This window comes from Pseudomonas sp. AL10 (assembly GCF_029960685.1).
Classification (GTDB): Bacteria; Pseudomonadota; Gammaproteobacteria; order Pseudomonadales; family Pseudomonadaceae; genus Aquipseudomonas; species Aquipseudomonas lactis.
This window is the reverse complement of record NZ_JASBQZ010000024.1, coordinates 1-57,671: the sequence shown is the minus strand read 5'-3', so window position 1 is coordinate 57,671 and position 57,671 is coordinate 1. Positions and strand designations below refer to the sequence as shown.

The window sequence follows — 57,671 nt, the reverse complement described above, 5'->3', positions numbered from 1 at the left end:
TTTGGCCATGGTGCTTTTCCTTTTTGATGAGGCACTATTCAAGTACTGCTTCCAGGTCGAAATGGCACAACCGGCGATGCAGGGTGTCTTTTGCGTCTTGTACGGTTTGGCTTTGTGGCAACAGGTCGTAGCAGCGATACAGGAGCTGGCCGACTTGCACGGCCAACTCCGGCTCCCAATTTTCCAGGCCCGTGCGCTGTAACTGCAGGTCGAGTTGTTCCAACTGGATCCTGGCCAGGTCATGCTTGCCGGCCGCCACACACAACCTGGCCAGCGCCAGGTGCCAATGAAAGCGCGCTCGATCACCGCACGCCGCCCGCAGCCCTTGCTTGAACACACCCACCGCAGCCTTGAGGCCGTCCTTGCGCAGGCAGGGCATCACCGCTTGCAACGCCGCTTCCCAAGGCTGGGCGAGGCTGTCGACGACAACCCTGGAGGGCTCGGGCTTGTGTACGTGACGCATCACATGAAGCGCGATCCACTCACCTGTCGCGGGGTCGGCAAAGGGCGTGCCGTCCTCGAACCTATACTCAGGCAGGTTCGGCAGGCGATGCAGCAGCAGAGCGAATTGCATTTCCAGTTCGGTCATGGCCAGCTCTGCGTGCAAGGCCTCCAGGCACTCCCAGACCATGCGCAACCCGTCGAACCAGAACATCGCACCGGCCAGGCTGACCTCAAGTTCAAGCAACAGATCGGCGTAATGGCCTTGGCTGAAGCGGTCTTGATAGCGCTTGCGCTTGTCGCCAGCCAATGGGCGCAGCGCCGTCACCCGCTCACTATTGGCGTCGGGATAATTGACGAGCATCAGCCAGGCCAGGGTTCGGCCCAGGCGCAAGGCACGCGGGTCGGTGGCATCCTCACGCAACCACCAGGCACACAAAGGCCGAGCCTGCTCCTGCAATGCGCGCAGCCGTTTGTGCGCATCTTTTTCGTTATTGAGCGGTTGCTCGGGCTCTAGCCGCGGAGTTGGCGCTGGCTTGACCTGGGCAATGACGCCCGCGACGCCGCCAGGTTCGGCTGTAGCCTGGGCCAAACGCGCCGACAGCTGCCGGCGAACCGGCAATAGCAACGGCGCCTCGCTACCAAGCTGTTCGCCCCATAGCCGATCAAGACATTCCAGGTGTTCCAGCAGCGCTTGGCATAAAGGTCGTTGATCCTCCAGCGGGACGTTGTGCGCACACGCTTGTTCAAGGCGCGACACCAACCAGCCAAACGCCGCAATGCGGGTACGCAGCTTAACGGGATAGACCTGCGCCCAATGATGCTCGCAGAGTTCACGCAACACACCGAGCCCCGCCAGCAACCCAGCAAATGAATCACGCTGGTACAGGGCCCAAATCAACCAAACGAGGACGCGCAGATCCTTGGAATGCTCACGCAGAATGCACTCGCTGATTTCGCTGATCTTCTGCCAATCCGGCAGGCCCGCACCATGAATGGAGTGCGCCTTGCCCAGCTCGGTTTCCAGCACTTCAAACTCACTTGAATAGCGCATATCACTGCCAACAAAACTGCTTGGCGAGCACGCTGTCCGTGCAAGTTCTAAGTAATAGGCATATTGCTGTTCTGAATAAACGATTTTGGGCTGCACACAACCATCCAAGGCAAAGTAGGCAAAATTAACATCATTGTTAAACCGCCCTTGAACTTCCGCTCAAAACACATTGAAGTGAGCGAACCTTAGCCACGAAAAAAACAATCAGCAAGCAACAGAACGAAACTTAAGAAACATCCTACACCACTTGAAAATAAAGGCCTGCGCAGCTATTTGCGCAGCCAACCCAAGCGAAACCCATCATCCACAGCCTAAAACCATGCATTTGCCAAACATATGACATGAGCAACTAAATGCGCATATCTGTGCAACTAATGACACTAAAAACCACCCACAGCACTACAGCAAATGCTCAATAAAGGATGCTGAGTATTTTTCGCCCTTATTTCATTGAGCCTCACACTTTCAGGCACGCTTCTTGTTATAGGAACCTGCCCGGTCAGCGCTCTCGCTGCCCGGCAATACCTACTCAAACAGGCAAGGAAACCCGTCATGCCCACACCCGCGTACCTCTCCATCACCGGTGTCAAACAAGGTTTGATTACGGCAGGCACATTTACCCAGGACTCGGTAGGCAACATTTATCAGGAAGGCCATGAGGACCAGATTCTGGTGCAGGCGTTTGCTCATCAGGTAATCATTCCCCGCGACCCGCAGTCGGGCCAGCCGACCGGTCAGCGCGTGCATAAACCGCTGATGATCAGCAAGGTTTTCGATAAATCCTCACCCTTGCTGTTCAGCGCCCTGACCACCGGCGAAGAAGTGTCCTGCCGCCTCGAATGGCTACGCACCTCCTCGGCCGGAACCCAGGAGCATTACTTCACGATTGAACTGGAAGGCGCCACCATCGTCGACATCCAATCTCGCATGCCCAACTGCCAGGCCCCTGACAACGCCCACTTCACCCATCTGGAGGATGTGCACTTCACCTATCGCAAGATCATCTGGACTCACGAAGTCGCCGGTACGTCCGGCTCGGATGACTGGCGTAGCCCAGTGACGGGTTAACGGTAACCACGATGCGAAGCGAGCCGCTGTTGATCTTGATCTGCTTGTGATCTTGCTCTGGCTTTTGATCTTAGGCGCCCCGTTAAACCACGCTGGCCGAACGCAGACTTGAATTCGTGGGTAACCCGGCAGGACGCCGGGTTAGCCGCCCCGCGCCATGGATGGCGCGTGGCGGCGGCCCACGGATTCAAGCCTGCGTTCGGGCACACCGAGCCTAAGCGAGGTGCCGAGTGGTGGGGCAAGAGCGTTTTGCTTACTTTTGCGCTTTTTGTACGGACCGGACACATGGTTGACACCTGTGCGGGGACATAGTGGACACATTATGCCCCGTAGTCAGGGTTGTTTACGTCGAAGGTCCGTAGAAATTGATGGCAGAAATAGACGTCAAACAAGCCCGCTCCCACAGGTTGATCGTGGGGTGCCAGGTAGATAGATGGCGGCTGGCAGGCCGCTATCGCAGGCAAGCCAGCTCCCACAATTGGATCGCGGGGTGTCAGGTCGATAGGCGTCGGCTGACAGGTCGTCATCGCAGGCAAGCCAGCTCCCACAGGTTCAGCGTCGCGACACAAAGGCCCCATCCCAACCGGACAAACCAGCTCAATCGCAGTATGGTTGCCCTCTCACCACTCCCCAGGAAACACCGGTAATGCTGTTTGTCGTCATGCTCGGGGGCAAACACCCGCGGGCCAGGATCGAAGTACACGATGTGGTGTTCGCCGTGGCGGACACCCTGCAAGCCACCTACCCGCAATTACGCGACGCCTGGTTTGGCAGCCCCAAAGGCGTACACATCGATTCATGGATGGCCGTCGATGGCGTCGACGGCTGGAAGGTTGAACTGAGCCACCTGGCCCCCCATGCCGACGCGCCGCGCCTGTACTTCATCAACCTCGGCGGCTACGAGGCCAATAGCTTCGGCGAAGCCCATCACTACCTGCTGGTGGTCGCCCATCACAAACAGGAGGCCATGCGCAAAGGCAAGCAACAGATGCTGGCCCACTGGTCCCAGGCCCACACCGACGCGGTGCTGGATATCGACGACTGCCTGCCCATCGACCTGGTGGACGGCCGCTATATCCACCTGGTGCAAGCGGCGCACCGACCGATCGTGCAGCGCAACGACTACCTTGTGCTGCCTTGAATCCTTATGGCCTAAACAGTGGCGACTTAAAACCCAGTGGAACTTTGCCGAGAAATAACCGCCTGAATCCGGTACGCTCACCGTTTTTACTTTAGGAGTTACTCACCATGGCCAAAGCCACCGCCCGTCACATCCTCGTTGCCACTGAAGACAAATGCAACGACCTCAAAGCCCAAATCGAAGGCGGCGCTGATTTCGCAGAAATCGCTAAAGCCAACTCCAGCTGCCCATCCAGCCGCCAAGGCGGTGATCTCGGTTCGTTCGGCCCAGGCCAGATGGTCAAGGAATTCGACACCGTGGTCTTCAGTGCCCCGGTCAACACCGTGCAAGGCCCGGTGAAGACTCAGTTCGGCTACCACCTGCTGGAAGTCACCAGCCGCCAGGATTGATTCAATCTGCGCTGATGCTATAAACAACGGCCCGCCCTTTGGTGGGCCGTTGTGCATCTGATGACTGGCGATGCCCAAGCCGTTAGCGTACAAATCCTTATTATTCTTTACCCGGCGCTCAAGGCTGATAATGCGATTGGCTTTTTCATCTCTGCTCTGTTCCACCCTGGCCTTGCTAATGGCCAGCACTGCGGTGATCGCGGCCCCGCAAACCTACTTGACGGTATACGGCGAGCCGGCCAAGTACGCCGAAGGTTTCAGCCATTTCGACTACGCCAACCCCAACGCCCCCAAGGGCGGCAGCCTGCGGCGTTCGGCGCTGGAGGTGGGTCGCTTTGACCATGTGCTGCCCTATATCGACAAAGGCATCGGCGTGTCCCAGGTCGACGGCTGGGTGTACGCGCCCTTGGCGTTGCGCTCGCTGGATGAGCCTTACACTGTCTATGGCCTGGTGGCGCAAAAGATGGAGCGCGAAGGCGACGGCCTGTCGCTGCGCTTCTACCTGAACCCCAAGGCGCGTTTTGCCGATGGCACGCCCATTACCGCGCAAGACGTACGCTACAGCTTTGACGTGTTGATGACCCAAGGCAGCCTGCGCTATCGCACGTTGTTTGCCGACGTCAAACACGTCGAAGTCGAAGGCGAACGCCAGGTGCGCTTTGACTTTTCCAGCAACGAAAACCGCACCCTGCCCCTGGATATCGCTACCTTGCCGGTGTTCCCCGAGCACTGGTGGAAGACCCGCGATTTTGCCAACGGCGGCGGTTACGAAGCCCCGCTGGGCAGCGGCCCCTACAAGGTCAGCAAGATCGATTCCGGCAGCACCATCACCTTCACACGCGACCCCGACTGGTGGGGCAAGGACTTGCCGGTCAGCCGTGGCCTGTACAACTTCGATCACCTGAGCCTGGAATACTTCGGCGACACCGAAGTGGCGCGCCAGGTGCTGCGCGGCGGTGCCTACGACTTCAACCGAGAATTCTCTGCCACTGGTTACTCCATCGGCTACAACGGCCCGGCCCTGGACGATGGCCGCCTGCAGCGCGCGCACCTGGCCAAGGAGATGCCGCAGCCGGCCCAGGGCTATGTGTTCAATGTGCAAAAACCGATGTTCAAGGACCGGCGCGTGCGCCAGGCCCTGGCGATGCTGTGGGATTTCGAATGGGCCAACCGCCAGATGATGCGCAACCTGTACATCCGCCAGCAGAGCTATTTCTCCAATAGCCCATTGGCCGCCAGCCAGTTACCCACTCCGGAAGAACTGGCGATCCTCGAGCCTCTGCGCGGGCAGGTTCCCGATGAGGTGTTTACTCAGGTGTTCAAGGCCCCGGTCACCGATGGCAGTGGCATGATCCGCGATAAACAGCTGCAAGCCTTGGCCCTACTGGAAGACGCCGGCTGGAAACCTGTGGGCGACAAACTCGTCAATGCCCAGGGCGAGCCGCTGGAATTCACCTTTCTGAATGTCCAGAACGGCCTTGAGCGCCTGTTGCTGCCCTACAAACGCAACCTGGCGCAGATCGGCATCACCCTGAATATCCGCCGCATTGACTCTTCGCAGTACGTCAACCGGCTGATGGCCCGCGACTACGACATGATCGTCACGGGTTTCCCGGTCACCACCTCGCCCGGCATGGAGCTGTACAACTATTTCGGCTCTGCCGCCGCGTTCGATTCGGGCGCCAACAACTACATCGTGCTCAAGGACCCGGCCGTCGACACCCTTATCCATGGCCTGGTCAAGGCCGACACCCAGGCGAAGATGCTCACCTATGCCCACGCTCTGGACCGCGTACTGCAATGGAATTACCTGTGGATCCCCAACTATTACCCACCGGGCACCTCCGCCGCATGGTGGAACCGTTTCGGACGCCCGGCCATCGAGGCGAAGAACGACGAAGCCCTGGAAACCTGGTGGGAAGTCAGCCCCACCCCGCTGACGAACGAACAAATGCAGGCTGAGTTGAAAAAACGCGGAGAGGCCCACTGATGCTTGCCTATATCGTACGGCGCCTGCTGCTGATCATCCCGACGCTGGTGATCATCCTGTTGGTGAACTTCGTGATCGTGCAGGCCGCGCCCGGCGGGCCGGTGGAGCAAGCCATCGCTCACTTGCAAGGCATTGGTGGCGGTGGTGTGGCGAGCGCATCCGGCGAAGGCATCAGCGGCTCGCGGGCCAGCCGTGGTCTGGACCCGAAGCTGATCAAGGACATCGAAAAACAATACGGCTTCGACAAATCCGCGCCGGAACGCCTGTGGTTGATGCTCAAGAACTACGCCCAACTGGACTTCGGCAACAGCTTCTTTCGCGGCGCGACGGTGACCGATCTGATTTTGGAAAAGATGCCCGTCACCATTTCCCTTGGCCTGTGGGCCACGCTGATCACCTACTTGGTGTCGATCCCGCTGGGCATACGCAAGGCCGTGCGCCATGGCAGCAGCTTTGATATGTGGAGCAGCACAGCCATCGTCATCGGTTACGCGATGCCGGCGTTCCTGTTTGCGATGTTCCTGATCGTGGTGTTCGCCGGCGGCACCTCGCTGAACTGGTTCCCGGTACGCGGGCTGGTCTCGGAAAACTTTGCCGAACTGAGTACCGTGGGCAAGGTGGCCGACTATTTCTGGCACCTGGTGCTACCGGTCACGGCACTGGTGATCGGCGGGTTCGCCACCTTGACCATCCTCACCAAGAACTCGTTCCTCAATGAAATCACCCGCCAGTACGTGGTTACCGCCCGTGCCAAGGGCTTGAGCGAACGCCGGGTGCTGTACGGTCACGTGTTCCGCAATGCGATGTTACTGGTGATCTCGGGGATCCCCCAGGCGTTTATCAGTGTGTTCTTTGCCGGTTCGCTGCTGATCGAGGTGATCTTCTCCCTCGATGGCCTGGGCCGCATGAGCTACGAGGCGGCGGTGTCCCGCGACTACCCGGTGGTGTTTGGCTCGCTGTTTATCTTCACCCTGTTCGGCCTCCTGATAAAACTCATCGGCGACCTCTGCTACACCCTGGTGGACCCGCGTATCGACTTCGCCGCGAGGAACGCCTGATGCTCAACCTGTCTCCCGTGGCCCGTCGGCGTTTCGAGCGCTTCAAGAAAAACAGGCGTGGCTGGTGGTCGCTGTGGCTGTTTATCGGCCTGTTCATACTGACCCTGGGCGGCGAGTTGATCGCCAATGACAAACCGCTGGTGCTCAGTTTCAAGAATGAGCTGTATTTCCCGGTGTTCAAGCGCTACACCGAGCAGCAGTTCGGCGGGCAATTGCCGTTCCAGGCGGATTACCGCAGTGACTACGTGCAAAAGCTGATCAAGCAGGAGGGCGGTTGGATGCTGTTCCCACCGATTCCGTTCAGCGATGACACCCCCAACTACGAACTCACCCGCCCTGCCCCGAGCCCGCCGTCGGCGGTGAACTGGCTGGGCACCGATGACCAGTCCCGCGATGTGTTGGCGCGGGTGATCTTTGGCGCACGGGTGTCAATCCTGTTTGCCCTGGCCCTGACTGCCATCAGCGCCGTCATCGGGATTGCCGCCGGCGCGCTGCAGGGGTACTACGGCGGCTGGGTGGACTTGCTCGGGCAACGCATTCTCGAGGTGTGGTCTGGCCTGCCGGTGCTGTACCTGCTGATTATCCTGTCGGGGTTTGTGGAGCCGAATTTCTGGTGGTTGCTGGGGATCATGGCGCTGTTTTCCTGGCTGGCCCTGGTGGACGTGGTGCGCGCCGAGTTCCTGCGCGGGCGCAACCTGGAGTACGTCAAGGCCGCGCGCGCCCTGGGCCTGGGCGATGCCAAGATCATTCGTCGGCACATCCTGCCCAACGCCATGACCGCGACCCTCAGCTATTTGCCGTTTATCTTGACCGGAGCGATCTCCACCTTGAGCGCCCTGGACTTCCTTGGCTTCGGCATGCCCGCCGGCAGCGCGTCTCTGGGTGAGCTGATCGGCCAGGGCAAGCAGAACCTGCAAGCGCCGTGGCTGGGGCTGACGGCATTTTTCACCCTGGCACTGATTCTGTCGTTGCTGGTGTTTATCGGCGAGGCGTTGCGTGACGCCTTCGACCCTCGCTCATGAGTAAGTGCGTATGAACCTGATCGAAATCCGCGACCTATGCGTCGCCTTCAACGGCCAGACCGTCGTGCGCAACCTGAGCCTGGACGTGCGCCCCGGCGAGTGTCTGGCGCTGGTGGGTGAGTCGGGCTCGGGCAAGTCAGTGACGGCCCATTCGATCCTGCAACTGCTGCCGCAAGCCGGCACCCAAACCCTGGGTTCGATCAAGTATCGCGGCCAGGAACTGATCGGCGCCTCACCAAGCACTCTGCAAAAATTGCGCGGCAACCGCATTGCCATGATCTTCCAGGAGCCGATGACCTCCCTGAACCCGCTGCACAGCATCGAAAAGCAGATCGGCGAAACCCTGCTGCTGCACAAGGGCCTGGGCGGCAAGGCGGCGCAGGCGCGCATCCTCGAACTGCTGGAACTGGTGGGCATCCAGAAACCCCAGGAACGGCTCAAGGCCTACCCCCATCAACTGTCCGGCGGCCAGCGCCAGCGGGTGATGATCGCCATGGCCCTGGCCTGCGAGCCCGAACTGCTGATTGCCGACGAGCCCACCACGGCGCTCGACGTGACGGTGCAGCGCAAGATCCTGTTGCTGCTCAAATCTTTGCAGCAACGTTTGGGCATGTCGCTGCTGTTGATCAGCCACGATCTGAACCTGGTGCGCAGTATCGCCCAGCGGGTCTGCGTGATGCGCGCCGGGGAAATCGTCGAGCAGGCCGACTGCCAGGCCCTGTTCACCGCACCGCAGCATCCCTACAGCCGCCTGCTGCTGGACGCCGAGCCCTCGGGCGATGTGCTGTGCAGCGAGCCGCGTGAGACGGTACTGGAAGTGGATGACCTGAGCGTGCAATTCCCCCTTGGCGGCGGGCTGTTCCGGGCCAAGACCTACCTGCGCGCGGTGGACGGTATCAGCCTCAGCGTGCAGCGCGGCAAAACCCTGGGGATTGTCGGTGAGTCCGGTTCCGGCAAGTCCACCCTGGGCCAGGCGATCCTGCGCTTGCTCGACTCCAGCGGCAGCATCCGCTTCCAGGGTGAGGCCCTGGACCCGCTCAACCATCAGCAGATGCGCCCGTGGCGCAAGCAGATGCAGGTGGTGTTCCAGGACCCCTATGGCAGCCTCAGCCCGCGCATGTCGGTGCAGCAGATCATCAGCGAGGGCCTGGAAGTACACGCACCGTGCAGCCTGGCCGACCGCGAAGCGCAAGTCATCCAGGTGCTCAAGGACGTGGGCCTCGACCCTGCCAGCCGGCATCGCTACCCCCATGAGTTTTCCGGTGGCCAGCGCCAACGCATCGCCATTGCCCGCGCCCTGGTGCTCAAGCCAGCGCTGATGCTGCTCGACGAACCCACCTCGGCGCTGGACCGCACGGTGCAAAAACAAGTAGTGGCGCTACTGCGCGAACTGCAGGACAAATACGGCCTGACCTACCTGTTTATCAGCCATGACCTGGCGGTGGTGCGCGCCATGGCTCATGACATGATCGTGGTCAAGGATGGCAAGGTGGTGGAGCGTGGCGCCAGCCATGATGTGTTCGAGTCGCCCCAACACCCGTACACCAAAGAACTGCTGGCAGCAGCGCACATCCCCTTGTGATGATTAACAGGATTCTGCCTCCATGAGCACTAGCCTCAAGGACTACCAACAGGTTCGCGGCCTGGCCATCCAGTCGCTGTTCGAGATCATCGAGCAGTCCAGCGAAGGCACGGTCATCGTCGACCGCGATGCAAATATCGTGTGGATGAACGAGCGTTACGCCAAGCGTTTTGGCCTCAAGAGCGCCGACCAAGCCATCGGCCAGCCTTGCGAGCAGGTGATTTCCAACAGTCTGCTGCGCCAGGTGGTGCGCAATGACCGGCCGATCCTGCTGGATATCCAGGACACTCCCAAGGGCCCGCTGGTGGTGATGCGCCTGCCGATCCACGACGAGGCCGGGGCGGTGATCGGCGCGATTGGGTTTGCGCTGTTCGATGAACTGCGCAACCTGTCGCCGTTGATCGAGCGCTACCTGAGCATGCAGCAGGAGCTGGCCTCCACGCGCTCACTGCTGCGCTCGCGGCAAAGCAAATACAACTTCGCGCACTTTATCGGCACCAGCGCCGCCAGCCTTGAGGTCAAGCGCCGGGCGCGGCGCAGTGCGAGCGCCGAATCGCCGGTATTGCTGCTCGGGGAAACCGGCACCGGCAAGGAGCTGCTCGCCCAGGCCATCCACGGCGCATCGCCCCGGGCGCACAAAGCCTTTGTGAGCATCAACAGCGCGGCGATTCCCCATGACCTGCTTGAAGCCGAATTCTTCGGCACCGCACCCGGCGCCTTTACCGGTGCCGACCGCAAGGGCCGCCCCGGCAAGTTCCAGATCGCCCAGGGCGGCACGTTGTTTCTCGATGAAATCGGCGACATGCCGCTGCCACTGCAAAGCAAATTGCTGCGGGTGTTGCAGGAAAAGGAATTCGAACCGGTGGGCTCCAACGAGATGCTGCACAGCGATGTGCGGGTGATTGCCGCAACGTCCATGGACCTGGAGGCGGCGATCAAACGTGGCGAGTTTCGTGCGGATTTGTATTACCGACTGAACGTGCTGCCGATCCAGGTGCCGCCGTTGCGTGAACGCCTGGAGGATATTCCGGCGTTGAGCGAGGCGATCCTTGAGGAGTTGCGCAGCCAGCACGAACTGGACCGCGATGCGCTGGCGCTGTTGGCCCAACATGCCTGGCCGGGCAATATCCGCGAGCTGCGCAATGTGCTGGAGCGGGCGGCGCTGTTGAGTGATGACGTGGTGTTGAATGCCGAGGAGATACGCACGGCCATTGGCACTTTTACGCCGGTTGAACGCCGTGCGCTGGTGTCGATGGAGGGAGAGACATTCAGTGCGGCACGGGAACGGTTTGACCGGCAGATTATCGCCGCCGCGCTCACGGCGTGTGAGGGGAATGTGGTGGAGGCAGCCAAGCGGCTAGGGCTGGGGCGGTCGACGCTGTATAAAAAAATGCTGGCGCTTGGAATAACCTAGTCTCATAAAAGAGACAATATTCCCACTATCAAGACAACCCTGTGTGGGAGCTGGCTTGCCTGCGATAGCGTTGGTTCAGCCAGGGAATATGGCACTGTTACACCGCTATCGCAGGCAAGCCAGCTCCCACAAGGGATCTCCACTCGTCTCTCGATTGAGACTATCTTCTGGAAAACCGTCGTTAAAAGTAAATAAAGCTATATATATCAACAAGTTAAAAATTTGGCACACATCTCGCTATAGCTCCCTCCCACAGCCTCACCCCACAACAATAACAATCCGATGGAGACACACCATGAGTGTGATCATTGCCCTGGCTGCGCTCGCGCTGCTGATGCTGGCCGCCTACCGTGGCTATAGCGTTATCCTGTTTGCCCCCATCGCCGCCCTTGGCGCGGTGCTGCTCACCGACCCGTCCGCCGTCGCCCCTGCCTTTACCGGGGTGTTCATGGAAAAGATGGTCGGTTTTATCAAGCTGTATTTCCCGGTATTCCTGCTCGGTGCGGTGTTCGGCAAGCTCATTGAGCTGTCAGGCTTTTCGCGTTCGATTGTGGCCGCTGCGATCCGCTTGCTCGGCACCCGCCAGGCGATGCTGGTGATTGTGCTGGTGTGCGCCCTGCTCACCTATGGCGGCGTGTCGCTGTTCGTGGTGGTGTTTGCGGTGTACCCGTTCGCCGCCGAGATGTTCCGCCAGAGCAATATCCCCAAGCGCCTGATCCCGGCGACCATCGCCCTCGGCGCGTTTTCGTTCACCATGGACGCCCTGCCCGGCACCCCGCAGATCCAGAACATCATCCCCAGCACCTTCTTTAACACCACCGCCTGGGCGGCGCCGTGGCTGGGGCTGATCGGCACGATCTTCGTGTTTTGCGCCGGCATGCTCTACCTCGCACGCCAGCGCAACAAGGCCCAGCGCGCCGGTGAAGGTTATGGCACCGAGTTGCGCAATGAGCCGGAAACCGCCGACAACCTGAGCCTGCCCAACCCGTGGCTCGCGCTGTCGCCGCTGATCCTGGTGGGGGTGATGAACCTGTTGTTCACCCACTGGATCCCGCAGTGGTACGGCAAGACCCACAGCCTCAGCCTGCCGGGCATGAGCGCGCCGGTGACCACCGAAATCGCCAAGCTCACCGCGATCTGGGCGGTGCAGGCGGCGTTGCTGGTGGGGATTATCGTAGTACTGGTGTTCGGCTTCTCGGCAATTAAGAGCAAGCTGGCCGAAGGCAGTAAAAGCGCGGTAAGCGGTGCATTGCTTGCGGCGATGAACACCGCCTCGGAATATGGGTTTGGCGCCGTGATCGCCTCGCTGCCGGGCTTTCTGGTACTGGCGGACTGGCTCAAGGGCATCCCCAACCCGCTGGTCAACGAAGCGATCACCGTGACCTTGCTGGCCGGTATCACCGGCTCCGCTTCCGGCGGCATGAGCATCGCCCTGGCGGCGATGTCCGAGAGCTTTATTGCAGCCGCCCACGCGGCCAATATCCCCCTTGAGGTGCTCCACCGGGTCGCGGCCATGGCCAGCGGCGGCATGGACACCCTGCCCCACAACGGCGCGGTGATCACCCTGCTGGCCGTCACCGGGTTGACCCACCGCGAAGCCTACAAGGACATTTTTGGCATCACGATCATCAAGACCCTTGCGGTGTTCGTGGTGATCGGTACTTTCTACGCCACCGGCATTGTGTGAGGTTTTCATGACGACTTTGAATGGCAAGACCGCCTTGGTCACCGGCTCCACCAGCGGCATCGGCTTAGGCATTGCCCTGAGCCTGGCCAAGGCCGGCGCCAACCTGATTCTCAACGGCTTTGGCGACGCCAGCGCGGTGATCGCCCAGGTGCAGGCGTTTGGCGGCAAGGTCGGGCATCACCCGGCCGACGTCAGCGACCCCGCGCAGATCGCCGACATGCTCGCTTACGCCGAGCGCGAGTTCGGTGGCGTGGACATCCTGGTCAACAATGCCGGCATCCAGCATGTGGCAGCGGTGGAAGACTTTCCGGTGGAACGCTGGGATTCGATTATCGCGATCAACCTGTCCTCGGTGTTCCACAGTACACGTTTGAGCCTGCCGGGCATGAAGGCCAAGGGCTGGGGGCGTATCGTCAATATCGCCTCGGTGCATGGGCAAGTCGGCTCAGTGGGCAAGGCGGCGTATGTGGCGGCCAAGCATGGGGTGATCGGCCTCACCAAGGTGGTGGGCCTGGAAACCGCCACCAGTAATGTGACCTGCAACGCCATCTGCCCGGGCTGGGTGCTGACGCCGCTGGTGCAGAAGCAGATTGATGATCGCGTGGCTACCGGGGTCGACCCACAGCAAGCGCAGCAGGATCTCCTGGCGGAGAAACAGCCGTCGCTGGAGTTTGTGACGCCGTCGCAGTTGGGCGAGCTGGTGTTGTTTTTGTGCAGCGAAGCCGGCGCCCAGGTGCGCGGCGCGGCCTGGAACATCGATGGTGGCTGGCTGGCCCAGTAAACCCGTGATGATCGTTCCCACGCTCTGCGTGGGCACGCAGACCGGGGCGCTCCGCGCCCCAAAAGTGGACGCAGAGCGTCCAGTCAGGCATTCCCACGCGAAGCGTGGGAACGAGAAGAGGCAGCTTATGTCCGACATCCTCTGGCAACCGTCCCCGGAACGCATCGCCAACACGCGCATGGATCAGTTCCGCCGCTTCATCAACCAACGGCACGGCGTGCAGCTCCACGACTACCCCGCCCTGCACCAATGGAGCATCGACCAGCGCCCGGACTTCTGGCAGGCGATTGTCGCGTTCTTTGACGTGCAGTTTCGCAGCCCGCCCAGCGTCACCCTGATCGAAGACGTGGAGATGCCCAGCGCCCATTGGTTTCCCGGCGCCACCCTGAACTTCGCCGAACACCTGTTACGCCGCCGCGATGATCACCCTGCTGTGGTGGCTGTCAGCGAAGACGGCCAACGTGAACAATTGAGCTATGCGCAGCTAGCGGAACACGTGGCCGGCCTGCAAAAAAGCCTGCGGGCGGCCGGGGTCGGTATAGGTGACCGCGTGGCCGCGTGCATGCCCAACACCTGGCAAACCCTGGTGGGCATGCTCGCGACCACCAGCCTCGGTGCGATCTGGTCGTGCTCCTCGCCAGATTTCGGCACCCAGGGCGTCATCGACCGCTTCGGCCAGATCGAGCCCAAGGTGCTGATCACCTGCGCAGGCTACCGCTATGCCGGCAAGCGCATCGACCAGAGCGCCAAGCTCAATGAGATCCTTGAACGCCTGCCCTCCCTGCAACAGTTGATCATCGTGCCTTACGCCAAGCCCGAGGCGCAGGCTGGGGACTACGCCACCCACGCCCACGTCGCACTGTGGGACGACTTCTACCAAGCCTGCGGCGAACCCGAATTTGTCGCGGTGCCGTTCGATCACCCGCTGTATATCCTTTATTCCAGCGGCACCACCGGCATCCCCAAGTGCATCATCCATGGCACTGGCGGCGTACTGCTCACGCACCTCAAGGAACACGGCCTGCATGCCGACCTGAACCGCGAGGACTGCCTGTTCTACTACACCACCTGCGGCTGGATGATGTGGAACTGGCTGGTGTCGGTGCTGGCGATCGGCGCCACCGCGGTGCTGTACGACGGCTCGCCGTTCCACCCCGGCCCCGAACGTTTGATCGACCTGATCGATGCGGAAAGAATCAGCGTGTTCGGCACCAGCCCAAAATTCCTCGCCACCCTGGAAAAGTCAGGGTTGCAGCCGCGCCAGAGCCACGATCTGGGCAGCCTCAAGGGCCTGATTTCGACCGGCTCGCCGCTGTCGCCCCAGAGTTACGACTACGTGTACCGCGAGATCAAAGCCGAGCTGTGCCTGTCCTCGATGTCCGGTGGCACCGACATTGTCTCCTGCTTTGTGATCGGCAACCCGGTGCTGCCCGTGCGGCGCGGTGAGATGCAGTGCAAGAGCCTGGCCATGGCCATCGAAGTGTGGGACGACCAGGGCCGGCCCCTGATCGGAGAGAAAGGCGAACTGGTGTGCACCCGGCACTTCCCTGCCATGCCCATCGGGCTGTGGAACGACCCGCAGCAGCAAAAACTGCGCGCCTCGTATTTCAGCCAGTTCCCCGGCGTGTGGGCACAGGGTGACTATGCCGAGCAACGCGCCAACGGCAGCCTGTTGATCCACGGGCGTTCCGATGCGGTGCTCAACCCCGGCGGCGTGCGCATTGGCACCGCCGAGATTTATCGCCAGGTGGAAAAGGTCCCGCAGGTGCTGGAAAGCCTCGCCATCGGTCAACGCTGGCAGGACGACGTGCGCGTGGTGCTGTTTGTGCGCCTGGATGATGGAATTGAACTGGACGAGGCGCTGCAACAGCAGATCCGCCAGGTGATTCGCGCCAACACCACACCGCGGCACGTGCCGGCGAAGATCCTCGCTGTCACGGATATCCCCCGCACCATCAGCGGCAAAATCGTCGAATTGGCGGTGCGCAATGTGGTGCATGGCGAGCCGGTGAAAAACACCGATGCCCTGGCCAACCCCCAGGCACTGGAGCAATTTCGCCACAGAGCTGAGCTGGCCGATTAGATGAAAGGTTTCAGCGCTGACACAGCGTTTTGAAGAAAAACCCTCAAGGCATGCTATTTTTCCGGGGTAGCCACCCGTTGTCGTTCCTTGGGACAATGGGTGTTGTCATTTTTCAAAGCGTCAGGCTCAGGGCTTTTTATGAATGGAACATCCACCGGTAGCGAAGCCGCTGCATTGATCAGGCGGCTGGACTGGGCGCAAAGCCCACTCGGTGAGGCCAGTGAGTGGCCGCAAAGCCTGCGCACTGCTGTCGATATCGTCGTGCATTCACCCATGCCAATGGTGCTGCTGTGGGGCCCACACCTCATACAACTTTATAACGATGGCTTTGCCCACCTGATAGGCGGCAAGCACCCCGGCGCTCTGGGCCAGCCGGCGCACCACACTTGGCCCGAACTGGAAAGCTTCGCCGCGCCGGTCTACGACGCCGTGCTCGGCGGCCAGGTGCGCACCTTCAGCGAGCAACGCTTTGTGCTGCAACGCGAGGGCCGCGACACCGAGATATGGCTCGACCTGACCTACAGCCCGGTGCGCGACGAAAGCTGCCGGGTGGCCGGCATTCTGGTCACGGCCATTGAAACCAATGAACGGCGCAGCAAAACCCTCGAACTGCAACAGCGTTCCGAAGCGAGCCTCAAGGCCCAGCACAACACCGAGCAGCGCCTGCAACTGGCGCTGGCGGCCACCGACGCGGTGGGCACCTGGGATTGGGATATCGGTGAAGACCGCTTCATTGCCGACGCCCATTTCGCCTACCTGCATGGCGTCGACCCCAACGACTCAAGCCTGCTGCCCATCAGCGCCTACCTGCACGGCGTGCATCCCGAAGACCGGGGCACGGTGACGCGCAGCATCAAGCATTGCATCACCCACGGCACCGAATACGCCGAAGAGTACCGCCTGCAGCAAGCCGATGGCCAGGTGCGCTGGGTATTCGCCCGTGGCCGCTGCTACAAGGATCATCACGGCCGGCCGGCACGGTTCCTCGGCGCCGCGCTGGACCTCACCGAGCGCAAAAACACCGAGCAGGCCTTGCGCCAGAGCCAGACCGAGCTGCAATTGATCATCAACGCCATGCCGGTGTTGATCGGCTACGTTGACCACGACCAGCGCTTTCGCCTCAACAACAGCGCCTACCTCGAGTGGTACGGCAAGACGCCCCAGGAGCTGTACGGCAGAACCATCCGCGAAGTCATCGGCGACGAGGTGTACGCAGGGCGCGCAGACAAGATCGCCGCCGCGCTCAAGGGCAAGGCGTGCAGCTTCATGACAGTGACGCCTCATCGCGATGGCCGCCCGCGCCATGCGCTGATGAAGTACTTGCCGCGCTTTAGCAGTGACGGCTCGGTGAATGGTTTCTATATCTTTGTGATCGACGAGACCGAACGCAAGCTCACCGAAGAGGCCCTGCGCCACCTCAACGAGAACCTTGAAGAACGCGTGGCCCAGCGCACCCAGGCGCTGGCCGAAGCCAACCAGCGCCTGCAAAACGAGATGTTCGAGCGCGAACGTGCCGAAGATGCCCTGCGCCATGCGCAGAAGATGGAAGCGGTCGGCCAACTCACCGGCGGTATCGCCCATGACTTCAACAATATGCTCACCGGCATTATCGGCAGCCTGGACCTGATGCAGCGCTATATTGCCGCCGGGCGCAGCGACGATATCGGCCGGTTTGCCGATGCGGCCGTGTCCTCCGCCCACCGTGCCGCTGCCCTCACCCACCGGCTGCTGGCGTTCTCGCGGCGCCAGTCGCTGGACCGTCGCCCCACCGACCCCAACCAACTGGTGGCGTCCCTGGAAGACCTGTTCCGGCGCACCAAGGGCGCGCACATCGAACTCAAGGTCCAACTGGGCAAGGACATCTGGCCGGTGAACACCGACGCCAGCCAGTTGGAAAACGCCCTGCTCAACCTGGTGATCAACGCCCGCGACGCCATGCCCGACGGCGGCGAGTTGCTGATCGAAACCGCCAACAGTTACCTGGACGGCACCGACATCACCACCCTGGAACCGGTCAAGGCCGGCGACTATGTGATGCTTGGCGTGAGCGACAACGGCAGCGGCATGGCACCGAAAATCCTCGCCAAGGCCTTCGACCCGTTCTTCACCACCAAGCCCATCGGCCAAGGCACGGGCCTTGGGTTGTCGATGATCTACGGCTTTGCCCAGCAGTCCGGCGGCCACGTAACTATCCAGAGCGAACCCGGCCAGGGCACCTGCGTGCGCCTGTACCTGCCGCGCTTGTATGGCACCGCACTGGAAAGCAGCCTGCCTACCAGCCTGACCGAAGCCCCCGTGGCCCTGGCCGGTGAAGCGGTGGTGGTGGTCGAGGACGACCCGGCGGTGCGTATGCTGGTGGTCAATGTACTCGACGAACTGGGCTATACCGCGCACCAGGCGGCGGATGCGCGTGCGGCGCTGCCGTTGCTGGAGTCGGATTTGCGCGTGGACTTGCTGGTGACCGACGTTGGCCTGCCCGGCATGAATGGCCGGCAACTGGCGGAAATCGCCCGCCAGCATCGCCCCGGCCTGCGCGTGCTGTTCATGACCGGTTATGCCGAGAAAGCCGCCGAGCGCCAGGGGTTCCTGGAAGACGGCATGGACATGGTCGCCAAGCCTTTTTCCATTGACCTGTTGGCCAACAAAATCCGTAGCATGATCGGCGGCGAGGCCTGAGTTCAGGCATAATCGCGCGCCGTCGCACAGCTGGTAGAGCCCCATGAAAGCCCAAGCCCGTCATATCCTGGTGAAAACCAGCGAAGAAGCCGAACAACTCAAGCAGCGCATTGCCAAGGGCGAAGCCTTTGATGTGCTGGCCAAGAAGTACTCCACCTGCCCGTCGGGCAAACGTGGCGGTGACCTGGGCGAAGTGCGGCCCGGGCAGATGGTGGGGGCGATTGATGCGGTGATCTTCAAGAAGCCGGTGAAGGTGGTGCACGGGCCGATCAAGAGCAAGTTTGGCTATCACTTGGTGCAGGTGTTTTACCGGGATTGAGTGGATGGCTTCAGTCCGATCGTTCCTACGCTCTGCGTGGGAATGCCTCACTGGACGCTCTGCGTCCGTTTCTGGGACGCGGAGCGTCCCGGGCTGCGCTCCCACGCAGAGCGTGGGAACGATCAGTGATCATCTCGGTATCAGAGCCCCCGGCACCTGAATCACCCGGCTCGCCAACCGATGCCCCGCCAATGCAGCCTCTTGCGGCGAGCCACCCTTGAGCCGACTGGCCAAATACGCCGCACTGAACGAATCCCCCGCCGCCGTGGTGTCCACTACCTTCTCCACCTTCAACGCCGGCACCGCGAAGCGCTCGCCCGCGCAACGAATCAGGCACGCATCCGCTCCCCGCTTGAGCACCACTTCTGCAATCGACGGGTACGCCGCAAACACCTGCTCGCTATCCTCATAACCAAACAACGCGCGTTCGTCATCCTCGGTGAGCAAGGCAATGTCCACCTCGGCCAACACCCGGCGATACGCCTCACGGGCCGTTTGCACATCGGCCCACAGCCGCGGCCGGTAGTTGTTATCGAACACCACCTTGGCGCCGCGCCGGCGGGCTTCGATCAGCGCCTGCAGTAAGCGCTCACGCCCGATATCTCCCAGCACCGCCAGGGTAATGCCGCTGAAATACACCACGTCATAACCCGGCAGGGCCGCCAGGACCGGCTCGGCGGCAGGCGTAGTGAAGCAGTCGCGCACGGCCGCTTCGTTGCGCCAGTAGAGGAATTTACGTTCGCCCTGGGCATCGGTCTGGATGCAGTACAAGCCCGGCAGGCGCCCTGGCAGGCGCTGGACCATCCCCAGGCCAAGGCCTTCGGCGTGCCAATGCTCACACATGGCATCGCTGAAGCTGTCATCGCCCAGGGCGGTGACGTAGTCAACGCTGCCGACCTCGCCCAGTTCGCGGCGCAGGTACACCGCGGTGTTCAGGGTGTCGCCGCCGAAGCTCTGGTACAGGCTGCCGTCGGCGCGGTGTTGCAGTTCGATCATGCATTCGCCGATGAGGGCGATGTGGGGGTGGGTGTTCATGGCAAAGTTCTCAGGTGTGCTGGAGGGCCCCATCGCGGGCAAGCCCGCTCCCACAGTTGACCCTATTCCAACTGGAGGAATGCAGTCGAATGTGGGAGCTGGCTTGCCTGCGATAGCCGCGACGCGGTCTAGAAGCAGGTACGCAGAGACTCAACCACCTGCAACTGCTCATCCACCAGGCAGCCCACCTGCCACTTGTCAAAGGTCAGGCAAGGGTGGGACGTACCAAACGAAATAATGTCGCCAATGCGCAATTCCACTCCCGGCGCCACGGTCATGAACGCATGCTGGTCCATCACCGCCGTGACCTTGCACCCGCTCACATCATCCCCTTGCGCCGGCACGATCCCGGCCTTGTAGCGCTTGAGCGGCACCGGCAAACCGGCGTCGTAGGCCACATCACGCTTGCCCAGGGCAATCACCGCAAAACCCGGCTCCGGCAGCGACTGCACGTGTGCCCAGACTTCCATTGCCGGGCGCAGGCCCTCGTTGAGGTCGCTGCGGCGTTCGAGTACGCAGCACTGCGCTTCTTTGTAGATGCCATGGTCGTGGGCCACGTAACTGCCAGGGCGTAACACGCTGAGGAAGCGGCCGGCGGCGTTCTGCGTCTCGAACGACTCGGCGATCAGGTCGTACCAGGCCGAGCCCGATGCGGTGATGATCGGCTTGGGCAGGTCGAACAGGCCGCTGTCTTGCAGCTCGACTGCCAGGCTCACCAGGCTGGCGGCGAAGGCGCGGATACCACTGATGGCGTGCTCGCCGTGGATCACCCCTTCGTAACCCTCTATACCGGTGAGGGCCAATGCCGGTTGGGCTTTGATCGCCTTGGCCAGCTCACGCACCTCTTGCTCGCTGCGGCAACCGCAGCGGCCACCGACCACGCCGTACTCGATCATCACATTGAGGCGCTGGCCACGGGCGGCGAAGAACAGGCCCAGGTCGGCAACGTTGTCCGGGTGATCGACCATGCAATGGAAGTCAAAATCCTTATCGGCCAGCAGGTCGGCGATCAAGGCCATGTTCGGCGCGCCCACCAACTGGTTGGCCATCAGCACACGACGCACGCCGCTGGCGTAGGCGGCACGGGTCTGCACGGCGGTAGCCAGGGTGATGCCCCAGGCACCGGCGGCGATCTGGCGCTGGAACAGCGCGGGCATCATGCTGGTCTTGCCGTGGGGCGCCAGCTCGGCGCCGCTGCTGCGGACAAAGTCCTGCATCCAGCGGATGTTATGTTCCAGGGCGTCACGGTGCAGCACCAGGGCCGGCAGGCTGACATCGCGAACCAAATGAGCACCGACGGCGGCGGCACCTTTTTCAACGGCGTTGAGGGCAGGCATGGAAAACTCCTATTCGTTGATGCGCCGGGCCAGGCTGTTGGCGCTGTCGATCAGTACCCGGCGATAGTCGTGGTAGTTTTTGCTGGCATCGGCCCGGGGGGCGACGATGCACAGGGTTGCGATGCTGATGCCCTGGGCATCGCGCACCGGGGCGGCAAAGCAATGGGTGAAGGTGTCGGCCACACTGTCGAAGGAGAAGAACCCATCGAGGCTGGCCTGGCGGATTTGCGCCAGGAACGTGTCCAGCGGCAGGCGCAGGCCGTCCGGCAGGATGAAATCGTCGGGGTCGATCAGGTCGACGATCTGCTGGTCGCTCAAATGCCCTAGCAACAAGCGCCCCGAGGCGGTCCACGGAATGGGCGCGTTTTCGCCGATATCCGAAGAAATACGGAAATGCCGCTGGCCCTCGCGCATCAGCGCCACCGTGTATTTGCGCCCGTTGAGCAGGCACATCTGCGCGGTTTCGTGGGTCTGGCTGACGATCTCCTGCAAGGCGTGGTCGGCCTCGCGGGTCAGGTCGAAGTGACGCAAGTGTGCCTGGCCGAGGAAATACAGCTGCCGGCCCAGGTACACGTGGCCGTCCTTGCCCACGGTCTCCAGGATGCGCCGCTCCAGCAACGACGCCACCAGTTCGTAGACCGTGGATTTGGGGCTGCCAATGCCGCTGGCAATATCATTCGGGCGCAGGGGCTGGCCGATTTCCTTGAGAAAATCGAGGATATCGAACGCACGGTCCAGGCCTTTGGCGCGGCGTTTGATGGTGTCTTCGGTCATGGCAGTACTCGGTCCCGTTCCAGATGATCGTTCCCACGCTCTGCGTGGGAATGCATGCGGTGACGCTCTGCGTCACAAGCGCGGACGCAGAGCGTCCAAGGCGGTATTCCCACGCAGAGCGTGGGAATGATCAGTTAGGCCTTTTTCTTGTAGGCCACGCAATCGATCTCGACCTTGCAATCGACCATCATGTTGGCCTGCACGCAGGCGCGCGCCGGGGCGTGTTCCGGGGTGAAGTATTCACCGAACACCTTGTTGAAACTCCAGAAGTCCCGTGGGTCTTCCAGCCATACGCCCACCCGCACCACATCCTTGAGCTCGTAGCCGGCTTCTTCGAGGATCGCCACCACGTTGCGCATCGTCTGGCGGGTTTGCTCAATGATGCCACCATTGATGATTTCACCGTCCACCGCAGGCACCTGGCCCGACACATACAGCCAGCCATCGGCTTCCACGGCGCGGGCGAACGGGCGTGGCTGGCCGCCACCTGCGGTGCTGCCGGTGCCGTAACGAGTAATGCTCATAAAAGTTGCTCCTTGTTAAAAACGAATGTTCTTGAGAAATTCCGCCAGTCGCGGCGACTGCGGCCGTTCGAAGATGTCCTTCGCGCTGCCCTGCTCTTCAATGCGGCCCTGGTTCATGAACACGATCTGGTCCGAGACTTCATAAGCAAAGCGCATTTCGTGGGTGACCAACAACATGGTCATGCCCTCCTCCGCCAGCCCCTTGATCACGCTGAGCACTTCGCCCACCAACTCGGGGTCGAGGGCTGAGGTGACTTCGTCGAACAACATCAGGCTGGGGTTCATGGCGATGGCGCGGGCAATGGCCACGCGCTGTTGCTGGCCGCCGGACAATTGACCGGGAAAGTGATTGCGGCGCTCCAGCAGGCCGACGCGGTCCAGCCATTTTTCGGCCAGGGCTACCGCTTCATCCTTGCCCATTTTCTTGACCTTGAGCAAGCCGAGGGTAACGTTCTGCAGCGCGGTCAGGTGCGGGAACAGGTTGAATTGCTGGAACGCCATGCCGGTCATTGCGCGGTGCTGGGCGATCACCCGCTCCGGGTGGCGTACGCGCTTGCCGCCAACATCGCTGTAGCCGATGGACTCGCCGTCCAGGGTGATCTGCCCGCCCTGGAACTCCTCCAGCAGGTTCACGCAGCGCAGCAAAGTGGTCTTGCCCGAACCGCTGGATCCGATCAACGTCACCACATTGCCGCGCTGCATGGACAGGTCGACGCCCTTGAGCACTTCCACCTGGCCGTATTGTTTACGCAGGCCACGAATGTCCAGCAGCGCTGGGTTGGTTTGAGCTTGATTCATGGCAAGGCCACCCGCTTTTCAATGTAGCGCCCGAATAATTCGATGGCGTAGTTGATGACAAAGAACAGAAACCCGGCGAACAGGTAGAACTCCAGGGTCATGAAGGTGCGCGCGATCACCTGCTGGGTACTGAGCAGCAATTCCGCCACGCCGATCACCGACAGCAAGGTGGAAGCCTTGACGATTTCCGTGGAGGAGTTGACCCAGGTCGGCAGGATCTGCCGCAGCGCCTGGGGCAACAGCACATAGCCCAGGGACTGATAAAACGTCAGGCCAATCGCCTTGCCCGCTTCAAGTTGCCCACGGGGAATGGCTTGCAGCGCGCCGCGCACGATTTCCGACACATGGGAGCCACAGAACAAGGTCAGCCCAACCGCACCGGCCTGAAACGCACTGATTTGCCAGCCAAGGGCCGGCAGCATGTAGAAACACGCCAACACCAGCACAAACACCGGCGTGCCACGGATCAAATCGACGTACAGACGGAACGGCGCGCGCATCCAGAATTTGCCGTAGGTGAGGATCAACCCGGCGACGATGCCGATCAGGGTGCCAAAGATAATCGCCAGCGCCGAGACCGCCACACTGGCCTGGAAGCCAGCCCAAAGCGTTTCGCGGGCGATCCACAATTCATGCAGCCAACTGGGGGATTCGTACATGCAAACCCTTCCTTAACGACGGATCGCCAAACGCTGTTCCAGGTAACGGAGCAGCATGGCAATCAGGTAACAGGCAGCCACGTAGAGCGCGGTCGTGACCAGCCAGGTTTCAATCACCCGGTAGCTTTCGACGTTGATCTTGCGGGCGTAATAGGTCAGCTCCGGCACCGCGATCGCAGCGGCCAGGGAGGTGTCCTTGAACAGCGAGATAAAGTTGTTCGACAGCGCCGGCAGCACGTTGCGCAGCATCACCGGCACGGTGATGTAAGCGCGGATCCGCCATTCGCCCAGGCCGATGGCCAGGCCGGCTTCACGCAGCCCCTTGGGAATATTCACCAGGCCTGCGCGGAACACTTCGGTGAGGTAGGCACCGGCATACAGCGACAGGGTGATGATGAACGAGGGGATCTTGTCCAGGCGAATACCCAGGGAGGGCAAGGCAAAGTAGATCAACAGGATCAACACCAGGATCGGGGTATTGCGCACCACCGTCACATACACCGAGGCAAAAATACGCAACGCGCGGTGCCTGGAGAGCATGGCAAACGCCATCAACAGGCCGATCACGCAGCCGATGGCGATCGACAGCAACGCCAACTGCAGGCCCAGGCCCAGCCCTGCCAGCAAGGTGTCGAAATCACGCCAGACGGCGGCAAAGTTCAACTGATAGTTCATGGTCGGCAGCACCTGAAGGGGGCGTGTTCAGGCACGCCCCTGTTGTTGCGGGTCACTTGAATTCCACGGGAAAACCAATCGCCGGTTCTGGCAGGTCCACGCCGAACCACTGCTTGAACGAGGCTTTGTAGGTGGGAAATTCCACACCGGTCATGGCTTCATGCAGCGCGGTGTTGACGAAATTCAGCCAGTCCTGGTCGCCGCGCTTGACCGCGCAGGCGTAGGTTTGCGGGCTCCAGGCATAAGTCGGGCTGCGATAACGACCGGGGTTCTGCACCATCAGGTATTTGACCGAGGACTGGTCGGTGGCGGCGGCATCGGCGCGGCCTGAGTTCACGGCCTGGTACATCAAGTCGACACTGTCGTACTGGTCGACCTTGGCCTTGGGCAGCGCCTGATGCACCAGCTCTTCGGCATACACGTTCTGCAGCACGGCCACAGTAACGTCATCGCCTGCGGCTTGAAGGTCTTCGATTTCCTTGTACTTGCTGTTGTTGGGCAGCAGCAGGCCGACGCCTTCGCGGTAGTACGGCAGGGTAAAAGCCACCTGCTGCGCACGGCTGGCGGTAACAGTAATGAACTGGCAGCTCATGTCGACCTTGTCGGTGAGCAGGTTGGGAATACGTGCATCAGACGACTGCACCACAAACTCCACCTTGCTCGGGTCATTGAACAGGCCTTTGGCCACGATGCGGCCGATGTCGATATCAAATCCCTGCAACTTGCCATCCGCTCCCTGGAAGTGCCACGGCGCATTGGTACTGCCTGTACCTACGATCAAGTGCCCACGCTTGAGCACATCATCAAGCTTGCTGTCCGCCGCCTGCACCACGCTGGCGAGGGAAGCCGATGCAACGACGAGAAAAACACACGCTTTGAATACGGAAGGTCGGTGATGCATGACAAGCACTCCAGGGATTGTGTATTCCGCTATACCGGAACTTGGTATGTAACAACGGAATAGACAGCAGAAAGTGTGCCACAGGTCCTGAAGGAAAAATATGCTGGGGTGAAAGTCGTTAGAGATCAGCAAGATAACGCTTGGAATAATTCCACGCCGTGACAGCATCTTTGCCACGGCTTGCTACTCAAGGCCCCACAGCGCTGTTACTGCGCACTCTCATGGGTCGCAGCGGTACGGCAGACCTGTGAAGGTTGACAGTAGACGCTACACATCTGCGGGCTTAGCGTTGGGAAAAACGACTGCGTCTTGAAGGGGGGATCATCATGGGCGTTGCAACGAGCAGAATTTCCAGCGCCAAGGCGTTCGAACGGTTACTGAACACACCACGCCCGGTATTCATTCTGTTTGTTTCCGAACACTGCCCTGCCTGCGTGCAGGCAGGGCCCTTGTTCGAACTGCACGCCTGGAAGCATCCCAGAGTCGTGAGCCTGGTAGTCGATTGCGCGCACACGCCGAGGCACCCTGACGTAACAGGCACCCCGACGCTGCTGATCTACCTGAATGGCGCCCTGGTAGAAAAATTCAAAGGCTTCGGCCCTCTGGAAGAGCAAGCGCCGTTTGTGCAGGACATCTTCAGTCGTTATGACCCGCGCCAGGGCGCAAATGCACCTGTGTCACTCGACGCTCCTCTACCTCAGCCACCGTCAAACGCCAGCCTTCATGCTCCAGGCTATCGCCCACCACCGGCAGGCGATCGAGCAGGCTCATCACCAAACCCGCCAAGGTCTGATAATCCCCAGTCGCCACCGCCTTGAAGCCCGTGCGCTGACGCACCAGGTTAAGGTTCAAGGCACCATTGGCACGGAAACCATCGCCGTCCTCGACAATGTCCGGCCCTTCGATTTCGCTGGCATCGGGCAATTCACCGGCGATGGACTCTAGAATGTCCGTCATGCTCAACACGCCCATGAAGTCCCCGAATTCGTTGATCACGAAGGCGATGTGGGTGGACTCCTGACGCATCTGCTCCAGGGCATTGAGGATCGAAAAGCTCTCCAGCAGGTTGATCGCCCGACGCGCCAGGTGTTCCAGGTTCGGCTCGTTACCGGCCAGGTACTCCTTGAGCAACTCCTTCTTGTGCACAAAACCCAGGGGCTCATCCACCGCACCGTTACGGATCAACGGCAAGCGCGAGTAGGACGAGTGCATCAGTTTCAGACGGATCGTCTCGGCGTCGTCCGCCAGGTCAATGCAGTCAACCTTGGCCCTTGGCGTCATCAGGGTGCGAATCGGCCGCTCGGCCAGTTGCAGCACACCACTGATCATCACCCGTTCACGTCGGTCAAACAGCGGGCCCTGCGCAGCATCCGGCTCACCCAGCAGGTCGGCGACCTCTTCACCCACCTCTTCCACCGCCAGGCTGCGACCGCCCAACAAGCGCATCACCGCATGGGCAGTGCGCTCACGCACTGGCAACACACCCTGTGCCGATTTCTTGCGACGGGCGCGGGCGATCTGGTTGAACACCTCGATCAGAATCGAGAAACCAATGGCCGCGTACAGGTAGCCCTTGGGAATATGGAAGCCCAAGCCTTCAGCGGTCAGGGCGAAACCGATCATCATCAAGAAGCCCAGGCACAGCATGATCACGGTCGGGTGCGCATTGACGAAACGGGTCAGCGGCTTGCTCGCCACGATCATCAGGCCGATGGACACGATCACCGCGATCATCATCACCGCCAGCTCGTCGACCATGCCCACGGCGGTAATCACCGCGTCGAGGGAGAACACCGCATCCAGTACCACGATCTGCGCGACGATCGGCCAGAACATTGCGTAAGCCACGTTGCCCTTGTGCTGCGCCACATGGCCTTCAAGGCGCTCATGCAATTCCATGGTGGCCTTGAACAGCAGGAATATACCGCCGAACAGCATGATCAGGTCACGGCCCGAGAAGCTCTTGTCGAACACCTCGAACAGCGGCTGGGTCAGGGTCACCAACCAGGAAATACTCGCCAACAGGCCCAGGCGCATCAACAGCGCCAGGGACAAGCCGATCAACCGCGCACGGTCACGCTGCTCCGGCGGCAACTTGTCCGCCAGGATCGCGATAAACACCAGGTTGTCGATACCCAGCACCAGTTCCAGCACAATCAAGGTCGCAAGGCCGAGCCAGGCCGTGGGATCCGCTAACCATTCCATTTATAAATTCTCTGTCTTTAAAGTGTTCAGAACGCCAGGCACGGCAAAGTGCGGTCGTACGACCGGGACAAGGTTAGTTGACGGAATACGGGGTGTTTGAGCGGAAACAGCGACAGCGGTGGTCTTGGGGAAAGACGACTGGGAGGCTCCGAGAGGGTGTTCATGCAAGTCCTGAAATGACAAAAGGACTTGAATCCTACATTTGAAATACAAAATTCCCACAGCGCAAAACTATTACAAAACCTGTAGCCCCCTATCAGAAGCACACCAATACTTGTGGGAGCTGGCTTGCCTGCGATGCAGGCACCTCGGTGTTGATCGTTCCCACGCTCCGCGTGGGAATGCCGCCTTTGACGCTCCGCGTCCCACCCGCGCAAGGGTGACGCGGAGCGTCACAGGATGCGTTCCCACGCTGGAGCGTGGGAACGATCTGTATCAGGTTTTACGAGTGGCATCGTCCAGCGCCAAGATGGTGTGGGCATTGGTGACAGTGGTGGCCAGCGTATTGATCACCCCCGAGCGCAACGCCCCCAAAGTCGCCGCCGCCTTGGTGTTTTCACTGGCAATCGCCACCACATCCGGGATGCGAAACAGCTCCTGCACCGTCAACCCGATTACTCGCCCTTGAATGGCGTTGACCGCCGGCTGGCCGTGAATGTCGATAAAGTCATAGCCCATCATGTCGCCCACGGTGCCAGACAGGCGCGCCTGGGCGATTTCCTGGGGCGAGAACCAGCCCATGCGCACCATGTTGCTGTTCTCGCTCATGTCGCCGATGCCGATCAGGGCAATATCGGCACGGCGGGCGCGGTCAAGGGTCGAACGCACCGTATCGTTGTTGATCAGCACCCCACGCAGCTCCGGGTTGGCCACCAGCGCCGGAGCGTAGAGGCTTTCACTCTCGCCACCAAAGCGCAGGGCCAGGCGTCGGCAGATGTGGTCAGGATTCATGTATTCGCCGGCCTTGAGCGAACCGCCGATGGCACACACGAAGGTGCAGTTGCGGGTTACCGGCAGAAACACGTTGTCGGCCACCGCGCCGACGTTACGCCCCATGCCCACGGCAACGATCATGCCGTCGCCCAGGGTCTTGTTGAGGTAGTTGGCCACCAGGCTGGCGACCGCGGAGCGCTGGGTGTCGGGGTCACTGTGATCGACCGCGATCAAGGCGCGGTCAAGCTTGAAGCGCTCTACCAACGCCCGCTCCAGCTCGTTGTTCATCGCCGGGTGCTGCAACACGCGCACCTCGACAATCCCTTCATCGCGCGCACGCTTGAGCAGGCGGCTGACTTTGGCCCGCGACAGGTCAAAGCGCTTGGCGATGGCCTCCTGAGTGACGTTCTCAAGGTAATAGAGCATCGCCACTTCGGTCATCTGATCGATATCACTGGCCATGCGCTGGGTACTGTCACTCATGGGGACGGGCTTCCGTTTCGGCGTCAAAGGCGCATTCTCCCGACTCTTGCCCCGCGCCGTCCACTACTGATGCCCATCGCGCTCGATCGCATTGATGCGCGCGACCTTGGCCCCGGACCGCGCCGCTTCGAACTCCGAGGCCAAAAACGCACTGACGATACTTTTGGCCAACTCCGCGCCGATGACCCGCGCACCGATGGAGAGGATTTGCGCATCGTTGCTCTTGCGCGCCCGCTCCGCCGAATAGGTGTCATGGGCCTGGGCCGCACGAATGCCCAGCACCTTGTTGGCCGAGATGGCCATGCCAATCCCGGTGCCGCACACCAGCACACCAAGGCGCTGTTGCCCGGCATTGATGGCCGTGGCCACGGCCAGGGCGATGTCCGGGTACAGCACCGGCGCCATGGAATGAGTACCGAAGTCGGTCACCGGGTACCCCAACCCCTCGATATGGCGCTTCAACAGCTCTTTGAGCTCAAAACCCGCTTCATCACATCCGATAGCCACCGGGAAAGGTGTGTTCATGGCGCCTGGCTCCACTGATCAAATGATCACTTAGTGAAATATCTCTCACGCATTTCGCAAGCATTCACCCCTTCCTGTCAAGCGAGATTTAGCTGACCCGCCAGTCAAAGCCCTATACAGAGGCAATCAACGGCTCGCAGATGAGAACCACACCTTTTAAGTGAAAGAGATTGACTGATCAGAATTTCATTTGATACACATATGATCACAGCGAAACATGACTGTGCGACCTAATAAGAATTCACAGCACGAGGACACGCCGATGGCCACGCCATTACTGCTCCAGGCTGAACATGTCGCCAAGGCTTATGCCGGGGTGCCCGCCCTGCGTGACGGGCGCCTTGCTCTGCACGCCGGCAGCGTCCACGCCCTGTGCGGCGGCAATGGCGCCGGCAAGTCGACTTTCCTGAGCATCCTGATGGGCATCACCCAGCGTGACGCTGGCAGCATCCTGCTCAACGGCGCACCGGTGCAGTTCAATCGCCCGAGTGACGCCTTGGCCGCCGGAATCGCGATGATCACCCAGGAGCTGGAACCCATCCCCTACATGACCGTCGCCGAAAACATCTGGCTGGGCCGCGAACCGCGCCGCGCCGGTTGTATCGTCGACAGCAAGGCCCTCAACCGCCGCACCCGCGAACTGCTCGAAAGCCTGGAGTTCGACGTCGACGCCACCAGCCCCATGCACCGCCTGAGCGTGGCGCAGATGCAACTGGTGGAAATCGCCAAGGCGTTCAGCCATGACTGCCAGGTGATGATCATGGACGAGCCCACCTCGGCCATCGGCGAGCGCGAGGCCGAAACCCTGTTCAAGGCCATTCGCCGCCTTACCGCACGCGGTGCCGGCATCGTGTACGTGTCCCATCGACTGAGCGAACTGGCGCAGATCGCCGATGACTACAGCATCTTCCGTGATGGCGCCTTTGTGGAAAGCGGGCGCATGGCCGATATCGACCGCGACCACCTGGTGCGCGGCATTGTCGGCCAGGAACTGACGCGCATCGACCACAAGGTCGGCCGCGAATGTGCGGCCAGCACCTGCCTGCAAGTCGACCACCTGAGCCGCAACGGTGAATTCCACGACATCAGCCTGCAACTGCGCCGTGGCGAGATCCTCGGCATTTACGGGCTGATGGGTTCCGGGCGCAGTGAATTCCTCAATTGCATCTACGGCCTGACCGTGGCGGATTCCGGCAGCGTTACCTTGCAAGGCAAACCCATGCCCATCGGCCAGCCCAAGGCAACCATCGACGCCGGCATGTCGCTGGTCACCGAAGACCGCAAGGACAGCGGCCTGGTACTGACCGGCAGCATCCTGTCCAACATTGCACTGTCGGCCTATAAGCGCCTGTCGAGTTGGTCGCTGATCAACGCACGCAAGGAAGCGCAACTGGCCGAAGACATGGTCAAGCGCCTGCAGATCAAGACCAGCTCCCTGGAACTGCCGGTGGCGTCCATGAGCGGCGGCAACCAGCAAAAGGTGGTGCTCGCCAAATGCCTGTCCACCGAGCCGGTGTGTCTGCTCTGCGATGAACCCACCCGCGGTATCGACGAAGGCGCGAAACAGGAGATCTACCACCTGCTCGACCAGTTCGTGCGCGCTGGCGGTGCAGCCATTGTGGTGTCGTCGGAAGCCCCGGAGCTGCTGCATTTGAGTGATCGCATTGCCGTCTTCAAAGGCGGCCGGCTGGTCACTATCAGCACCGACACCGCTCTTTCCCAGGAAGCCTTGTTGAGTCTTGCCTCATGAATGCCAAAACCATCGTTGCTCCCGTTACTGCCGCGCCGCGCAACCGCCTGCGCCTGTCCCTCGACCGCTTTGGCCTGCCGCTGGTGTTTATCCTGCTGTGCGTGGTAATGGCGTTTTCCAGCGAATACTTTATGACCTGGCGCAACTGGATGGACATCCTGCGCCAGACCTCCATCAACGGCATTCTCGCCGTGGGCATGACCTACGTGATCCTGACCAAGGGCATCGACCTGTCGGTGGGGTCGATCCTGGCGTTCGCCGGTTTGTGCAGCGCCATGGTCGCCACCCAGGGTTACGGTCTGTTGGCGGCGGTCAGCGCGGGGATGTTTGCCGGCGCGATGCTCGGGGTGGTCAATGGTTTTATGATCGCCAACCTGTCGATCCCGCCGTTTGTGGCCACCCTCGGCATGCTCAGCATCGCCCGGGGCATGACCTTTATTCTCAACGACGGCAGCCCGATCACCGACCTGCCCGACACCTACCTGGCCCTGGGCATCGGCAAGGTCGGCCCGGTGGGCGTGCCGATCATCATCTTCGCCGTGGTCGCGCTGATTTTCTGGATGGTGCTGCGCTACACAACCTACGGCCGTTATGTGTATGCGGTGGGCGGCAATGAAAAAAGCGCGCGCACCTCCGGCATTGGCGTGCGCAAAGTGATGTTCTCGGTGTACGTGGTCTCGGGCCTGCTCGCCGGGTTGGCCGGCGTGGTGCTGTCGGCACGCACCACCTCTGCCCTGCCCCAGGCCGGGGTTTCCTATGAGCTGGACGCGATTGCCGCGGTGGTGATCGGCGGCACCAGTCTGTCGGGTGGCACCGGCAGCATTGTCGGCACGCTGTTTGGCGCGCTGTTGATCGGCGTGATCAACAACGGCCTGAACCTGCTCGGCGTGTCCTCCTATTACCAGCAGGTCGCCAAGGGCCTGATCATCGTGTTCGCAGTACTGATCGACGTGTGGCGCAAGAAGAAACGCTGAAGAACGACCCATAACAATAACCGGAGTTCTACTTATGAAACTGGGTACCACCCTGGCCGCCGCGGCGGCCCTCTCCCTGCTCGCCAGCAACATTGCCCTGGCCGCCGATGGCAAGACCTACAAGATCGGCGCGGCCGTCTATGGCCTCAAGGGCCAGTTCATGCAGAACTGGGTCCGCGAGCTCAAGGAACATCCGGCCGTCAAGGATGGCACCGTGCAGTTGACCGTATTCGACGGCAACTACGACGCCCTGACCCAGAACAACCAGATCGAAAACATGGTGACCCAACGCTACGACGCGATTCTGTTCGTGCCGATTGATACCAAGGCCGGCGTCGGCACCGTCAAGGCAGCCATGAGCAACGACGTGGTGGTCATCGCCTCCAATACGAAAGTAGCCGATGCCAGCGTGCCGTATGTGGGTAACGACGACGTGGAAGGCGGCCGCCTGCAGGCCCAGGCCATGGTCGACAAGCTCAATGGCAAGGGCAACGTGGTGATCATCCAGGGCCCGATTGGCCAGTCGGCGCAGATCGACCGGGAAAAAGGCGAGCTGGAAGTGCTGGGCAAACACCCTGATATCAAGATCATCGAGAAGAAAACCGCCAACTGGGACCGCGCCCAGGCCATGACCCTCACCGAAGACTGGCTCAACGCCCACCCCAAGGGCATCAATGGCGTGATCGCCCAGAACGACGACATGGCCCTGGGCGCCGTGCAGGCGCTGAAGTCCCATGGCCTCACCTCCAAGGACGTGCCCGTCACCTCCATCGATGGCATGCCGGATGCGATCCAGGCGGCGAAAAAGGACGAAGTCACCACCTTCCTGCAGGACGCCCAGGCCCAGTCCCAAGGCGCGCTGGACGTAGCACTGCGGGCCCTGGCCGGCGAAGACTACAAGCCGCAATCGGTGATTTGGGAGCGCTATGCCAAGGACCTGAAATGGGCCGACGGCACGGCCAAGAACTACATCCTGCCCTGGGTGCCGGTGACCAATGCCAATGCGGATGCGCTGTACAAGCAAGTCAGCGGCGGTAAGTAGTTTGATCGTTCCCACGCTCCGCGTGGGAACGCATCCCGTGACGCTCCGCGTCACTTAACATCGGAACGCAGAGCGTTCCACGCGGCATTCCCACGCAGAGCGTGGGAACGAGGAGTCATTCATGTCTGGTTTCTGGAACCAAGCCTTCGACCTCAGCGGCCGTTGCGCGGTGATCACCGGTGGCGCCGCCGGCATCGGCCTGGCCTGCGCCACCTTGCTGGCGGAACGCGGCGCCCGGGTGGCGCTGCTGGACCGTGACCCGGCCGTGGTCGAGGTGGCCGCTAGCCTGGGTGCCGGGCACCTGGGCATTGCCGTCGACCTCGGAAAGATCGACCAGATACAACCGACCGTCGACAAGGTGTTCGCACACTTCCAACGCCTGGATTACCTGATCAACAGCGCAGGCGTGGTGCTGCTGGACAAGGCCATCGAGGTCAGCGAAAGCGCCTGGGACACCACCCTGGACATCAACCTCAAGGCCAGCTTTTTCATGGCTCAGGCCTGCGCCAGGCACATGATCGCCCAGGGCAGCGGGCGCATCGTCAACCTGGCGTCCCAGGCCGCCGTGATTGGCCTGGACCGTCACGTCGCCTACTGCGCCAGCAAAGCCGCCATCGTCGGCATGACCAAAGTATTGGCCATGGAGTGGGCGCCGCAGGTGAACGTCAATGCTATCTCCCCCACCATCGTCGAAACCGCCCTGGGTAAAAAAGCCTGGGCCGGCGAGGTGGGTGAGCGGGCCAAATTGCAGATCCCGGCAGGTCGCTTTGCCCTGCCGGAAGAAATCGCCGGGCTGGCGCTGTACCTGCTCAGCGATGCCGCGCAGATGATCACCGGCGCCAACATGGTGATCGACGGCGGCTACAGCATTCAGTAATTCATCGTTATGTCGTGAGGTTTTGTCATGTCCACTGTCACCGAACGCACACCTGAACAACTCGCCCCAAGCATCCCGAAAACCATGCAGGCCGTGGTCTGCCACGGCCCGGAAGACTACCGCCTGGAAACCGTCGACGTGCCTACCCCCGGCCCCGACGAGATCCTCACCAAGGTCGAGCTGTGCGGCATTTGCATGGGCGATATCAAGACCTATCGCGGCGCGCCATCGTTCTGGGGCGATGCCGAGCAACCGCGCTACGTGAAACCACCGATGATCCCCGGCCATGAGTTCGTGTGCCGCGTGGTCGCCCTTGGACCAGGCGCCGAGAAGCGTGGCGTGGCCGTGGGTGACCGGGTGATCTCCGAGCAGATCGTGCCGTGCTGGGGCTGCCGCTTCTGTAACCACGGCCAGTACTGGATGTGCCAAAAGCACGACCTGTATGGCTTTCAGAACAATGTGCAGGGCGCCATGGCCCAGTACATGATCTTCACCAAGGAAGGCATCATCCACAAAGTGCCGGAATCCATCGCCCCCGATGAAGCGATCCTGATCGAACCCTTGGCCTGCTCGCTGCACGCGGCGGAACGCGCCAACGTCGACCATGACGACATCGTGGTAGTCGCCGGCGCCGGCACCCTGGGCCTGGGCATTATCGGCGCGGTGCGGCTGCGCAACCCCAAAAAGCTCATCGTGCTAGACATGAAACCCGAACGCGCCGCCCTCGCCCTGCGCCTGGGCGCCGATGAAGTGTGGAACCCGGCCGAGGTGGATGTGTTGGCGAAGATCCGCGAGATCACCGACGGCTACGGCTGCGACATCTATATCGAGGCCACCGGTCATCACAAGGCAGTCAACCAGGGCCTGGCGATGCTGCGCAAGCTGGGACGCTTTGTCGAATTCAGCGTGTTCAATGACGAGGCCACGGTGGATTGGTCGATCATCGGCGACCGCAAGGAGCTGGATATCCTTGGCTCGCACCTGGGGCCGTATATGTACCCCAGGGCCATCGACTTTATCGGCAACCGGAAGATCGATATGCGCGACGTGGTGACCCACAAGTTTGCGCTGGCAGATTTCAAGCAAGCGTTTGCAGTGATGGAGCGCGGCGATAAATCGCTGAAGGTTGTGCTCGAACCCTGAAAGTTTACTCAACCGCTTTTACTGTAGGAGCGAGCTTGCTCGCGAAGAACTCAAGGCCGCCACGCTGAATCAGACAGCCCGCGTCATCGTTGGCGTTTTTCGCGAGCAAGCTCGCTCCTACAGTTAATAAAAACAACAGGAACCCGCGTTATGAATCGAGTCATCAACGATCCCGACCAAGTGGTCGAAGACATGCTGCGCGGCATCCTGGTCGCGCACCCCGAACTGCGCCAGTACGAGAGCAACCCACGGGTCATCGTCAAGGCCAGGCCATCCGCCCAAGGCCGCGTCGGCATTGTCACCGGCGGCGGCTCCGGGCATGAGCCGGCGTTCCTCGGCTATGTTGGCCCAGGCCTGGTGGATGCGGTGGCCGTCGGCGAGATTTTTTCCTCGCCCACCGCCAAAAGCTTTTTCGACGCCTTCCGCGCCGCCGACCATGGTGCAGGCGTTGCCTGCCTGTATGGCAACTACGCGGGCGACAACATGAACGTGAAGCTGGCGATGAAAATGGCCGCCAGCAAAGACATGCGCATCCGCACGGTGGTCGCCAACGACGACGTGGCGTCCGCGCCCAAGGCCGACATCGCCAAGCGTCGCGGCGTGGCCGGGGAAATCTTCATGTGGAAGATCGGCGGTGCCGCCGCTGCCCAGCATTACGACCTGGACGGCGTGATTCGGGTGGCGCAGAAAACCGTCGACCACTGCCGCTCGATTGGTATCGGCCTTACGCCCTGCACCATCGCCGCGGTGGGCAAGCCGAACTTCCAGATTCCCGACGGCCAGATGGAGCTGGGCATCGGCCATCATGGCGAACCGGGCATCGAAGTCATCCCGATTGAACCGGCCGCCGCCATGGCCGAGCGCATGCTGGCACCGATCCTCGCCGACCGCGATTTCAGCCAGGACGACAGCCTGGTGGTGTTGGTCTCTGGCCTTGGCGCCACGCCGGTGATGGAGTTGTATATTTTCTACGCCGAGGTCGAAAAGCAGCTCCAGGCCAAAGGCTTGAAAATTCACCGTTGCTACGTGGGCAACTACTTCACGTCCCTGGAAATGATGGGCGTGACCTTGACCCTGCTCGGCCTCGACGCCGAGCTGAAAACCCTGATCGACCAACCCTGCCGCTCCATCGGCATGACCCAGGCGGAGTGAACCATGAGCCAGCATTTTTCCACCCATGATGGCAGCGCCATCGTCGCCGACCTGGTCCGCGTCATCGTGGCCAACCGTGAGTACCTCAGCGAAGTCGACGGCGCCATAGGCGATGGCGACCATGGCATCAACATGGCCAAGGGCTTTGCCCATTGCGGCCGCACGATCGAAGGCCGCCAACTGACCCTGGCCGAAGCCCTGGACGAACTGACCTTGAGCCTGATGGAAGGCATCGGCGGCTCCATGGGCCCGTTGTATGGCAGCCTGTTTATCGGCATGGCCGACGAAGTGCGCGGCCGTGAAGACATCGACGCCGCCACCTTCGCCCACCTGCTGCGCGGCGGCTTGACCTCGTTGCAGGACATCACCGAAGCGGGCGTGGGCGACAAGTGCTTGATGGATACATTGATTCCGGCGGTAGAAGCCTTTGAACGGGCGCAGGCGTCGGGGGCTTCGTTCAACGATGCACTCGATGCGATGAAAAGCGCTGCTTCTCAAGGGCGGGATTCGACCAAAGACCTGGTGGCCAAGATTGGCCGGGCCAGTCGCTTAGGCGAGCGTTCCCTCGGCGTTCTGGATGCCGGGGCGGTGTCGTGCTGCCTGATCCTTACGCAATTGGCGGACTCGATTAAACCCCGTTTGACCTGACATGATCGTTCCCACGCTCCGCGTGGAAATGCAGCCTTGGACGCTCCGCGCCCCACCTACGCCAGGGTGACGCAGAGCGTCACTGGAGGCATTCCCACGCGGAGCGTGGGAACGATCGACAAGGGATTACCTGGTTTTCAGTACTGGGTTACCAGAACCGTTGCTGGGTCAAGCGGCTCCACCAGGTCAACAGCACCCGGTCCACCGAACCGCTGGCTGCCAGGCCTACGCGCTCTTGCAGGCTCTTACGCTCGGCATAGTGCAGGTGGAACACTTCGGCGGTCTTGGCCTTGGTGGCCAGGTATTCGTCGCTGGTTTGCAGCTCATCGACCAGTTGCTTGTCGAGTGCGGCGACGCCCAGCCACACTTCACCGGTAGCCACCTCGTCAATCGCCAACTGTGGGCGGTAGCGCGAAACGAAGTTCTTGAACAACTGGTGGGTAATGTCCAGGTCTTCCTGGAACTTCTCCCGGCCCTTCTCGGTGTTTTCGCCGAACACTGTGAGCGTGCGCTTGTATTCACCGGCAGTCAGCACTTCAAAGTCGATGTCGTGCTTTTTCAGCAGGCGATTGACGTTGGGCAACTGCGCCACCACGCCAATGGAACCGAGAATGGCGAAGGGAGCGCTGATGATCTTCTCGCCGATGCACGCCATCATGTAGCCGCCGCTGGCCGCCACTTTGTCGATGCACACAGTCAATGGCACGCCGGCCTGGCGGATACGCGCCAGTTGCGAAGAGGCCAGGCCATAGCTGTGCACCATGCCGCCGCCGCTTTCCAGGCGCAGCACCACTTCATCCTTGGGCGTGGCCAGGCTCAGCAGCGCGGTGATTTCATGGCGCAGGCTTTCGGTGGCCGAGGCCTTGATGTCACCGTCGAAATCCAGCACGAATACCCGTGGCTTGGCCTCGGGCTTCTTCTTGTCTTTCTTCTTTTCGGCTTTGCTTTCGGACTTGCGCAGGGCCTTGAGCTGGTCTTTGTCGAGCAGGCTCGACTCCAGGCGCTCGCGCAATCCCTTGTAAAAATCATTCAGCTTGCTGACCTGCAATTGGCCGGCGGATTTACGACGACCTTTGCTGCGCAGTGCTGCAAAGCTGATCAGTACCACCAGAATAGCGACCACCAGGGTGACGGTCTTCGCCAGAAAGCTCGCGTATTCGGCCAGAAAATCCATATGTCTCCTTAAAAAAAGCACTGCGCCAGGCGCGGATGGCCCCAGCATACCGACGCCACCGCGAAGGAGCCAGTGATCAAACCGCCAGCAGGCGGGCTCCAACGCGCTTTTAAAACAAGCGTATGTTTTTCCATTGACAGCTCGCAGGCATCCTCATAACCTCGCCAGACTTTCAACGTACCGGGAAAACGGACGTGGGCAGCATTTATCTGATTCGACATGGCCAGGCCTCCTTCGGTGCAGACGACTACGACGTCCTCTCGCCCATTGGCGTGGAACAAGCGCAAGTGCTCGGTCGCCACCTGGCAGACCTGGGCATTGCGTTTGACCGCTGCATCGCCGGCGACCTGCGTCGCCAGCAGCACACCGCCAGCGCCACGTTCGATCAGTACAGCGCCCTGGGTTTGCCGGTGCCGGCGCTGGAAACCGACAGCGCATTCAACGAGTTCGACGGCGAAGCGATTATTCGGGGCCTGTTGCCCGACCTGCTCAGCAGTGAACCGAATGCCGTGCATATCCTGCGCAATGGCCCGCAGAACCGCAGCGAGTTCCAGCGCATTTTCGCCCTGATCATCGAACGCTGGCTGGCCGGCACCTATGATCCGCCGGGGCTGGAAAGCTGGCTGGGGTTTGTCGAGCGGGTCCAGGGTGGCTTGCAGCGCATCCTTGAAGCCGCGAACCACACCGACAAAATCGCCGTATTCACCTCCGGCGGCACCATCACCGCCCTGCTCCACCTGATTACCCGAATGCCTGCCGCCCAGGCCTTCGAAATGAACTGGCAAATTGTTAACACCTCGCTCAACCAACTGAAGTTCCGTGGTCGCGAGGTGGCACTGGCTTCCTTCAACAGTCACGCCCACTTGCAACTGTTGAAGGCGCCGCAGCTCATCACTTTCCGATGAACTGCGGCCAACCGTGACCCCAAGGTCACTGGACTCTACCCTTAAGGATCGAAACCATGACTGACGTAGCTAAAGCCGTAGAAGCAATGAAAGCCAAATTCAACCCAAGCGCTGCCGAAGGCTTGGACCTGGTGTTCGGTTTCCGTATCGACGACAGCAAGAATTTCTCGCTGGTGGTCAAGGACAAGACCTGCGAACTCAAAGAAGGCGAAAACCCTGACGCTCAGGTCACTCTGGTGATGGACAGCGAAACCCTGGAAGGCATCGTCGACGGCTCCACCGACGGCATGCAGGCGTTCATGGGCGGCAAGCTGCGCGCCGAAGGCGACATGATGCTGGCGATGAAACTGAGCGAGCTGTTCCCTTCCTGATTCAAGGGCAACCCTGAATGCTGATCCCGCCTCACCAGGCGGGATTTTTTTGCCTGCATTCTCGCAGTGAATGAAGATCCCCTGTGGGAGCTGGCTTGCCTGCGATGGCATCCACTCCCTTTTCCGGACACACCGCGGCGCCTGTATCGCAGGCAAGCCAGCTTCCACAGAAAAGCGAATCCGCTTGGGTGCTCAGGGTTTTGGTTGTAACAGTAACGCCACCAACGCGCTCCAGCCTGTCTGGTGTGAAGCCCCCAACCCTCGCCCTGTCTCCCCATGAAAATATTCATGGAACAACACCAGGTCACGACTGGCCGGGTCCTCCTGCAATTGCGCATACCCCGCCATCGACGGCCGCACACCGTTCTCATCCCTGAGAAACAACCGCGTCAGCCGCCCGCTGAGGCTGTCAGCCACCTCCTCCAATGACGCCAGATACCCACTGCCCGTCGGGTACTCCACGGAAAAATGCTCCGCGTAATAGCGATGAAACTCGCGCAACGATTCAATCAGCATGTAATTCACCGGCATCCACAGCGGCCCGCGCCAATTGGAGTTGCCGCCGTACAAGCGTGAGTCGGATTCACCCGGCTGGTAGCGCGCGCACAAGGTGTCGCCATTCATCTTCAGCGCCAGGGGCTGCTCGGCGAACGCCTTGGACAGGGCGCGCACGCCAAAGGCCGACAAGAACTCCTGATCATCCAGCATGCGCCGCAGCAAATCCTTGGTGCGTTCACCGCGCAGCAGCGCCAGCAACAGGCGGTTGCCCTGCCCCGGTTCGGTCCAGCGCGAAACCAGCTTGGCCAGGTCCGGCCGATGATGCATAAAACCCAGCAGGCGCTCGCGCAAGCCTTCCAGGCCTTCGTGCTCGCGCTGTTCCAGCACCAGCACCGCGAACAGCGGCATTAACCCGACGATGGAGCGCAGGCGCACCGGTTCGCTCTGGCCATCAGGGCGGTGCAGCACGTCGTAGAAAAACTGGTCCTGCTCATCCCACAAACCTTCGGCGCTGTCATCGACGCGGTTGATGGCGCCGGCGATGTAGAGGAAATGCTCGAAAAACTTCACGGCAATGTCCACGTACACCACATTACGCTTGGCCAACTCCAGGCCGATGCGCATCAGGTCCAGGGCATAAGCCGCCACCCAGGCGGTGCCGTCGGCCTGGTCCAACTGGTAGCCCGGCGGCAACGGGGCCGAGCGGTCGAACAAGGCGATATTGTCCAGGCCCAGAAAACCGCCCTGGAACAGGTTGCGGCCCTCGGCATCCTTGCGGTTGACCCACCAAGAGAAATTCAACAGCAGCTTGTGAAAGATCCGCTCCAGGAAATCCATGTCGCCCACGCCGGTCAGCGCCTTGTCCTGCTGATACACGCGCCAGCTGGCCCAGGCATGCACGGGCGGGTTGGCGTCGTCAAAGCGCCATTCGTAGGCCGGCAATTGGCCGTTGGGGTGCATGAAGCGATCCTTTACCAGCAACAACAGCTGTTGCTTGGCGTAACCAGGGTCGATCAGCGCGATGGCCACCGCCTGGAAGCCTTGGTCCCAGGAGGCGTACCAGGGGTATTCCCAGGTGTCGGGCATGGACAGGATGTCGAAGTTGGACAGATGCCGCCAATGGGTATTGCGGATGTGCAAGCGCTCGGGCGGTGGCGCAGGCTGGGCCGGGTCACCGTCGAGCCACTGGTTCACGTCAAAATAGTACAACTGCTTGGACCACAGCAGGCCGGCCAGGGCCTGGCGCTGCACATTGCGCGCATCTTCATCAGCGATGCCCTGTTGCAAGACCGCGTAGAAGTCATCGGCCTCCTGGCGGCGCTGTTCGAATAGCTTGCGTGCATTGACGTCTGGCGCGTCCAGAGGCGCAAAGCGCAGGTAGAGGGTTTTGCTTTCCTGGCCCGCCAGTTCAAGGGTGAAATGCGCGGCCACTTTAGTGCCCGCGTCCCGGCGAATCGCCGACTCGACCCCGCCCACCACATAATCGTTAATGCCATCCTTGAACGGCCCCGGCGCCGGTTGCCCGTCCAGTTTGGGCTGGTTGGTTTCGTTTTCACAGAACAGCCACTGCACGCCGTCCTGGCCCCAGGCACTGAGGCAGCGGTCATCAAGTTCATGATGACGGGCCAGCACCCGATCAACGTCCAGCCTCAAGCTGGGCTTGGGTGCATCGAAGGTCCAGCTCCAGTCATTGCGCGCCCAGAGCTGGGGCAGCACCTGCAGGCGTGTGGGTTGGTCCGAACGGTTCTGCACGGTGACGCGCATGAAAATATCGTCGGGCTGATGCTTGACGTATTCGACACTGACGTCGCAGTAGTGGTTGTCTGCAAACACACCGGTATCAAGGATTTCATACTCGGCATCATCCAGCCCACGACGGGCGTTTTCGGCGATCAGGTCGGCGTACGGAAAGGCCGCATGGGGGTATTTGTAGAGCATGCGCATGTAGGCATGGCTCGGTACGCCATCGACGAAAAAGTACAGCTCCTTGACGTCTTCACCGTGGTTGCCTTCGGCGTTGTTGAGGCCGAACAGACGCTCCTTGAGGATTGCATCGCGCTCGTTCCACAGCGCCAGGCCCAGGCACCAGCGTTGGGCCTTGTCACTGAAACCGGCCAACCCGTCCTCGCCCCAGCGAAAGGCGCGGCTGCGAGCGTGTTCATGAGGGAAGTAGGCCCAGGCGTCACCGTCGGCGCTGTAGTCTTCGCGCACCGTGCCCCACTGGCGTTCACTCAGGTACGGCCCCCACTCGCGCCAACGTTCGGCGTGTTGCGTTGCCAGGCGCTGGCCTTCAAGGGTGCCCAGCAGGTTGGTTGCGGGTTTGGCCGTCATCGGGTCCTCCTTCACCTACACAGTGAGGCGCAGTGTAGAGCGCAAGACCTCCGCGTGCACATGAAGACTTGGACGCAGGGCCAACTCATTCATTTGCAGAATGAAGTCCAGAGGAATCTTCGTTTGCAAGCCGGCCGGCCGCTCAACAAAATCGGGCAAAGGCCACGATCATCGCTCCAGTCATCAGGAATTTTTCTATGCACGCCACCGCCCATGTCAGCCCCGACGAGATCCGCAAGGGCTTTTCCAAGGCCATGTCCGACATGTATCGAGATGAAGTGCCCTTGTATGGCGCGCTGCTGGAGCTGGTGGCCCAGACCAATGCCCGCGTGCTCGACAGCGAACCAGGCCTGGCGCATCAACTGCAACGTACCGGCGAAATCCAGCGCCTGGACATGGAACGCCACGGCGCCATCCGCCTGGGCACCGCTGCGGAACTGGCAACCATCAGCCGCTTATTCGCGGTGATGGGCATGCAACCGGTGGGCTACTACGACCTCACCCCCGCCGGCGTGCCCGTGCACTCCACCGCCTTTCGCGCCGTGCATGAACACGCGCTGCAAACCAGCCCGTTTCGCGTGTTCACCTCATTGCTGCGCCTGGAACTGATCGAAAACCCCGACCTGCGCGCCTTCGCCGAAAACGCCCTGGCCAAGCGCTCGATCTTCACCGCCGAAGCCTTGGCCTTGATCGAACAAGCACAAACCCAAGGCGGCCTGAATGCCAGCGACGCCGAGGCCTTTATCCGCCAGGCCCTGGAGACGTTCCGCTGGCACCACACTGCCACGGTCACCGGCGCCCAGTACCAGCAACTCAGCGACCAGCACCGCCTGATCGCCGACGTCGTCGCCTTCAAGGGCCCGCACATCAACCACCTCACCCCACGCACCCTGGACATCGACCAGGTGCAGGCCGCCATGCCCGGCAAAGGCATCACCCCCAAAGCCGTGATCGAAGGCCCGCCCCGGCGCCAGTGCCCGATCCTGCTACGCCAGACCAGCTTCAAGGCCTTGGACGAACCCATCGCCTTCACCGATGCCCACGGCAGCCACAGCGCGCGCTTCGGCGAAATCGAACAACGCGGCGTCGCGCTCACGCCCAAAGGCCGCGCCCTGTACGACCAACTGCTGAACGCCGCCCGCGATGAACTCGGCACCTTCCCCAATGAAGCCAACGCCGAGCGCTATGTGCAATTGATGGCGCAGCACTTTCAAGCCTTCCCCGATAACTACCCGCACATGCGCGAGCAAGGCTTGGCGTATTTCCGCTACTTCGCGACCGATAAAGGCTTGGCAGCACGCGGCCAGGCCGACCAGCCCCGCACATTGGAGGGGCTGGTCAACGCCGGCCATGTGGAGGTGGAACCGCTGGTGTACGAGGATTTTCTGCCGGTCAGTGCGGCGGGGATCTTCCAGTCAAACCTGGGGGATGGGGCGCAGAGTCACTACGCGGGCAACTCCAACCGCGCGGCTTTTGAGCAAGCGCTGGGGCGCAGGACGATTGATGAGTTGCAGTTGTATGAGCAGACGCAGCAGCGCTCTATGGATATATGCGTTGAAACGCTGTTGAAATGACTGAACGCCAGGCGCCACGGCCTTGATGGTAACCACGATGCGAAGCGAGTCGCTCTTGATCTTGCTCTGCTTTTGATCTTGATCTCAAGCGCCCCGTTAAACCACGCTGGCCGAACGCAGGCGAGGTGCCGAGTGGTGGGGCAAGAGCGTTTTGCTTACTTTTGCGCTTTTCAAAAGTAAGACGCCGTCAGGGCGGAACCCTAAGCGGCCGTTACCGCAGCAATGGATATGTACACAATCCAACTGTGTCGCCTGCCAGGCCGCCTTCGCGAGCAAGCCCGCTCCCACATTTGGACTGCGGCGCGTCAGGTAGATAAGTGTCGGCTGACAGGCCGTCATCGCAGGCAAGCCAGCTCCCACATTTGGATTGTGGGGTGTCAGGTGGATAGGCGTTGGCTGGAAGGCCGCCATCGCAGGCAAGCCAGCTCCCACATTTGGATTGCGGGGGTGTCAGGTGGATAGGCGTCGCCTGGAAGGCCGCCATCGCAGGCAAGCCAGCTCCCACAGGCAGCATTTGCAGCCGACCGATTCGGCCCTGTGTTGCATGAATTCTGAGGATGCCCACCCGGCTCAAACAACGCAATCCTTGCGCCGCAACAAGCCCCAGAGCCGAGTGGACGGGGCGCATCATAAGGAGTGAAACGGCATTTGTCCTCCAGACAATTCTGAACAAATGTGCACATTCCAAGTGTGTGGCGAGGGATTGCCTAACCCAGCCGCCCCACAATTTCGTCTTTGACCAATAGCCGTTTCTTCTTCAGCTTTTCCACCTCCTCATCGCTGGCACTGGCTTTTTCCGCCGCCAGCACCTCCCCGTCGGCAGCATCATATTGGGTGAGCAACGAATCCAACCGTTTGTCCTGCGCCCTGCGTTCGTGAACAACTTCCTTGCTCAACCCCAAGTCCTGATACAGGTCGTGTTTCACTGGCATGGCGTACCTCCACAAATTGATCGATGGTCTACGCCCTTGAAGCTAGCCCATTCCAACCGGTCTTGTCATGTTTGAGATCATTAGCATCCCGTTCGTCGCGGCGCATGCGATGGGATCAAACCTTTGCCCCACCCTGCCCTCAACTGTAGATCGCCACCCCAGGGAGAACGGTTTTATGAATCACGTTGCCACCGCTGCCGACACCCAATGCATCAACACCCTACGAACCCTGGCCATGGATGCCGTGCAGAAGGCCAATTCGGGCCATCCGGGCACGCCCATGGGCCTGGCGCCGGTGGGTTATACGTTGTGGAGTCGCTTCCTGCGTTATCACCCCGAGCATCCCGACTGGCCCAACCGTGACCGTTTTGTATTGTCGGTGGGGCATGCCTCGATGCTGCTGTATTCGCTGTTGCACCTGGCCGGTGTGGTGGAGATCGATGCCCATGGCCAGCGCTCAGGCCAGCCGGCCGTCAGCCTGGACGATATCAAGCAGTTCCGGCAGATCGGCTCCAAGACCCCAGGCCATCCCGAGTACCGCATGACCACCGGCGTGGAAACCACCACCGGCCCGTTGGGCCAGGGCTGCGCCAACAGCGTGGGCATGGCCATGGCCGAGCGTTGGCTGGGCCAGCGTTTCAACCGCGACGGCCAGGTACTGTTTGACTACGACGTCTACACCCTGTGCGGTGACGGCGACATGATGGAAGGCATCAGCAGCGAAGCCGCGTCCCTGGCCGGGCATTTGAAGCTCGATAACCTGTGCTGGATCTACGACAACAACACCATCAGCATCGAGGGCCACACTGAGCTGGCGTTCAGTGAAGACGTGATCCAACGCTTCCGGGCCTATGGCTGGCACACCGTGCATGTCACCGATGCCAATGACTTGCAGGCTTTGAGCGTGGCATTGGAAACGTTCAAGGCCAACACCGGCGCCCCCACCTTGATCGTGGTGGACAGCGTGATCGGCTACGGCTCACCGCACAAACACAACACCGCTGCGGCCCATGGCGAGCCACTGGGCGAGGACGAAATTCGCCTGACCAAGGCCGCCTATGGCTGGCCACAGGATTCAAGTTTTCTCGTGCCCGAAGAGGCTCGCACAGTGTTGCGCGATGCCCTTTACGAACGCGCCGAGCCGCTGTACGCCGAGTGGAACCAGACCCTGGCGGCCCTCGACCCGCAACGGGCCGATGAACTGCAACGCATGCGCGCCGGGGAAATGCCCGAACAATGGCAAGCGCACCTGCAAGACTTTGCCGCCAATGCCAAAGGCGTCGCCAGCCGTGCTTCGGGCGGCGAGGTATTGAATGCCTTCGCCCAACAGATTCCATGGTTGCTGGGCGGTTCGGCGGATTTGTCGCCCTCGACCAAGACCAACCTCACCTTCGACGGTGCCGGGCGTTTCAGCGCGGATGACTACAGCGGGCGCAACCTGCACTTCGGTATCCGCGAACACGCCATGGGCGCCATTGCCAACGGCATGGCGCTGTCCTACCTGCGCCTGTACACCTCGACCTTCCTGGTGTTCAGCGACTACATGAAACCGCCGATCCGCCTGGCGGCGATCATGGAGTTGCCGGTGATCTTCGTGTTTACCCATGACTCCATCGGCGTCGGCGAAGATGGGCCGACACACCAACCTATCGAACACCTGACCCAATTGCGCGCCACCCCGGGGCTGTTGACCCTGCGCCCAGGCGATGCCAATGAAACCCTGGAACTGTGGAAGGTGGCGCTGGCACAAACCCATCGGCCCAGCTGTATGGTGTTATCGCGCCAGGCACTGCCGACCCTCGACCGCAACCACTATGCCCCCGCCTCCGGTGCGGCCAAAGGTGCCTATGTGTTGGCCGGTGCGGATCAACCTGAGGTCATCCTGATCGCCACCGGCAGCGAAGTCAGCCTGGCGGTGGCCGCGTATGAGCAGCTCAAAGACCAAGGCATTGGCGCTCGCGTGGTGTCGATGCCCAGTTGGGAGTTGTTTGAAGACCAGGATCAAGCCTACCGCGACAGCGTCCTGCCACCGGCGGTGAAAGCCCGCGTAGTGGTGGAACAGGCAGGGCCCTTAGGTTGGGACCGCTACGTCGGGCAGACCGGCGCCAAAGTGGTGATGAACAGCTTCGGCGCCTCGGCACCGCTGGCCAAGTTGCAGGAGAAGTTCGGGTTTACTGTGGAGAATGTGGTGAAGCTGGCCAAGCAACAGATCTTGTAGGAGCGAGCTTGCTCGCGAAGAACTCGCAGGCGCCGCGTTTATTCAGGACGAACGCGTTATCGTTGAGGTTTTTCGCGAGCAAGCTCGCTCCTACAGTTGGTTATTAGATCAGTGATTGGGCTAGATAAGGTGCAGTGCGGCTGTGTTTGCTCTTGGCAACCTTTTGCGGCGTACCGCACGCCACCACCTTCCCCCCCAAGTCCCCTGCCCCCGGGCCGATATCAATCACCCAATCACTCTGGGCCACCACGCGCATTTCGTGCTCCACCACAACCACCGTATGCCCTGCCTCCACCAAATGATTCAACTGGCTGAGCAAACGATCGACGTCCTTGGGGTGTAAGCCGGTGGTCGGTTCGTCCAAGACATACAAGGTGGCGCCCCGGGCGTTACGTTGCAGCTCGGTAGCAAGCTTGATGCGTTGGGCTTCGCCGCCGGACAGCTCGGTAGCCGGCTGCCCCAGGCGCAGATAACCCAGGCCTATATCGCGCAGCACGACTAACGAGCGCAGGATGCCCGGTTGCTCGGCGAACACCTGCACCGCCTGCTCCACCGTCAGCCCCAGCACCTGGGCGATGTTCAAACCCTGCCATTTGATCGCCAGGGTATCGGGGTTATAGCGCGCGCCGTGGCAGGTCGGGCATGGCGCGTACACGCTGGGCATGAACAGCAACTCGACGCTGACAAAACCTTCACCCTCACAGTTCGGGCAACGGCCCTTGGCGACATTGAAGGAGAACTGCCCGGCATCGTAATTGCGCTTTTTGGCCGCTGGCGTGGCGGCGAACAGTTTGCGCACGTTGTCGAACAGCCCGGTGTAGGTCGCCAGGTTGGAGCGCGGCGTGCGGCCGATGGGCTTCTGGTCCACCTGCACCAGGCGCTGGATGTGCTCCAGCCCGGCGCTGATGCGCCCGCCACTGGCTTGCGGTGCGGCATCTTCCAGGCTCGGCTCCTCGTCGCTTTCCAGCACACGCCCCAGACCCGTGCCCACCAGCTCCAGCAGCGCCTGGCTGACCAGGCTGGACTTGCCCGAGCCGGAAATACCGGTCACCGCGGTGAAACAGCCCAGCGGGAAATCCACGTTCAAATCTTTGAGGTTATTTCGCGTCACGCCTGTGAGCTTCAGCCACCCGGCCGGCTCGCGGCTTGGCGCATTGGCCGGGCGAGGTGGGGCAAACAGGTATTCACGGGTCTGCGAGGCCTCGACGTCCGCCAACCCTGCGGGCGGCCCGCTGTACAACACTTGCCCGCCATGCTCGCCGGCAGCCGGGCCCACGTCGATCAGCCAGTCGGCGCGGCGCATGGTTTCCAGGTCATGCTCCACCACAAACAGCGAATTGCCTGCGGCTTTCAAACGATCAAGCGCAGTGAACAACGCTTCGCCATCCGCCGGGTGCAGACCCGCCGACGGCTCATCGAGCACATAAATAACCCCGAATAACTGCGAGCCCAATTGGGTGGCCAGGCGCAGACGCTGCAACTCCCCCGACGACAAGGTCGGCGTGCTGCGCTCCAGGGACAGATAGCCCAGGCCCAGTTCGATCAAGGTGTTGACCCGTTCGAGCAGGTCCTGGGCGATGCGTTGGGCCGCCAGGCGTTTTTCCACCGACAGCTTCATCCTGTCCTGCCCCGCCGCCACCGGCCGCAGCAAGTCGGCCAATTGCGCCAGAGACAGTTGCGACAACTCGCCGATATCCACCTCCGCAAACTTCACTGACAGCGCCGCCTGGTTCAGGCGCTTGCCCTCGCACAACGGGCAGGCATTGCCTTGCATGAACTGCGACACGCGCTTCTTCATCAGTGCGCTTTGGGTGTGGGCGAAGGTGTGCAGGATATAGCGCCGGGCGCCGCTGAAGGTGCCTTGGTAACTGGGCTCCAACTTGCGTTTCAACGCCTCGCGGGTTTGCTGTGGGGTGAAGCCGGCGTACACCGGTACGGTGGGGGTTTCTTCGGTGAACAGAATCCAGTCGCGCTGCTTTTTCGGCAGTTCGCGCCACGGGATGTCCACGTCATAGCCCAGGGTCACGAGGATGTCGCGCAGGTTCTGGCCCTGCCACGCCAACGGCCAGGACGCCACTGCGCGCTGGCGGATGGTCAAGGACGGATCGGGCACCATCAGCGCTTCGGTCACTTCATACACGCGGCCCAGGCCGTGGCATTGCGGGCACGCGCCCTGGGGCAGGTTCGGCGAGAAGTCCTCGGCGTACAACATGGCCTGCCCTTTCGGATAACGGCCGGCGCGGGAATAGAGCATGCGGATCAAGCTCGATAAGGTGGTGACACTGCCCACCGACGAGCGCGCACTGGGTGTACCGCGTTGCTGTTGCAGGGCCACGGCAGGCGGCAAGCCTTCGATGCTGTCTACATCCGGCACGCCAACCTGATCGATCAGGCGCCGCGCATAGGGCGCCACCGATTCGAAATAGCGGCGCTGGGCCTCGGCATACACCGTGGAAAACGCCAGGGACGATTTGCCAGAGCCAGACACGCCGGTAAACACCACCAGGGCGTCCCGGGGAATATCCACATCGACATTACGCAAATTATGTTCACGGGCGCCACGCACCCTGACGAAGCCCGTTTGCGGGGCGGTGAGCGGTGGGATGTTGCGCGGTGATGTCATGGGCAACCTTGTCTTGCGCTTAGCACCCTGCGCACGCGTTGGGTCAGGGCATCGGGGCTGTAGGGTTTGCTCAGCAGGTGGATATCGGCGCTGAGCAGATGATTGGAAGACAGAATGTCGCGGGTGTGGCCGGAGGTAAACAGCACCGGCACTGGCGGGTTCTGCGCACGAGCCCAAGTGGCCAGGTCGGTGCTCTTGACCCGACCGGGCATCACCACGTCGGTAAAGATCAGGTCCGGCGACACGCCGCGCTGCAACACTTGCATCGCGCGGTCGCCATCCTCAGCGGTCAGTACGGTATAGCCCGACTGCTGCAGCAACTCGACCACCGTCAGGCGTACGCCTTCATTGTCCTCGACCACCAGGATGGTTTCCTGGCCGCTGGCTTGCAGGTCCACATCGCTGTAGTCCTCAAGGCATTCGGGTTCCAGGCAGTGGGGGAAATACATTTGCACCACCGAGCCTTTGCCCTCCTCGCTCCACATGTCCACATGCCCGCCGCTTTGGCGCACAAAACCAAACACCATGCTCAGTCCAAGGCCGGTACCGTGGCCTTCGCGCTTGGTGGTGAAGAAGGGTTCGAATGCGCGCTTGAGGGTTGCCTCGGACATGCCCACGCCGGTGTCGGCCACTGCCAGGCGCACGTATTCGCCGGGCTTGATGCTTTTACCGACGCAATCGTGCGGGTTGAGGATGACGTTTTCCCCGGTGATACGAATCACGCCCTCGCCCTGCATGGCATCGCGGGCATTGATCGCCAGGTTGAGCAGCGCGTTTTCCAACTGGTTGCGGTCGACATTGATGCACCAGGAATCCTGGGGCAATTGCACGTCGATATGAATGGTTTCCCCCAGCGCCCGTTGCAACAGCTCGCCCAGGCCGGCGTAGATGCGCTGCGGGTTGTACACCGCCGGCGACAAGGGCTGGCGACGGGCAAAGGCCAGCAGTTGCGACGACAGCTTGGCCCCACGTTCCACGGCGGCGATGGCCGCGGTGACGCGACGTTGCACCTGGGGGTTGTCCGGTTCATGCCTGGCGAGCAAATGCAGGTTGCCGGCGATCACTTGCAGCAAGTTATTGAAGTCATGGGCCACGCCCCCGGTCAGGCCGCCAATCGCTTCCAGCTTCTGTGACTGGCGCAACTGGTCTTCTGCGGCCGACCGCGCCTGCACTTCAGCGGCTACGCGTTGCTCCAGATTATGGGTGAGCTCCTGGCGCACCCGCTCGGACTTCACCAGTTCGGTGGTTTCCACCACAATCGCCAGCACCCCGGCCGGCTGTTGGTTGTCCCCGGCCACGGGGCTGTAATAGAGGTCCAGCCATACGCTTTCCGGTTGGCCGTGACGCGATAGCACCAGCTCCTTGTTATTGAACGACAAGGTGCCGCCCGCCAGGCACGTATCCACCACATGCCGATTGAACTCGGCCACCTCCGGCCAGCCCAGTTCCACCGGTGTACCCAACAGGTAGGGATGGCGCCCGCCGGCAAATGCCGAATAGCTGTCGTTGTAGATCATGTACCCCGCCCGCCCCCACAGCATCACCATCGGCACGGGTGAGGCCAGCATCATTTGCACGGTGCACGCCAGGCTCGTGGACCACTGATCCAAGGGGCCAAGGTCGGTACTTGACCAGTCAAACGTGCGAATCCGCTGGGCCATTTCGCCGGCCCAGCCTTCACAGCCGTGGGGGTTGGATAAAAATTGCATGATTGGGCTCTGTGCAGGGACAAGACAGTCGCAAGTTTTGGAGCGCGCCAGCGGTGGATGGTTTCATCCTGAACACAGAGGAATGCACAAACCCCTGGAACTCAATGAAAATCCCGGCTGCGCACCACCATTCCATCCAGCAGCGGCGTCAAATCGGTGAGGCGCCCCGCGATCAAATGCCGCACCTCACCCACCGCCTCCCAACGACCGTCCACCTTGAGCAAACGCGAGCCCACCAGCGCCTGGCGCTGACGCTCGGCCAGGTCGCGCCAGACCACCACATTGAGGTTGCCGAACTCATCTTCCAGGGTGACAAAGGTTACGCCGCTCGCCGTGCCTGGGCGTTGGCGCCCTGTGACCAGCCCGGCGATGCTCACGTTGCGCCCATGTTCCACCGCCAGCAACTCCTGGGAACTGCGGCAGCGGCGCCGGTGTAACTCGGCGCGCAACAACGCCAGGGGATGGGGCCCCAGGGTGGTACCGAGGGTGGCGTAATCGGCGTGCAAATCTTCGCCTACCGTGGGCTCGGGCAATGCCACCCGCGTTTCATCGGGGCTCGGCAGGCCGGCAAACAAGCCCAGTTGCTGATGCACACCGGCCACGTCCCAGCGCGCCTGATGGCGGTTGCCGGCCAGGGCGCGCAAGGCCCCGGCATCCGCCAGCAGCGCCTGGGCACGCGTATCCAGGCCGGCGCGCGCGTCCAGGTCAGCGATGTCGTTGAACCGCCGCTGCTGCCTCGCCGCTTCGATACGCCGCCCGTCTTCCTCGCGAAACCCCGAGATCATGCGCAAGCCCAAGCGAATCGCCGGTTGCTGGCCGTCGATGGGCTCCAGGCTGCAGTCCCAGTCACTGGCCTGCACATCCACCGGGCGGATCTGCAAGCGATGGCGCCGCGCGTCCTGCAGGATCTGGTCCGGGCTGTAGAAGCCCATGGGCCAGCTGTTGATCAAGGCGCAGGCGAAGGCCGCCGGCTCATGGCATTTGAGCCAGCAACTGGCATAGGTCAGCAAGGCGAAACTGGCGGCGTGGGACTCAGGGAAACCATAGCTGCCAAAGCCCTTGATCTGCTCGAAAATCTGCGCGGCAAAGGCTTCGGTGTAGCCGTTTTTGAGCATGCCGGTGCGCAGGCGTTGCTGATGGGGCTCCAGGCCGCCGTGGCGTTTCCAGGCGGCCATGGAGCGGCGCAACTGGTCGGCCTCGCCGGGGCTGTAGTCGGCGGCGACCATGGCGATTTGCATCACCTGTTCCTGGAACAGCGGGATGCCCAGGGTGCGTTCCAGCACGGCTTTCAATTGTGGCGACGGATAGGTCGTGGGCTCTTCATTGTTCCGCCGCCGCAAATACGGATGCACCATGCCGCCCTGGATCGGCCCGGGGCGCACAATGGCAACCTCGATCACCAGGTCATAAAACGTCTGCGGCTTGAGCCTGGGCAACATCGACATCTGCGCCCGCGACTCGATCTGGAACACACCGATGGTGTCGGCCTTGCTGATCATGGCGTAGGTGGCCGGGTCTTCTTTGGGAATCGTGGCCAGGCTCAAGTCCCGGTGGCGATGCCGGCGCAGCAAATCGAAACAGCGGCGGATCGCGCTGAGCATGCCCAGGGCGAGGATATCCACCTTGAGCAAACCGACGGCGTCGAGGTCGTCTTTGTCCCACTGGATAATGGTGCGCTCGGCCATGGCCGCATTTTCCACCGGCACCAGGGTGTCCAGCGGGTATTCGCTGATCACAAAGCCGCCAGGGTGCTGGGACAGGTGTCGGGGAAAACCGATCAGTTGCTGGGTGAGCGTCAAGACCCGGCGCAGCAGTGGGCTGTCCGGGTCGAAGCCGCTTTCACGCAGGCGCTCCAACGGTGGCGCCTCATCGCTCCAGCGCCCGCAGCAATCGGCCAAGGCGTTGATCTGGTCCGGCGGCAGCCCGAGGGCCTTGGCAACATCACGTACCGCGCCCGTGGCGTGGTAACTGCTGACCACCGCCGTCAAGGCTGCACGGGTGCGGCCATAGCGCTGGAACACGTATTGCAGCACCTCTTCGCGGCGTTCGTGCTCAAAATCCACGTCGATGTCCGGCGGCTCGTTGCGCTCTTTGGACAGGAAGCGCTCGAACAGCAGGTTGGTCAGGCTCGGGTTGATTTCGGTGATGCCCAGGGCAAAACACACCGCCGAGTTAGCCGCCGAACCACGGCCCTGGCACAGGATCGAACGGCTGCGGGCGAAGCGCACAATGTCATGCACGGTGAGGAAATAGCTTTCGTAGCCCAGCTCGCTGATCAGCTGCAGTTCACGCTGGATTTGCTGCAAGGTCTTGTCGTCGATACCTTCGGGCCAGCGCTGGGCGATGCCTTCTTCGGTGAGGGTGCGCAGCCAGGATTGGGCGTCATGCCCCGCGGGTACCAGCTCGCGTGGATAGTGATAGCGCAACTGGCCGAGGTCGAAGGTGCAGCGCCGCGCGATGGCGAGGGTTTCATCCAGTAAGGCCTGGGGATACAGCGCCGCCAGCGCATCGAGGCTACGCAGGTGGCGTTCGCCATTGGGGTGCAGGCGCGTGCCGGCTTCGGCCACCGGCACGTGGTGGCGGATGGCGGTCATGGTGTCTTGCAGGGCCCGGCGGCCCCGCGCATGCATATGCACATCGCCGCAGGCCACGGCAGGGATTTGCAGACTGTGGGCCAGTTGCAAGCGCTGTTGCAGATGGCGCGCATCGTCCTGGCCGCAATGCAGATGCACCGCCAGCCACAGGCGCTGGTCGAAGGTGCGGCGCAGCCAGTCGAGGCTGGCCTGGGTGTCGCTGTCTTGCGCTACCCACAACGCCAAAAGACCAGGCAACGGTTGCTCGAAATCTTCCTGTAGCAGGCGATAGCGGCCCTTTTCAGCCCGCCGCCGGGCCAGGGTGATCAGCCGGCACAGGTGCTGGTAACCGCTCAGGCTCTCTACCAGCAGCACCAGTTTCGGGCCGTTTTCGATGTGCATTTCGCTGCCGATAATCAACGGCAAGTCTACGGCTTTGGCAGCTTGCCAGGCACGCACGATGCCTGACAGCGTGCATTCATCGGTGATCGCCAGGGCGCTGTAGCCTTGGCCTTTAGCGCGCTCGAAAAGTTCCAGCGCACTGGAGGCGCCGCGCTGGAAGCTGAAGTTGGACAGGCAGTGCAGCTCGGCATAATTCATACTCCCTCCTCCCCTGTAGGAGCGAGCTTGCTCGCGAAAAACCCGAGGGCACCGCGTTCATCCTGGTTTCCCGCGTTATCGTTGACGACCTTCGCGAGCAAGCTCGCTCCTACAGTAGGTGGCGGCTCAAGGGGGCTCATGCAAACCACCCTTGCAACCACAGCCCATCGCCTTGCCCTACCGTGCGATAAGCCCAGCCCTGCTGGCCGGCGCGGGTCTGGATCAGGTAATAGTCGCGACGCACATCGGCGCCGTCCCACCAGCCGGATTCGATGCGCTCCGGGCCCATCAGGATCTGTACGCCGTGTTCGGCCAGCAAGGTCGGTTGCGGTAATAACCAACCGGGGCGCCGGACCTTGTTCAAGCTCGGGCACGGCTGGCTGTCGGTCGCGGCTTGCCAGGCGCATTCGGGGCGGTGGTCGGCCTGAAATCGCAGGCCCTGCACCGCCTCATCCCCCAGGCGCGCCCGCAGGCGTTCGCGCAATTGTTCCCACGGCAGGGTTTGTTGCGGGCGGTCGTCGAACAGGTCCTGGCGTTGCGGCACGAACACCGGCAAGTCCTCGGCCACCAGGCGCACACCCCGCACCGGCGCGGTGACCTGTACCTGTTCCAGGCGCCCACGGGCCAGTTCGAACAACATCGAAGGCTCGCGCTCGGCACTGAGCAGGCCCACCTTGATCACGCTGTCGTGTGCCTGGGCGTGTTCCAGGTGCAGGTCAAAGCGCTGCACGCCACTGTCACGCCCGCACAGGAAAGCGGACAGATCGCCGGTCAAGCGCCGCAAGGGGAACAACAGCGCCTGGTGGGATTGCACGTCGAAATTCAACTCGATGCGTGCATCGAACTGGTCGGGCGGTTGATAGAACTCCAGGGCCAATGGCCGCTGCCCGCTCAGGGCGTCGAGGTGCTTGAGCAGGCTGGCGTCAAAGCGTCTCGCCAGGGTATGCCGTGGCAAGGCCTGCACCTGGGCCAGGCTGCGCAGGCCCATGCGCGACAAGGCGGTGGCGGCCTGGGGTTCAAGGCCCGCGCGGTCGATAGGCAACGATGCCAGGGCCTGCATCAGGGCGCGGTCATCGGCCACGGCCAGGCCGTCGTAGCCGTTTGCCAATATCCGCGCCGCCGCCGGGTTGGGCGCAGCGACGATGCGATGGCGAAAGCCAAGTTCGGTCAGCTCTTTGCGCAAACGCGCCTCGAGGTGCGGCCAGGGCCCGAACAGGCCCAGGCTCGATTCGATCTCGAACAACAAAGCCCGTGGGTAATACAGGCTGACCTGGGAGCTGAAACGATAGGCCCAGGCGGCCAGAAACTGCTGCAGGCGCTCGATCTCCAACGGGTCGTATTCGACACAGGCAAAGTGCTTGACCAGGGCATGGGCCGCCGTCAACGATTGCCCGGGGCGCAGGCCCAAGGCACGGGCGGCGGCGTTGACGGTTTGCAGTACACGCCGCTGCGGCGTGCCGGCCAGCAGCGCCAGCGGCTGCTCGGGTTCGGGGTGCACACGCTGTGCCCCGTCCAGCGCCAATTGCGGGAAGACAATACACACCCAACGCATGGCAACCTCAATGCCCCGCCAGGGCAATCGGCGCCGGATGGGCCAGCCCGCCACGGCACTTGAGCACCCGCACTTGCGCGGGCCTGGCCTCGACCGCCAAGCGCAGGGCGGCGGGCGAGGCATTGATCGCCTCGCTCAAGGAGCGCCAGGCAAACGCCAGGGTCTGCCCGGTTTCCGCCGCTACCTGCAAACGCCGCAAGGCACGATCATCGGCCTTGCGCGGCCAACACAACACCGCCCCGCAACTGCCCGAACGCAGGCATTGCTCCACCGCCCACAGCGCGTCACGCTCCTCGGCCCGGATGATGGACAACTGGCGCACATCCACCCCGGCGTTCTGCCACGCATGGGGATAGGGGGTATAGGGCGGCGCCACCAGCACAATGCGCTCGCCCAGGGCCGACAAGCGCGCCAGTGTGGGCAGCACCAGTTGCAACTCGCCCACTCCGTCCTGGGCCATCAGGATTTCACTCAAGGCCGATTCCGGCCAGCCGCCACTGGGCAGCACCGCATCCAGCGCCGCCAGCCCCGTGGGATGTACGCTGGCCGGGGGCGCGGCGGGCCGGCCCTTCCAGACTCGCCCGCCATTGAACAGCGAGTCCAGGGCAACCACGGCGCCCATCAGCCTTGCCTCACCAGGCCACAGAACACGCCTTCGATGGCCAGGTCCTGCTCGGGCCCGACCACGATGGGTTGATACGCCGGGTTGCGCGGCAACAGGCGAACCCTGTCGCCGTGGCGCTCGAAACGCTTGATGGTGACGTCACCGTCCAGGCGCGCCACCACAATCTGCCCGTTCAAGGCTTCGGCAGTGCGGCGTACGCCCACCAGGTCGCCATCGAGAATGCCATCTTCAATCATCGAATCGCCCTGCACTCGCAGCAGGTAGTCGGGGGTTTTGGCGAAGGTAGCGGGGTCCAGTTGCAAGCGGCTGTGCACCTCGGCATCGGCGCCAATCGGCCGACCGGCCGCCACACGGCCGAGCACCGGTACATCCAGCCACTCGGGACGCGCAGGTTGATTGAGCAAGCGAATGCCACGGGCCTGGTTGGGGTTGACCTCGATAAAGCCGGCTTCGGTCAGCGCCACCACATGCTTGCGGGCGACGCTGCGCGAGGCGAAGCCGAACGCCTCGGCGATCTCGGCGAGGCTGGGAGGCTGGCCTTGTTGCGCGATGCGCTCGCGGATGAAGGTCAGGATGGCGGTGCGGCGGGGGGTCAGGTTTGTCATGGAGTACATTTGTACTCCTGTGGGAAATTTCTGACAATAACCGTCAGTCGGCGCTGGGTGTTACACCTGTGGGAGCTGGCTTGCCTGCGATGACGCCCTGACAGCCGACGCCTATCTACCTGACACCCAACGATCCAACTGTGGGAGCTGGCTTGCCTGCGATGGCGGACTGACAGTCAACACAGCTGGATTGTGTACATATCCATTCCTGCGGTAACGGCCACTTAGGGTTCCGCTCTGA

General features: G+C 61.7%; 46 protein-coding genes and 1 pseudogene (1 of these 47 running past the window's edge). 25 read left to right on the top strand and 22 right to left on the bottom strand.

Annotation, left to right across the window (positions count from 1 at the left end; all coding sequences use genetic code 11):
• Positions 1-9: the 5' end (the start) of a type VI secretion system contractile sheath small subunit gene (tssB, locus tag QK296_RS19925; protein WP_003191794.1), read on the bottom strand. The gene continues 489 nt to the left of window position 1, outside the view; the window shows 9 of its 498 coding nt (coding positions 1-9); it begins with the start codon at positions 7-9; its stop codon lies beyond the left edge, outside the window.
• Between the two features lie 25 nt (positions 10-34).
• Complete coding sequence (gene tssA, locus QK296_RS19920) at positions 35-1,579, bottom strand: type VI secretion system protein TssA (RefSeq protein ID WP_164692262.1); 1,545 nt, start codon at positions 1,577-1,579, stop codon at positions 35-37.
• A gap of 468 nt (positions 1,580-2,047) precedes the next feature.
• Here tssA and QK296_RS19915 point away from each other — a divergent pair, with 468 nt between their 5' ends.
• From QK296_RS19915 to QK296_RS19855, 13 genes are all read left to right on the top strand, one after another.
• Entirely contained in the window at positions 2,048-2,563 is a 516-nt protein-coding gene (locus QK296_RS19915) for an Hcp family type VI secretion system effector (protein WP_003191797.1), read from the top strand.
• A 646-nt stretch (positions 2,564-3,209) separates the two neighbouring features.
• Entirely contained in the window at positions 3,210-3,704 is a 495-nt protein-coding gene (locus QK296_RS19910) for a DUF1543 domain-containing protein (protein WP_003191799.1), read from the top strand.
• Positions 3,705-3,811: 107 nt separating this feature from the next.
• On the top strand, positions 3,812-4,093 hold the full coding sequence (locus tag QK296_RS19905) for a peptidylprolyl isomerase (RefSeq protein ID WP_003191800.1): 282 nt from the start codon (positions 3,812-3,814) through the stop codon (positions 4,091-4,093).
• Between the two features lie 130 nt (positions 4,094-4,223).
• A complete protein-coding gene (locus QK296_RS19900) occupies positions 4,224-6,083 on the top strand; it encodes an extracellular solute-binding protein (protein ID WP_003191801.1) in 1,860 nt (619 codons plus the stop codon).
• On the top strand, positions 6,083-7,141 hold the full coding sequence (locus QK296_RS19895) for a microcin C ABC transporter permease YejB (protein WP_057710427.1): 1,059 nt from the start codon (positions 6,083-6,085) through the stop codon (positions 7,139-7,141). The genes QK296_RS19900 and QK296_RS19895 overlap by 1 nt, the downstream gene beginning before the upstream one ends.
• Positions 7,141-8,163 carry an ABC transporter permease gene (locus QK296_RS19890; protein WP_003191804.1) on the top strand — a complete coding sequence of 341 codons (1,023 nt, stop codon included), beginning with the start codon at positions 7,141-7,143 and terminating at the stop codon, positions 8,161-8,163. The genes QK296_RS19895 and QK296_RS19890 overlap by 1 nt, the downstream gene beginning before the upstream one ends.
• 10 nt (positions 8,164-8,173) lie before the next feature.
• Positions 8,174-9,745 (top strand): ABC transporter ATP-binding protein, encoded by a 1,572-nt coding sequence (locus QK296_RS19885; protein ID WP_034135838.1) that lies wholly within the window; start codon positions 8,174-8,176, stop codon positions 9,743-9,745.
• 22 nt (positions 9,746-9,767) lie between these two features.
• Positions 9,768-11,159 carry a sigma-54-dependent Fis family transcriptional regulator gene (locus tag QK296_RS19880; protein ID WP_003191808.1) on the top strand — a complete coding sequence of 464 codons (1,392 nt, stop codon included), beginning with the start codon at positions 9,768-9,770 and terminating at the stop codon, positions 11,157-11,159.
• Positions 11,160-11,454: 295 nt separating this feature from the next.
• A complete protein-coding gene (locus QK296_RS19875) occupies positions 11,455-12,846 on the top strand; it encodes a GntP family permease (protein ID WP_003191810.1) in 1,392 nt (463 codons plus the stop codon).
• A 7-nt stretch (positions 12,847-12,853) separates the two neighbouring features.
• Positions 12,854-13,627 (top strand): 3-hydroxybutyrate dehydrogenase, encoded by a 774-nt coding sequence (locus tag QK296_RS19870; RefSeq protein WP_003191811.1) that lies wholly within the window; start codon positions 12,854-12,856, stop codon positions 13,625-13,627.
• Between the two features lie 127 nt (positions 13,628-13,754).
• Complete coding sequence (locus QK296_RS19865) at positions 13,755-15,710, top strand: acetoacetate--CoA ligase (protein ID WP_282391217.1); 1,956 nt, start codon at positions 13,755-13,757, stop codon at positions 15,708-15,710.
• 138 nt (positions 15,711-15,848) lie between these two features.
• Complete coding sequence (locus QK296_RS19860) at positions 15,849-18,386, top strand: PAS domain-containing protein (RefSeq protein WP_282391216.1); 2,538 nt, start codon at positions 15,849-15,851, stop codon at positions 18,384-18,386.
• Between the two features lie 43 nt (positions 18,387-18,429).
• Positions 18,430-18,705 (top strand): peptidylprolyl isomerase, encoded by a 276-nt coding sequence (locus QK296_RS19855; RefSeq protein ID WP_003174397.1) that lies wholly within the window; start codon positions 18,430-18,432, stop codon positions 18,703-18,705.
• A 129-nt stretch (positions 18,706-18,834) separates the two neighbouring features.
• Here QK296_RS19855 and QK296_RS19850 read toward each other — a convergent pair whose 3' ends face one another.
• The 8 genes from QK296_RS19850 to QK296_RS19815 all read right to left on the bottom strand — a co-directional run bounded on the left by QK296_RS19850 (position 18,835) and on the right by QK296_RS19815 (position 25,408).
• A complete protein-coding gene (locus tag QK296_RS19850; protein ID WP_282391215.1) occupies positions 18,835-19,740 on the bottom strand; it encodes a sugar kinase in 906 nt (301 codons plus the stop codon).
• Positions 19,741-19,868: 128 nt separating this feature from the next.
• Positions 19,869-21,077, bottom strand: coding sequence for an amino acid deaminase (locus QK296_RS19845; protein WP_282391214.1), 1,209 nt, complete (start codon positions 21,075-21,077; stop codon positions 19,869-19,871).
• Positions 21,078-21,086: 9 nt separating this feature from the next.
• On the bottom strand, positions 21,087-21,851 hold the full coding sequence (locus tag QK296_RS19840) for an IclR family transcriptional regulator (RefSeq protein ID WP_003191821.1): 765 nt from the start codon (positions 21,849-21,851) through the stop codon (positions 21,087-21,089).
• A gap of 134 nt (positions 21,852-21,985) precedes the next feature.
• Complete coding sequence (locus tag QK296_RS19835; protein ID WP_003191822.1) at positions 21,986-22,375, bottom strand: RidA family protein; 390 nt, start codon at positions 22,373-22,375, stop codon at positions 21,986-21,988.
• A 15-nt stretch (positions 22,376-22,390) separates the two neighbouring features.
• Positions 22,391-23,173: an amino acid ABC transporter ATP-binding protein gene (locus QK296_RS19830; protein WP_020301585.1), complete on the bottom strand. Its 783-nt coding sequence runs from the start codon at positions 23,171-23,173 to the stop codon at positions 22,391-22,393.
• The gene (locus tag QK296_RS19825; RefSeq protein ID WP_003191826.1) at positions 23,170-23,832 is read right to left on the bottom strand and encodes an amino acid ABC transporter permease; all 663 of its coding nucleotides are present in this window, start codon (positions 23,830-23,832) and stop codon (positions 23,170-23,172) included. The genes QK296_RS19830 and QK296_RS19825 overlap by 4 nt, the downstream gene beginning before the upstream one ends.
• Before the next feature lie 12 nt (positions 23,833-23,844).
• Entirely contained in the window at positions 23,845-24,507 is a 663-nt protein-coding gene (locus tag QK296_RS19820) for an amino acid ABC transporter permease (protein ID WP_003191828.1), read from the bottom strand.
• 52 nt (positions 24,508-24,559) lie between these two features.
• Entirely contained in the window at positions 24,560-25,408 is an 849-nt protein-coding gene (locus tag QK296_RS19815; protein WP_003191830.1) for a transporter substrate-binding domain-containing protein, read from the bottom strand.
• A 326-nt stretch (positions 25,409-25,734) separates the two neighbouring features.
• Here QK296_RS19815 and QK296_RS19810 point away from each other — a divergent pair.
• Positions 25,735-26,007, top strand: a pseudogene (locus tag QK296_RS19810) (thioredoxin family protein); the annotation flags it as partial.
• 37 nt (positions 26,008-26,044) lie between these two features.
• Here the strand turns inward: QK296_RS19810 and QK296_RS19805 are convergent.
• From QK296_RS19805 to rpiB, 3 genes are all read right to left on the bottom strand, one after another.
• Positions 26,045-27,613: a TerC family protein gene (locus QK296_RS19805; RefSeq protein ID WP_057710421.1), complete on the bottom strand. Its 1,569-nt coding sequence runs from the start codon at positions 27,611-27,613 to the stop codon at positions 26,045-26,047.
• 435 nt (positions 27,614-28,048) lie between these two features.
• Positions 28,049-29,029, bottom strand: a complete 981-nt coding sequence (locus QK296_RS19800; protein WP_003191835.1) for a sugar-binding transcriptional regulator — start codon at positions 29,027-29,029, stop codon at positions 28,049-28,051.
• 63 nt (positions 29,030-29,092) lie between these two features.
• Entirely contained in the window at positions 29,093-29,554 is a 462-nt protein-coding gene (rpiB, locus tag QK296_RS19795; RefSeq protein ID WP_003191837.1) for a ribose 5-phosphate isomerase B, read from the bottom strand.
• A 262-nt stretch (positions 29,555-29,816) separates the two neighbouring features.
• Here rpiB and QK296_RS19790 point away from each other — a divergent pair, with 262 nt between their 5' ends.
• The 7 genes from QK296_RS19790 to dhaL all read left to right on the top strand — a co-directional run bounded on the left by QK296_RS19790 (position 29,817) and on the right by dhaL (position 37,140).
• Positions 29,817-31,304 (top strand): sugar ABC transporter ATP-binding protein, encoded by a 1,488-nt coding sequence (locus QK296_RS19790; protein WP_057710420.1) that lies wholly within the window; start codon positions 29,817-29,819, stop codon positions 31,302-31,304.
• Positions 31,301-32,278, top strand: a complete 978-nt coding sequence (locus tag QK296_RS19785) for an ABC transporter permease (RefSeq protein ID WP_003191840.1) — start codon at positions 31,301-31,303, stop codon at positions 32,276-32,278. The genes QK296_RS19790 and QK296_RS19785 overlap by 4 nt, the downstream gene beginning before the upstream one ends.
• Positions 32,279-32,312: 34 nt before the next feature.
• Positions 32,313-33,320, top strand: a complete 1,008-nt coding sequence (locus QK296_RS19780) for a substrate-binding domain-containing protein (RefSeq protein WP_169911845.1) — start codon at positions 32,313-32,315, stop codon at positions 33,318-33,320.
• A 121-nt stretch (positions 33,321-33,441) separates the two neighbouring features.
• Positions 33,442-34,197, top strand: a complete 756-nt coding sequence (locus QK296_RS19775; RefSeq protein WP_034135848.1) for an SDR family oxidoreductase — start codon at positions 33,442-33,444, stop codon at positions 34,195-34,197.
• 27 nt (positions 34,198-34,224) lie between these two features.
• A complete protein-coding gene (locus tag QK296_RS19770) occupies positions 34,225-35,340 on the top strand; it encodes an alcohol dehydrogenase catalytic domain-containing protein (protein ID WP_032900715.1) in 1,116 nt (371 codons plus the stop codon).
• A 150-nt stretch (positions 35,341-35,490) separates the two neighbouring features.
• Complete coding sequence (locus tag QK296_RS19765) at positions 35,491-36,492, top strand: dihydroxyacetone kinase subunit DhaK (protein WP_282391213.1); 1,002 nt, start codon at positions 35,491-35,493, stop codon at positions 36,490-36,492.
• A gap of 3 nt (positions 36,493-36,495) precedes the next feature.
• The gene (gene dhaL / locus QK296_RS19760; protein WP_057710418.1) at positions 36,496-37,140 is read left to right on the top strand and encodes a dihydroxyacetone kinase subunit DhaL; all 645 of its coding nucleotides are present in this window, start codon (positions 36,496-36,498) and stop codon (positions 37,138-37,140) included.
• Positions 37,141-37,288: 148 nt separating this feature from the next.
• On the opposite strand, the gene sohB is transcribed toward dhaL, so the two are convergent.
• A complete protein-coding gene (gene sohB / locus QK296_RS19755) occupies positions 37,289-38,314 on the bottom strand; it encodes a protease SohB (protein WP_032896860.1) in 1,026 nt (341 codons plus the stop codon).
• A 194-nt stretch (positions 38,315-38,508) separates the two neighbouring features.
• On the opposite strand from sohB, the gene QK296_RS19750 reads away from it, so the two are divergent.
• Together QK296_RS19750 and QK296_RS19745 are read left to right on the top strand one after the other, a co-directional pair.
• Complete coding sequence (locus QK296_RS19750) at positions 38,509-39,219, top strand: histidine phosphatase family protein (protein ID WP_003191853.1); 711 nt, start codon at positions 38,509-38,511, stop codon at positions 39,217-39,219.
• Between the two features lie 56 nt (positions 39,220-39,275).
• Entirely contained in the window at positions 39,276-39,590 is a 315-nt protein-coding gene (locus QK296_RS19745) for an SCP2 sterol-binding domain-containing protein (protein WP_003191854.1), read from the top strand.
• A gap of 192 nt (positions 39,591-39,782) precedes the next feature.
• On the opposite strand, the gene QK296_RS19740 is transcribed toward QK296_RS19745, so the two are convergent.
• Positions 39,783-42,419 carry a glucosidase gene (locus tag QK296_RS19740; RefSeq protein WP_282391212.1) on the bottom strand — a complete coding sequence of 879 codons (2,637 nt, stop codon included), beginning with the start codon at positions 42,417-42,419 and terminating at the stop codon, positions 39,783-39,785.
• A gap of 197 nt (positions 42,420-42,616) precedes the next feature.
• Here QK296_RS19740 and QK296_RS19735 point away from each other — a divergent pair, with 197 nt between their 5' ends.
• A complete protein-coding gene (locus tag QK296_RS19735) occupies positions 42,617-43,993 on the top strand; it encodes a VOC family protein (protein ID WP_003191857.1) in 1,377 nt (458 codons plus the stop codon).
• A 707-nt stretch (positions 43,994-44,700) separates the two neighbouring features.
• Here the strand turns inward: QK296_RS19735 and QK296_RS19730 are convergent.
• The gene (locus QK296_RS19730; RefSeq protein WP_003191862.1) at positions 44,701-44,925 is read right to left on the bottom strand and encodes a DUF465 domain-containing protein; all 225 of its coding nucleotides are present in this window, start codon (positions 44,923-44,925) and stop codon (positions 44,701-44,703) included.
• A 175-nt stretch (positions 44,926-45,100) separates the two neighbouring features.
• On the opposite strand from QK296_RS19730, the gene tkt reads away from it, so the two are divergent.
• On the top strand, positions 45,101-47,143 hold the full coding sequence (gene tkt / locus QK296_RS19725) for a transketolase (RefSeq protein ID WP_282391211.1): 2,043 nt from the start codon (positions 45,101-45,103) through the stop codon (positions 47,141-47,143).
• A gap of 103 nt (positions 47,144-47,246) precedes the next feature.
• Here tkt and QK296_RS19720 read toward each other — a convergent pair whose 3' ends face one another.
• From QK296_RS19720 to lexA, 6 genes are all read right to left on the bottom strand, one after another.
• Positions 47,247-49,766, bottom strand: a complete 2,520-nt coding sequence (locus QK296_RS19720) for an excinuclease ABC subunit UvrA (RefSeq protein ID WP_282391210.1) — start codon at positions 49,764-49,766, stop codon at positions 47,247-47,249.
• Positions 49,763-51,475, bottom strand: coding sequence for an ATP-binding protein (locus QK296_RS19715; RefSeq protein WP_169855925.1), 1,713 nt, complete (start codon positions 51,473-51,475; stop codon positions 49,763-49,765). The genes QK296_RS19720 and QK296_RS19715 overlap by 4 nt, the downstream gene beginning before the upstream one ends.
• 101 nt (positions 51,476-51,576) lie before the next feature.
• Positions 51,577-54,648 (bottom strand): error-prone DNA polymerase, encoded by a 3,072-nt coding sequence (locus tag QK296_RS19710; protein ID WP_169855926.1) that lies wholly within the window; start codon positions 54,646-54,648, stop codon positions 51,577-51,579.
• Between the two features lie 136 nt (positions 54,649-54,784).
• Positions 54,785-56,200, bottom strand: coding sequence for a DNA polymerase Y family protein (locus tag QK296_RS19705; protein WP_034135858.1), 1,416 nt, complete (start codon positions 56,198-56,200; stop codon positions 54,785-54,787).
• A gap of 7 nt (positions 56,201-56,207) precedes the next feature.
• Positions 56,208-56,822: a translesion DNA synthesis-associated protein ImuA gene (gene imuA / locus QK296_RS19700; protein WP_003191873.1), complete on the bottom strand. Its 615-nt coding sequence runs from the start codon at positions 56,820-56,822 to the stop codon at positions 56,208-56,210.
• Entirely contained in the window at positions 56,822-57,439 is a 618-nt protein-coding gene (gene lexA, locus QK296_RS19695) for a transcriptional repressor LexA (protein ID WP_020301598.1), read from the bottom strand. The genes imuA and lexA overlap by 1 nt, the downstream gene beginning before the upstream one ends.
• Positions 57,440-57,671: the final 232 nt, after the last annotated feature.

What these genes read in the sequence shown, in the direction of transcription:
- QK296_RS19915 (WP_003191797.1), top strand. Translation starts at nt 2,048, where the DNA reads ATGCCCACACCCGCGTACCTCTCCATCACCGGTGTCAAACAAGGTTTG.
- QK296_RS19910 (WP_003191799.1), top strand. Translation starts at nt 3,210, where the DNA reads ATGCTGTTTGTCGTCATGCTCGGGGGCAAACACCCGCGGGCCAGGATC.
- QK296_RS19905 (WP_003191800.1), top strand. Translation starts at nt 3,812, where the DNA reads ATGGCCAAAGCCACCGCCCGTCACATCCTCGTTGCCACTGAAGACAAA.
- QK296_RS19900 (WP_003191801.1), top strand. Translation starts at nt 4,224, where the DNA reads ATGCGATTGGCTTTTTCATCTCTGCTCTGTTCCACCCTGGCCTTGCTA.
- QK296_RS19895 (WP_057710427.1), top strand. Translation starts at nt 6,083, where the DNA reads ATGCTTGCCTATATCGTACGGCGCCTGCTGCTGATCATCCCGACGCTG.
- QK296_RS19890 (WP_003191804.1), top strand. Translation starts at nt 7,141, where the DNA reads ATGCTCAACCTGTCTCCCGTGGCCCGTCGGCGTTTCGAGCGCTTCAAG.
- QK296_RS19885 (WP_034135838.1), top strand. Translation starts at nt 8,174, where the DNA reads ATGAACCTGATCGAAATCCGCGACCTATGCGTCGCCTTCAACGGCCAG.
- QK296_RS19880 (WP_003191808.1), top strand. Translation starts at nt 9,768, where the DNA reads ATGAGCACTAGCCTCAAGGACTACCAACAGGTTCGCGGCCTGGCCATC.
- QK296_RS19875 (WP_003191810.1), top strand. Translation starts at nt 11,455, where the DNA reads ATGAGTGTGATCATTGCCCTGGCTGCGCTCGCGCTGCTGATGCTGGCC.
- QK296_RS19870 (WP_003191811.1), top strand. Translation starts at nt 12,854, where the DNA reads ATGACGACTTTGAATGGCAAGACCGCCTTGGTCACCGGCTCCACCAGC.
- QK296_RS19865 (WP_282391217.1), top strand. Translation starts at nt 13,755, where the DNA reads ATGTCCGACATCCTCTGGCAACCGTCCCCGGAACGCATCGCCAACACG.
- QK296_RS19860 (WP_282391216.1), top strand. Translation starts at nt 15,849, where the DNA reads ATGAATGGAACATCCACCGGTAGCGAAGCCGCTGCATTGATCAGGCGG.
- QK296_RS19855 (WP_003174397.1), top strand. Translation starts at nt 18,430, where the DNA reads ATGAAAGCCCAAGCCCGTCATATCCTGGTGAAAACCAGCGAAGAAGCC.
- QK296_RS19850 (WP_282391215.1), bottom strand. Translation starts at nt 19,740, where the DNA reads ATGAACACCCACCCCCACATCGCCCTCATCGGCGAATGCATGATCGAA.
- QK296_RS19845 (WP_282391214.1), bottom strand. Translation starts at nt 21,077, where the DNA reads ATGCCTGCCCTCAACGCCGTTGAAAAAGGTGCCGCCGCCGTCGGTGCT.
- QK296_RS19840 (WP_003191821.1), bottom strand. Translation starts at nt 21,851, where the DNA reads ATGACCGAAGACACCATCAAACGCCGCGCCAAAGGCCTGGACCGTGCG.
- QK296_RS19835 (WP_003191822.1), bottom strand. Translation starts at nt 22,375, where the DNA reads ATGAGCATTACTCGTTACGGCACCGGCAGCACCGCAGGTGGCGGCCAG.
- QK296_RS19830 (WP_020301585.1), bottom strand. Translation starts at nt 23,173, where the DNA reads ATGAATCAAGCTCAAACCAACCCAGCGCTGCTGGACATTCGTGGCCTG.
- QK296_RS19825 (WP_003191826.1), bottom strand. Translation starts at nt 23,832, where the DNA reads ATGTACGAATCCCCCAGTTGGCTGCATGAATTGTGGATCGCCCGCGAA.
- QK296_RS19820 (WP_003191828.1), bottom strand. Translation starts at nt 24,507, where the DNA reads ATGAACTATCAGTTGAACTTTGCCGCCGTCTGGCGTGATTTCGACACC.
- QK296_RS19815 (WP_003191830.1), bottom strand. Translation starts at nt 25,408, where the DNA reads ATGCATCACCGACCTTCCGTATTCAAAGCGTGTGTTTTTCTCGTCGTT.
- QK296_RS19805 (WP_057710421.1), bottom strand. Translation starts at nt 27,613, where the DNA reads ATGGAATGGTTAGCGGATCCCACGGCCTGGCTCGGCCTTGCGACCTTG.
- QK296_RS19800 (WP_003191835.1), bottom strand. Translation starts at nt 29,029, where the DNA reads ATGAGTGACAGTACCCAGCGCATGGCCAGTGATATCGATCAGATGACC.
- rpiB (WP_003191837.1), bottom strand. Translation starts at nt 29,554, where the DNA reads ATGAACACACCTTTCCCGGTGGCTATCGGATGTGATGAAGCGGGTTTT.
- QK296_RS19790 (WP_057710420.1), top strand. Translation starts at nt 29,817, where the DNA reads ATGGCCACGCCATTACTGCTCCAGGCTGAACATGTCGCCAAGGCTTAT.
- QK296_RS19785 (WP_003191840.1), top strand. Translation starts at nt 31,301, where the DNA reads ATGAATGCCAAAACCATCGTTGCTCCCGTTACTGCCGCGCCGCGCAAC.
- QK296_RS19780 (WP_169911845.1), top strand. Translation starts at nt 32,313, where the DNA reads ATGAAACTGGGTACCACCCTGGCCGCCGCGGCGGCCCTCTCCCTGCTC.
- QK296_RS19775 (WP_034135848.1), top strand. Translation starts at nt 33,442, where the DNA reads ATGTCTGGTTTCTGGAACCAAGCCTTCGACCTCAGCGGCCGTTGCGCG.
- QK296_RS19770 (WP_032900715.1), top strand. Translation starts at nt 34,225, where the DNA reads ATGTCCACTGTCACCGAACGCACACCTGAACAACTCGCCCCAAGCATC.
- QK296_RS19765 (WP_282391213.1), top strand. Translation starts at nt 35,491, where the DNA reads ATGAATCGAGTCATCAACGATCCCGACCAAGTGGTCGAAGACATGCTG.
- dhaL (WP_057710418.1), top strand. Translation starts at nt 36,496, where the DNA reads ATGAGCCAGCATTTTTCCACCCATGATGGCAGCGCCATCGTCGCCGAC.
- sohB (WP_032896860.1), bottom strand. Translation starts at nt 38,314, where the DNA reads ATGGATTTTCTGGCCGAATACGCGAGCTTTCTGGCGAAGACCGTCACC.
- QK296_RS19745 (WP_003191854.1), top strand. Translation starts at nt 39,276, where the DNA reads ATGACTGACGTAGCTAAAGCCGTAGAAGCAATGAAAGCCAAATTCAAC.
- QK296_RS19740 (WP_282391212.1), bottom strand. Translation starts at nt 42,419, where the DNA reads ATGACGGCCAAACCCGCAACCAACCTGCTGGGCACCCTTGAAGGCCAG.
- QK296_RS19735 (WP_003191857.1), top strand. Translation starts at nt 42,617, where the DNA reads ATGCACGCCACCGCCCATGTCAGCCCCGACGAGATCCGCAAGGGCTTT.
- QK296_RS19730 (WP_003191862.1), bottom strand. Translation starts at nt 44,925, where the DNA reads ATGCCAGTGAAACACGACCTGTATCAGGACTTGGGGTTGAGCAAGGAA.
- tkt (WP_282391211.1), top strand. Translation starts at nt 45,101, where the DNA reads ATGAATCACGTTGCCACCGCTGCCGACACCCAATGCATCAACACCCTA.
- QK296_RS19720 (WP_282391210.1), bottom strand. Translation starts at nt 49,766, where the DNA reads ATGACATCACCGCGCAACATCCCACCGCTCACCGCCCCGCAAACGGGC.
- QK296_RS19715 (WP_169855925.1), bottom strand. Translation starts at nt 51,475, where the DNA reads ATGCAATTTTTATCCAACCCCCACGGCTGTGAAGGCTGGGCCGGCGAA.
- QK296_RS19710 (WP_169855926.1), bottom strand. Translation starts at nt 54,648, where the DNA reads ATGAATTATGCCGAGCTGCACTGCCTGTCCAACTTCAGCTTCCAGCGC.
- QK296_RS19705 (WP_034135858.1), bottom strand. Translation starts at nt 56,200, where the DNA reads ATGCGTTGGGTGTGTATTGTCTTCCCGCAATTGGCGCTGGACGGGGCA.
- imuA (WP_003191873.1), bottom strand. Translation starts at nt 56,822, where the DNA reads ATGGGCGCCGTGGTTGCCCTGGACTCGCTGTTCAATGGCGGGCGAGTC.
- lexA (WP_020301598.1), bottom strand. Translation starts at nt 57,439, where the DNA reads ATGTACTCCATGACAAACCTGACCCCCCGCCGCACCGCCATCCTGACC.